The sequence below is a fragment of the Actinobacillus indolicus genome, assembly GCF_004519515.1.
Lineage (GTDB): Bacteria > Pseudomonadota > Gammaproteobacteria > Enterobacterales > Pasteurellaceae > Glaesserella > Glaesserella indolica_A.
This window is the reverse complement of record NZ_CP038145.1, coordinates 346,029-403,699: the sequence shown is the minus strand read 5'-3', so window position 1 is coordinate 403,699 and position 57,671 is coordinate 346,029. Positions and strand designations below refer to the sequence as shown.

60 protein-coding genes and 1 CRISPR repeat array (2 of these 61 cut by a window edge) are annotated in these 57,671 nt (G+C 39.4%); of the genes, 41 read left to right on the top strand and 19 right to left on the bottom strand.

The genetic code is table 11. The features are described from left to right. The 6 genes from EXH44_RS01900 to EXH44_RS01875 form a co-directional block, all read left to right on the top strand. Positions 1-513: the 3' portion of a YebC/PmpR family DNA-binding transcriptional regulator gene (locus tag EXH44_RS01900; protein WP_162856030.1), read on the top strand. 228 nt of this gene lie to the left of the window's left edge; 513 of the gene's 741 nt are visible here — the last part of the coding sequence; the start codon falls outside the window, past its left edge; its stop codon occupies positions 511-513. 114 nt (positions 514-627) lie between these two features. Next, complete coding sequence (locus EXH44_RS01895; RefSeq protein ID WP_162856029.1) at positions 628-1,182, top strand: Holliday junction resolvase; 555 nt, start codon at positions 628-630, stop codon at positions 1,180-1,182. Positions 1,183-1,376: 194 nt separating this feature from the next. Continuing rightward, positions 1,377-1,904 (top strand): hypothetical protein, encoded by a 528-nt coding sequence (locus EXH44_RS01890; RefSeq protein ID WP_162856028.1) that lies wholly within the window; start codon positions 1,377-1,379, stop codon positions 1,902-1,904. An 88-nt stretch (positions 1,905-1,992) separates the two neighbouring features. Then, positions 1,993-2,643, top strand: a complete 651-nt coding sequence (locus EXH44_RS01885) for an IS1595-like element ISHps3 family transposase (protein ID WP_162855999.1) — start codon at positions 1,993-1,995, stop codon at positions 2,641-2,643. Between the two features lie 58 nt (positions 2,644-2,701). After that, positions 2,702-3,280 (top strand): crossover junction endodeoxyribonuclease RuvC, encoded by a 579-nt coding sequence (gene ruvC / locus EXH44_RS01880; protein WP_162856027.1) that lies wholly within the window; start codon positions 2,702-2,704, stop codon positions 3,278-3,280. Between the two features lie 3 nt (positions 3,281-3,283). Beyond that, on the top strand, positions 3,284-3,766 hold the full coding sequence (locus EXH44_RS01875; protein ID WP_162856026.1) for a GNAT family N-acetyltransferase: 483 nt from the start codon (positions 3,284-3,286) through the stop codon (positions 3,764-3,766). Here EXH44_RS01875 and EXH44_RS01870 read toward each other — a convergent pair. Next, complete coding sequence (locus EXH44_RS01870; RefSeq protein WP_162856025.1) at positions 3,763-4,107, bottom strand: RidA family protein; 345 nt, start codon at positions 4,105-4,107, stop codon at positions 3,763-3,765. The two genes, EXH44_RS01875 and EXH44_RS01870, sit on opposite strands and share 4 nt — an antisense overlap. 87 nt (positions 4,108-4,194) lie before the next feature. Then, a complete protein-coding gene (locus tag EXH44_RS01865) occupies positions 4,195-5,217 on the bottom strand; it encodes a branched-chain amino acid aminotransferase (protein WP_244238737.1) in 1,023 nt (340 codons plus the stop codon). A gap of 443 nt (positions 5,218-5,660) precedes the next feature. Between EXH44_RS01865 and EXH44_RS01860 the strand changes: the two genes are divergently transcribed. From EXH44_RS01860 to EXH44_RS01810, 11 genes are all read left to right on the top strand, one after another. Further along, entirely contained in the window at positions 5,661-6,557 is an 897-nt protein-coding gene (locus EXH44_RS01860; protein ID WP_135674480.1) for a transcriptional regulator GcvA, read from the top strand. A gap of 111 nt (positions 6,558-6,668) precedes the next feature. After that, entirely contained in the window at positions 6,669-7,349 is a 681-nt protein-coding gene (gene yjjG / locus EXH44_RS01855; RefSeq protein WP_162856023.1) for a pyrimidine 5'-nucleotidase, read from the top strand. 28 nt (positions 7,350-7,377) lie between these two features. Next, the gene (cysB, locus tag EXH44_RS01850) at positions 7,378-8,361 is read left to right on the top strand and encodes an HTH-type transcriptional regulator CysB (RefSeq protein ID WP_162856022.1); all 984 of its coding nucleotides are present in this window, start codon (positions 7,378-7,380) and stop codon (positions 8,359-8,361) included. After that, complete coding sequence (locus EXH44_RS01845) at positions 8,361-9,002, top strand: hypothetical protein (RefSeq protein WP_162856021.1); 642 nt, start codon at positions 8,361-8,363, stop codon at positions 9,000-9,002. The genes cysB and EXH44_RS01845 overlap by 1 nt, the downstream gene beginning before the upstream one ends. Before the next feature lie 156 nt (positions 9,003-9,158). Further along, entirely contained in the window at positions 9,159-10,520 is a 1,362-nt protein-coding gene (gene purB, locus EXH44_RS01840) for an adenylosuccinate lyase (RefSeq protein WP_162856020.1), read from the top strand. Between the two features lie 2 nt (positions 10,521-10,522). Beyond that, positions 10,523-11,044, top strand: a complete 522-nt coding sequence (locus tag EXH44_RS01835) for a GNAT family N-acetyltransferase (protein ID WP_162856019.1) — start codon at positions 10,523-10,525, stop codon at positions 11,042-11,044. Positions 11,045-11,078: 34 nt separating this feature from the next. Then, on the top strand, positions 11,079-11,876 hold the full coding sequence (locus EXH44_RS01830) for an amino acid ABC transporter substrate-binding protein (protein WP_162856018.1): 798 nt from the start codon (positions 11,079-11,081) through the stop codon (positions 11,874-11,876). 116 nt (positions 11,877-11,992) lie between these two features. Then, complete coding sequence (locus tag EXH44_RS01825) at positions 11,993-12,664, top strand: amino acid ABC transporter permease (RefSeq protein WP_162856017.1); 672 nt, start codon at positions 11,993-11,995, stop codon at positions 12,662-12,664. Between the two features lie 10 nt (positions 12,665-12,674). Next, positions 12,675-13,427: an amino acid ABC transporter ATP-binding protein gene (locus tag EXH44_RS01820; protein ID WP_162856016.1), complete on the top strand. Its 753-nt coding sequence runs from the start codon at positions 12,675-12,677 to the stop codon at positions 13,425-13,427. Further along, the gene (locus EXH44_RS01815; RefSeq protein WP_162856015.1) at positions 13,427-14,758 is read left to right on the top strand and encodes an MmgE/PrpD family protein; all 1,332 of its coding nucleotides are present in this window, start codon (positions 13,427-13,429) and stop codon (positions 14,756-14,758) included. Before EXH44_RS01820 ends, EXH44_RS01815 begins: the two co-directional genes overlap by 1 nt. Positions 14,759-14,766: 8 nt before the next feature. After that, a complete protein-coding gene (locus EXH44_RS01810; protein ID WP_162856014.1) occupies positions 14,767-15,921 on the top strand; it encodes an amidohydrolase in 1,155 nt (384 codons plus the stop codon). A 63-nt stretch (positions 15,922-15,984) separates the two neighbouring features. Here the strand turns inward: EXH44_RS01810 and EXH44_RS01805 are convergent, their stop codons facing one another. The 5 genes from EXH44_RS01805 to pyk form a co-directional block, all read right to left on the bottom strand. Continuing rightward, positions 15,985-16,356 carry a cytochrome b562 gene (locus EXH44_RS01805; protein ID WP_162856013.1) on the bottom strand — a complete coding sequence of 124 codons (372 nt, stop codon included), beginning with the start codon at positions 16,354-16,356 and terminating at the stop codon, positions 15,985-15,987. A gap of 47 nt (positions 16,357-16,403) precedes the next feature. Then, complete coding sequence (locus EXH44_RS01800; RefSeq protein WP_135673054.1) at positions 16,404-16,913, bottom strand: cytochrome b; 510 nt, start codon at positions 16,911-16,913, stop codon at positions 16,404-16,406. Positions 16,914-17,007: 94 nt separating this feature from the next. Then, positions 17,008-18,561 (bottom strand): SulP family inorganic anion transporter, encoded by a 1,554-nt coding sequence (locus tag EXH44_RS01795; RefSeq protein ID WP_162856012.1) that lies wholly within the window; start codon positions 18,559-18,561, stop codon positions 17,008-17,010. Between the two features lie 96 nt (positions 18,562-18,657). Beyond that, positions 18,658-20,607, bottom strand: a complete 1,950-nt coding sequence (recD, locus tag EXH44_RS01790) for an exodeoxyribonuclease V subunit alpha (protein WP_162856011.1) — start codon at positions 20,605-20,607, stop codon at positions 18,658-18,660. An 84-nt stretch (positions 20,608-20,691) separates the two neighbouring features. After that, positions 20,692-22,131, bottom strand: a complete 1,440-nt coding sequence (gene pyk / locus EXH44_RS01785; protein ID WP_135673061.1) for a pyruvate kinase — start codon at positions 22,129-22,131, stop codon at positions 20,692-20,694. Between the two features lie 128 nt (positions 22,132-22,259). Between pyk and sixA the strand changes: the two genes are divergently transcribed. The 7 genes from sixA to EXH44_RS01755 all read left to right on the top strand — a co-directional run bounded on the left by sixA (position 22,260) and on the right by EXH44_RS01755 (position 28,331). Then, positions 22,260-22,742, top strand: a complete 483-nt coding sequence (gene sixA / locus EXH44_RS01780; RefSeq protein ID WP_162856010.1) for a phosphohistidine phosphatase SixA — start codon at positions 22,260-22,262, stop codon at positions 22,740-22,742. Positions 22,743-22,882: 140 nt separating this feature from the next. Further along, positions 22,883-23,857, top strand: coding sequence for an IS30-like element ISApl1 family transposase (locus EXH44_RS01775; RefSeq protein WP_075283441.1), 975 nt, complete (start codon positions 22,883-22,885; stop codon positions 23,855-23,857). A gap of 78 nt (positions 23,858-23,935) precedes the next feature. Then, positions 23,936-24,319, top strand: a complete 384-nt coding sequence (locus tag EXH44_RS01770; protein WP_244238736.1) for a pirin-like C-terminal cupin domain-containing protein — start codon at positions 23,936-23,938, stop codon at positions 24,317-24,319. Between the two features lie 137 nt (positions 24,320-24,456). Continuing rightward, positions 24,457-25,332, top strand: coding sequence for a pirin family protein (locus tag EXH44_RS01765; protein ID WP_162856009.1), 876 nt, complete (start codon positions 24,457-24,459; stop codon positions 25,330-25,332). Between the two features lie 135 nt (positions 25,333-25,467). After that, positions 25,468-27,294, top strand: a complete 1,827-nt coding sequence (locus tag EXH44_RS01760; RefSeq protein ID WP_162856008.1) for a monovalent cation:proton antiporter-2 (CPA2) family protein — start codon at positions 25,468-25,470, stop codon at positions 27,292-27,294. A gap of 108 nt (positions 27,295-27,402) precedes the next feature. Further along, entirely contained in the window at positions 27,403-27,798 is a 396-nt protein-coding gene (locus EXH44_RS11165) for an IS1/IS1595 family N-terminal zinc-binding domain-containing protein (RefSeq protein WP_244238732.1), read from the top strand. Positions 27,799-27,818: 20 nt separating this feature from the next. After that, the gene (locus EXH44_RS01755) at positions 27,819-28,331 is read left to right on the top strand and encodes an IS256 family transposase, variant Zn-binding type (protein ID WP_244238735.1); all 513 of its coding nucleotides are present in this window, start codon (positions 27,819-27,821) and stop codon (positions 28,329-28,331) included. A 130-nt stretch (positions 28,332-28,461) separates the two neighbouring features. On the opposite strand, the gene pntB is transcribed toward EXH44_RS01755, so the two are convergent. Together pntB and pntA are read right to left on the bottom strand one after the other, a co-directional pair. Next, positions 28,462-29,835, bottom strand: a complete 1,374-nt coding sequence (pntB, locus tag EXH44_RS01750; protein WP_015940120.1) for a Re/Si-specific NAD(P)(+) transhydrogenase subunit beta — start codon at positions 29,833-29,835, stop codon at positions 28,462-28,464. 11 nt (positions 29,836-29,846) lie between these two features. Continuing rightward, the gene (gene pntA / locus EXH44_RS01745; RefSeq protein WP_162856007.1) at positions 29,847-31,379 is read right to left on the bottom strand and encodes a Re/Si-specific NAD(P)(+) transhydrogenase subunit alpha; all 1,533 of its coding nucleotides are present in this window, start codon (positions 31,377-31,379) and stop codon (positions 29,847-29,849) included. A gap of 290 nt (positions 31,380-31,669) precedes the next feature. Between pntA and EXH44_RS01740 the strand changes: the two genes are divergently transcribed. From EXH44_RS01740 to cas2, 7 genes are all read left to right on the top strand, one after another. Continuing rightward, positions 31,670-32,722 (top strand): rod shape-determining protein, encoded by a 1,053-nt coding sequence (locus EXH44_RS01740; protein ID WP_162856006.1) that lies wholly within the window; start codon positions 31,670-31,672, stop codon positions 32,720-32,722. Positions 32,723-32,814: 92 nt separating this feature from the next. Further along, positions 32,815-33,867 carry a rod shape-determining protein MreC gene (mreC, locus tag EXH44_RS01735; RefSeq protein WP_162856005.1) on the top strand — a complete coding sequence of 351 codons (1,053 nt, stop codon included), beginning with the start codon at positions 32,815-32,817 and terminating at the stop codon, positions 33,865-33,867. Beyond that, positions 33,867-34,355, top strand: coding sequence for a rod shape-determining protein MreD (gene mreD / locus EXH44_RS01730; protein WP_135674401.1), 489 nt, complete (start codon positions 33,867-33,869; stop codon positions 34,353-34,355). Before mreC ends, mreD begins: the two co-directional genes overlap by 1 nt. After that, on the top strand, positions 34,355-35,692 hold the full coding sequence (locus tag EXH44_RS01725; RefSeq protein ID WP_162856004.1) for a replication-associated recombination protein A: 1,338 nt from the start codon (positions 34,355-34,357) through the stop codon (positions 35,690-35,692). The genes mreD and EXH44_RS01725 overlap by 1 nt, the downstream gene beginning before the upstream one ends. A 231-nt stretch (positions 35,693-35,923) precedes the next feature. Beyond that, positions 35,924-39,079 carry a type II CRISPR RNA-guided endonuclease Cas9 gene (cas9, locus tag EXH44_RS01720; RefSeq protein WP_162856003.1) on the top strand — a complete coding sequence of 1,052 codons (3,156 nt, stop codon included), beginning with the start codon at positions 35,924-35,926 and terminating at the stop codon, positions 39,077-39,079. A gap of 55 nt (positions 39,080-39,134) precedes the next feature. Further along, entirely contained in the window at positions 39,135-40,049 is a 915-nt protein-coding gene (gene cas1, locus EXH44_RS01715) for a type II CRISPR-associated endonuclease Cas1 (protein WP_162856002.1), read from the top strand. Next, complete coding sequence (cas2, locus tag EXH44_RS01710) at positions 40,042-40,368, top strand: CRISPR-associated endonuclease Cas2 (protein ID WP_162856001.1); 327 nt, start codon at positions 40,042-40,044, stop codon at positions 40,366-40,368. Before cas1 ends, cas2 begins: the two co-directional genes overlap by 8 nt. A 268-nt stretch (positions 40,369-40,636) precedes the next feature. Beyond that, a CRISPR array of direct repeats spans positions 40,637-41,200; the repeat unit is 36 nt; unit sequence ATTGTAGCACTGCGAAATGAGAAAGGGAGCTACAAC. A gap of 326 nt (positions 41,201-41,526) precedes the next feature. Here the strand turns inward: cas2 and metQ are convergent. From metQ to EXH44_RS01675, 7 genes are all read right to left on the bottom strand, one after another. Continuing rightward, positions 41,527-42,318 carry a methionine ABC transporter substrate-binding lipoprotein MetQ gene (gene metQ / locus EXH44_RS01705; protein WP_162857511.1) on the bottom strand — a complete coding sequence of 264 codons (792 nt, stop codon included), beginning with the start codon at positions 42,316-42,318 and terminating at the stop codon, positions 41,527-41,529. A gap of 123 nt (positions 42,319-42,441) precedes the next feature. Beyond that, complete coding sequence (locus EXH44_RS01700; RefSeq protein ID WP_162856000.1) at positions 42,442-43,218, bottom strand: MetQ/NlpA family lipoprotein; 777 nt, start codon at positions 43,216-43,218, stop codon at positions 42,442-42,444. Between the two features lie 28 nt (positions 43,219-43,246). Further along, a complete protein-coding gene (locus EXH44_RS01695) occupies positions 43,247-43,897 on the bottom strand; it encodes an IS1595-like element ISHps3 family transposase (RefSeq protein ID WP_162855999.1) in 651 nt (216 codons plus the stop codon). Between the two features lie 130 nt (positions 43,898-44,027). Next, positions 44,028-44,858, bottom strand: a complete 831-nt coding sequence (locus EXH44_RS01690; protein WP_162855998.1) for a MetQ/NlpA family ABC transporter substrate-binding protein — start codon at positions 44,856-44,858, stop codon at positions 44,028-44,030. Between the two features lie 39 nt (positions 44,859-44,897). After that, positions 44,898-45,575: a methionine ABC transporter permease gene (locus tag EXH44_RS01685; protein ID WP_162855997.1), complete on the bottom strand. Its 678-nt coding sequence runs from the start codon at positions 45,573-45,575 to the stop codon at positions 44,898-44,900. Continuing rightward, positions 45,565-46,599, bottom strand: a complete 1,035-nt coding sequence (metN, locus tag EXH44_RS01680; RefSeq protein ID WP_135674443.1) for a methionine ABC transporter ATP-binding protein MetN — start codon at positions 46,597-46,599, stop codon at positions 45,565-45,567. Before metN ends, EXH44_RS01685 begins: the two co-directional genes overlap by 11 nt. Before the next feature lie 212 nt (positions 46,600-46,811). Next, entirely contained in the window at positions 46,812-47,510 is a 699-nt protein-coding gene (locus tag EXH44_RS01675; RefSeq protein WP_162855996.1) for a 3-deoxy-D-manno-octulosonic acid kinase, read from the bottom strand. Between the two features lie 118 nt (positions 47,511-47,628). Between EXH44_RS01675 and folE the strand changes: the two genes are divergently transcribed. Next, on the top strand, positions 47,629-48,285 hold the full coding sequence (gene folE / locus EXH44_RS01670) for a GTP cyclohydrolase I FolE (RefSeq protein WP_162855995.1): 657 nt from the start codon (positions 47,629-47,631) through the stop codon (positions 48,283-48,285). Between the two features lie 27 nt (positions 48,286-48,312). Then, the gene (truA, locus tag EXH44_RS01665; protein ID WP_162855994.1) at positions 48,313-49,098 is read left to right on the top strand and encodes a tRNA pseudouridine(38-40) synthase TruA; all 786 of its coding nucleotides are present in this window, start codon (positions 48,313-48,315) and stop codon (positions 49,096-49,098) included. Between the two features lie 79 nt (positions 49,099-49,177). Here the strand turns inward: truA and hpf are convergent, their stop codons facing one another. Then, the gene (gene hpf / locus EXH44_RS01660) at positions 49,178-49,504 is read right to left on the bottom strand and encodes a ribosome hibernation-promoting factor, HPF/YfiA family (protein ID WP_162855993.1); all 327 of its coding nucleotides are present in this window, start codon (positions 49,502-49,504) and stop codon (positions 49,178-49,180) included. A gap of 171 nt (positions 49,505-49,675) precedes the next feature. Here hpf and EXH44_RS01655 point away from each other — a divergent pair, with 171 nt between their 5' ends. From EXH44_RS01655 to trpA, 8 genes are all read left to right on the top strand, one after another. Next, positions 49,676-49,987, top strand: coding sequence for a DUF4298 domain-containing protein (locus EXH44_RS01655; protein WP_162855992.1), 312 nt, complete (start codon positions 49,676-49,678; stop codon positions 49,985-49,987). Then, positions 49,987-50,922 (top strand): Kdo(2)-lipid IV(A) acyltransferase, encoded by a 936-nt coding sequence (locus EXH44_RS01650; RefSeq protein WP_208717155.1) that lies wholly within the window; start codon positions 49,987-49,989, stop codon positions 50,920-50,922. Before EXH44_RS01655 ends, EXH44_RS01650 begins: the two co-directional genes overlap by 1 nt. Positions 50,923-51,079: 157 nt before the next feature. Beyond that, positions 51,080-51,673, top strand: a complete 594-nt coding sequence (gene rdgB, locus EXH44_RS01645) for an RdgB/HAM1 family non-canonical purine NTP pyrophosphatase (RefSeq protein ID WP_162855991.1) — start codon at positions 51,080-51,082, stop codon at positions 51,671-51,673. Positions 51,674-51,680: 7 nt separating this feature from the next. After that, positions 51,681-52,001, top strand: coding sequence for a heavy metal-binding domain-containing protein (locus EXH44_RS01640; protein WP_162855990.1), 321 nt, complete (start codon positions 51,681-51,683; stop codon positions 51,999-52,001). Beyond that, positions 52,001-52,456 (top strand): YcgN family cysteine cluster protein, encoded by a 456-nt coding sequence (locus EXH44_RS01635; RefSeq protein WP_162855989.1) that lies wholly within the window; start codon positions 52,001-52,003, stop codon positions 52,454-52,456. Before EXH44_RS01640 ends, EXH44_RS01635 begins: the two co-directional genes overlap by 1 nt. Positions 52,457-52,526: 70 nt before the next feature. Then, on the top strand, positions 52,527-53,276 hold the full coding sequence (locus EXH44_RS01630; RefSeq protein WP_162855988.1) for an SDR family oxidoreductase: 750 nt from the start codon (positions 52,527-52,529) through the stop codon (positions 53,274-53,276). 152 nt (positions 53,277-53,428) lie between these two features. Beyond that, positions 53,429-54,619 carry a tryptophan synthase subunit beta gene (gene trpB, locus EXH44_RS01625; RefSeq protein WP_162855987.1) on the top strand — a complete coding sequence of 397 codons (1,191 nt, stop codon included), beginning with the start codon at positions 53,429-53,431 and terminating at the stop codon, positions 54,617-54,619. After that, positions 54,616-55,425, top strand: coding sequence for a tryptophan synthase subunit alpha (gene trpA, locus EXH44_RS01620; protein WP_162855986.1), 810 nt, complete (start codon positions 54,616-54,618; stop codon positions 55,423-55,425). The genes trpB and trpA overlap by 4 nt, the downstream gene beginning before the upstream one ends. Positions 55,426-55,492: 67 nt before the next feature. Here trpA and EXH44_RS01615 read toward each other — a convergent pair whose 3' ends face one another. Together EXH44_RS01615 and metC are read right to left on the bottom strand one after the other, a co-directional pair. Beyond that, complete coding sequence (locus tag EXH44_RS01615; protein ID WP_162855985.1) at positions 55,493-56,806, bottom strand: NCS2 family permease; 1,314 nt, start codon at positions 56,804-56,806, stop codon at positions 55,493-55,495. A 212-nt stretch (positions 56,807-57,018) separates the two neighbouring features. Next, on the bottom strand, positions 57,019-57,671 hold the 3' portion of the coding sequence (gene metC / locus EXH44_RS01610; protein WP_162855984.1) for a cystathionine beta-lyase. The gene runs 541 nt beyond the window's last position; 653 of the gene's 1,194 nt are visible here — the last part of the coding sequence; the start codon falls outside the window, past its right edge — the gene reads right to left on this strand; it ends in the stop codon at positions 57,019-57,021.

Sequence of the window (57,671 nt, the reverse complement as noted above, 5' to 3'; positions counted from 1 at the left end):
GGCGATGATACCAATATGGAAACCAAAGTGTATGAAGGTTACGGTCCGGGTGGTACAGCGGTAATGGTTGAGTGTTTAAGTGACAACGCTAACCGCACAATCTCACAAGTTCGCCCGAGCTTTACTAAATGCGGTGGTAACTTAGGGACTGAAGGTTCGGTTGGCTACTTGTTTAGCAAAAAAGGATTAATTTTAATCGCAAGTGCAGACGAAGACGCATTAACTGAAGCGGCGATTGAAGCAGGTGCCGATGATATTCAGCCACAAGAAGATGGTTCATTTGAGATCTATACCGCTTGGGAAGACTTAGGTTCTGTACGTGATGGTATTGAAGCGGCAGGTTTCAAAGTTGAAAATGCAGAAGTGACGATGATCCCATCAACTACTGTTCAACTTGATGCAGAAACTGCACCAAAATTATTGGATTTAATTAACCGCCTTGAAGATTGTGATGATGTACAAAACGTTTATCACAATGGCGAAATCAGCGACGAAGTGGCTGCATTACTTTAGTTAAATGAATAAAAAATAATCTCAAGTATTTTACTTGAGATTATTTTTTTGAACTTTTCTGTTTTTTCCTTTTCTAAAGGAGTGATTTTTTTAATCAACACAAAAGGAAAAACAATGAAATTAGTTAAATTACTTCCAACATTTGCAGCAGCTGCGGTACTTGCAGCTTGTTCAACGGTATCAGATGTTGCATCTTCAACTGTAGATGCTGTGGGTAATGCGGGTAGCGCTGTTGTAGATGGTGCTAAAGCTGCTGGCGGAGCGGTTGTTGACGGTGCAAAAGCGGCTGGCGGAGCAGTAGCTAACGGTGCATCAGCAGTAGGAACTGCTGTGTCTGATGGTGCAACAGCAGCAAAAGATATGGTAACAGGCTCAAAAACGATTGCTTATACTTGTAGCGTAAATGGAAAAACAAACCAACCTGTTTCAGCAGTTTATACTTTCAATAATGGTGAGCCATCAACTGCAACTGTAACTATTAACAAAAAAGTGGTCGGTAAAAATCTGAAAGTAGATGCGACCTATAAAGACGGTGTGAAATTTGTTTCAGGCACAAATGTATGGAGCTTAGATACAGGCTTTAATGCGAAAACAGCAGAAACAACAGTGCCTGTAATGTTTACAGCGAACAATCAAATTCTTGCGAAAAACTGTGCAGTAGCAAAATAATATGATTAGTCGATAGAGATTGAATAAAGTGGATTTGTGAAGAGCAAATCCACTTTTTTTATGAAAATTTCTATCAGTTATAGTATCTCATTAATTTTAATTGAACTTTTATAAAAAATGTTACTCCTAAATTATAGCACCAGTAGGTAGTATGTCTGGTCACACTTTTACTACAACAAACTAAGGAGCTAATAATGAAATTAAATTTAATGAAGTTCTTACCTTCTCTTGCGGCAGTTACTGTGTTAGCAGCGTGTTCTTCAAATACCTCTATGGTTCAAGAGCAATCTGTAGTCGAACAAGCTCAACAAACTGCAACGCAGCAAGCAAATCGAGTAGCAGAAGTTGGTGGCGGAAAAAGTGCGGTCTCTGTTGAGAAAGTGACAGATCGTACAAAATCTGTAGCATATCGTTGCCTAAATAACCAACAAGTAACAGCGAGTTATGCTTTTAGTGGTGATGATGTTAGAGCAGTAAATTTGGTATTAGGTAGTGGTAAAAAGGCAACTACGTTACCAACCTTGATGCGTGATAGTGCAAACCGAGATTTCATCTCTTTCTCTTCAGATAAACATGTTTGGAGTGTAGAAAATGGTTTCACGTTTGATAATGCCACGACGAAAGTCGGTGGAATACTGACGGAAAAAGGCAGTGAAGTAGATGTGATTTTAGCTAAATTATGTGATATTAATAAATCAGCAACAGCTAGACTTAACAAGTAATCACATTATACTAGCAGGCAGATTTGCAAATTTTTTGGGGCTGTCCTAGATAACGACTAAAAGCTCTATTTTAGGTTAAAATAACCAAATGAGAAAAAGTCGTCTAAGTCAGCATAAACAAAATAAACTCATTGAGCTGTTTGTGGCAGGTGTCACTGCTCGAACAGCGGCTGAGTTGGTAAATGTAAATAAAACGACAGCAGCCTATTACTTCTATCGTCTGCGATTGCTTATCTATCAAAACAGCCCACATATGGAGATGTTTGAAGGTGAAATTGAAGCCGATGAAAGCTATTTTGGCGGCACTCGCAAAGGTAAACGAGGTCGTGGAGCTGTGGGTAAAACCGCTGTATTCGGGCTTTTAAAGCGTGATGGTAAGGTGTATACCGTCGTTGTACCGAATACTCAATCTGCGACACTTTTACCGATTATTCGAGAAAAGGTGAAGCCTGACAGCATTGTTTACACCGATTTTTATCGAAGCTATGATGTTCTTGATGTGAGTGAGTTTAATCATTTTCGTATCAATCACAGTACTCATTTCGCAGAAAAACAAAATCATATAAACGGAATTGAGAATTTTTGGAACCAAGCTAAACGTCATTTACGCAAGTTTAACGGTATTCCCAAAGCACATTTTGAGTTGTATTTGAAGGAATGCGAATGGCGTTTTAATCACAGTAACTTAAAATCTCAAATTTCCATTCTAAAACAATTAGTTAAGGGCAGTCTAAGTTAGTTATCTAGGACAGCCCCAATTTTTTTACAAATCTGCCCGCTTGTTTTATGGAGAAGAAATGGCAATTATTTTAGGCATCGACCCTGGCTCTCGTGTGACGGGATATGGCGTTATTCGTCAAACAGGGAGGCATTTAGAATATCTAGGTAGTGGGGCAATCCGTACTTCTGTGGATGACCTTCCAACCCGACTAAAACGTATTTACGCTGGAGTCACGGAAATTATCACCCAATTTCAACCCGATATGTTTGCGATTGAGCAAGTATTTATGGCTAAAAATGCGGATTCTGCGTTGAAATTAGGGCAAGCAAGGGGAACGGCAATTGTTGCTGCGGTAAATCACGATTTGCCTGTTTTTGAATATGCTGCACGTTTAGTAAAACAAACGGTTGTGGGGATCGGCTCGGCAGATAAAGTACAAGTACAAGATATGGTGACACGTATTTTGCAGCTTTCCGCTAAACCCCAAGCGGATGCCGCAGACGCATTGGCGATTGCTATTACTCATGCCCATTCTATTCAACACTCGCTTACGGTGGCTAAACAGAGTAGCCAAGCAGTGTCTAGCGAAAAAGAGCAGATTCTTGCTTTGATGAAAACACGTTATAGTCGTGGGAGATTTAGATTAAAGGAGTAGCTAATGCAGATTAGACGAGTGACAAAAGAGGATTTTGAGGAGCTTAGCCAATTATTAACGCAAGTTTGGAAATCGACTTACCAAGGGATTTTTCCTCAAACATTTCTGGATAACCTTGAAGATCAAAAGTGGTTGGCAGGCTTAGCATCTATGCTAAATAGTCAGGCAGAGTGTTGGCTAGCAGAGCAAGACGAAAAAATCGTCGGGATGCTCACTTTTGGTCATGGGCGTAAGGAATATGCAGAAGCTGAAATTTATGTCATTAATGTATTACCGAGTTTTCAAGGTCAAGGCATTGGAAAAGCGTTGATTCAATTTGCGTTAGCGCAGCTTAAGGGAAAATCGGTTTATCTTGAGGTGGTATGTCAAAATCATCAAGCAAGAAGATTTTATGAGCAGAATGGCTTTTATGACACTCACCAAATCAGTGAGCGTCATATAGCTAATTTTAGCTTTCAGCAAGCTGTTTATCTTTTAAAGGATTAAACCGCGGCTTTCACCACAATTTCAATTTTCCAATTTGGATTGGCTAATTTGGCTTCAATAGAGGCTCTTGGTGGGGCATTACCTTCAGAAACCCATTCATCCCAAGCTCGATTAAATTCATCAAATTCAATCATATTGGCTACAAAAACTTGTGCCATGAGAATGCGACTTTTATCGGAACCTGCTTCTGCAAGTAATTTATCAATACTTGCTAAAACTTGTTTGGCTTGCCCATACATATCAAGCGCGTCATCTTCAGCAACTTGTCCTGCAAGATAAGCCACTCCATTATAAACAGCCATTTCAGATAGGCGTTTACCAACTTGAAAACGTTGAATCATAGTTTTTCTCCTAGTGTGAACAAGCGGTCAGATTTCCATAAACATTTGCAAAATTTATGTGAAAAGTCACCGCTTGTATGATGATGGTTATTCGACTTTAACAATCCAGCCTTCAGGGGCTTCTACATCACCAAATTGAATCCCCGTTAATTCAGCATATAAGCGTTTGGTTACTGGGCCAACTTCTTTTTCTGAATAGAACACATGGAAATTGTCGCCATTTTGAATTCCACCGATAGGGGTAATCACAGCTGCTGTACCACAGGCACCCGCTTCAGCGAATTGATCAAGTTGATCAATATAAACATCACCTTCAATGGCTTCCATTCCTAAACGTGCTTTTGCTAAGTGTAGTAACGAATATTTGGTGATACTCGGTAAAATAGACGGTGATGCAGGCGTGATAAATTTATTGTCTTTGGTAATACCAAAGAAGTTCGCCGCACCCACTTCTTCAATTTTGGTATGAGTTTTTGGATCAAGGTAGATTGCATCCGCAAATTTACGCTCAACGGCTAATTCATGGGGTAATAAACTTGCAGCATAGTTGCCACCCACTTTTACGCCACCTGTACCATTAGGTGCTGCACGGTCGTAGTCAGATACAAGGAAGTTTGCAGGGGCTAAGCCACCTTTGAAATAAGCGCCAACAGGCACGCAGAATACAGAGAAAATATATTCTGGTGCGGCACGTACGCCAATGTTTTCACCGACACCAATCACAAATGGACGCAAATAAAGTGTTGCACCTGTACCATAAGGTGCAAGCCATTCTTGGTTTGCTTTAACCACTTCTTTACAAGCACGAATAAACATATCAACAGGCACTTGTGGCATGAGTAAGCGATTACACGTTACTTGCATGCGTTTTGCATTTTGATCTGGGCGGAATAAGTTAATTGAACCGTCTTTGCAACGGTATGCTTTTAAACCTTCAAAGCATTGTTGACCGTAATGTAAGGCTGTTGAACCTTCATGAATATGAAGTGTGTTGTCAGTCGTCAATTCACCTTCATTCCATTGACCGTCTTTCCAACGGGCAATAAAGCGGAAATCAGTTTTGATATAAGAGAAACCAAGATTTTGCCAATCAATATTTTTTGTTGTCATGCTGTTGTGTCCTTTTTTCATAAGTTTAGAAAAATAAATTTACACTATTCTAGAACAAAATGAACAAGTTAGAATCAAAAAAATAAGAAAATCTGAATAAAAATTCGCTTTTTGTAGCGATATTTGTAGATTCTGTTAGAATATGGAAGGTTTTAGACATAAAAAAACCGCCCAAAGTGGGCGGTAGCTAAACCAAAAAGGGTTCAAAATATACAGGAAGTGAAATGAGTAACTTTTGTTACTCTAGTCTAGTTACCTAGACCAATATGCAAACACAACATCATACTTAAAATTCAAAAATAGCTAAAGACAGCTATCACTATCCATCTAAGTACGGAATGAATTCTAAAGATGTTCGACCAGTTAAACAAACGAGATTTTTTAATTTTATTTATCAAAAAAAATAATGGATAGCGAAAGCCAATTAACGTAATAAACATATTATGAATAACAAAAAATTACCCCCACTTAATGCACTCAAAGCATTTGAATCAGCAGCTCGTCATTTGAATTTTACAAAGGCTGCGGAGGAGCTGTTTGTCACACAAGCGGCGGTGAGTCATCAAATAAAACTCTTGGAAGATTTTCTCGACATTCAGTTATTCCATCGCCGTAACCGATTGTTAGAGCTGACAGAGTTGGGTTTGCAATATTTTGATGAAATCCGACCGCTTTTAGAGCAAATTGCAAAGGCGACAGATAAAATCCGCTCTAAAAATAAGCGTCAAATTCTGACGATTAGCGTACCGCAAACCTTTGGTATGCATTGGCTTGTTCCGCGTTTAAATGATTTCCATGAGAAGTTCCCTGATGTTGAAGTGCGAATTAAAGGCGTAGATCAAGATGAAGGCCAGCTTGGTAAAGAGATTGATGTAGCGATCTATTATGGTTCGGGCAAATGGGAAAATGTGGAGTTTATTCGTTTAACGGAAGCGCCATTAGTGCTACTCGCTTCTCCAAAATTTTTAGAAGAGAATCCATTGAAGAAACCGGAAGATTTAGTCGGCAAAACCTTATTACACGTATTCAGCCGTAATAAGTGGAAACGAACAATTGAGCATTTCGGCTTAACGGATAAAATCGATGTAGAAGAAACTGGCTCTATGTTTAGCCACACCTTTATGGCGTTACAAGCGGCGATGCATCAACAAGGTGTTGCGATTGCCAATAAAACTATCGCTCAACATGAATTAGATCAAGGTAACTTAGTTGAGCCATTTTCAACGGGACTAAATGATGAAAAATCCTTTTATGTTGTCTATCCACCACAAATGGCTGAGGTTGAAAAAGTACAACATTTTGTCGAATGGATTACCGCTGAAATTCGTTCAGAATCTTAATTAATCCAAAATAAGCGAGGGCAGTGACATATTGCCCTCGCTTTTTTATATCCAAAAATTAGAACATAGAGTAGAATTTCGAAAAAAAGTTATATATACAATGAGGAAGCAATGAAGTATCAATGGATTTTATTTGATGCCGATGAAACATTATTTTCATTTAATTCATATTTAGGGCTTAAAGCGATGTTGGCTCGTTATGGTATTGAATTTAGTGAAGCAGATTATGATGCCTTTCAAGCGATAAACAAGCCATTATGGGTAGCTTATCAAAATAAAGAGATCACGATTCAGGAGTTACAAACAACACGTTTCGCAAAATTGGCAGAACAAACAGGTAAAGATCCGTTAGCTTTAAACAAAGAGTTAATGGCAGAAATGGCGATTGTCAGTAAACCGCTTCCCAATGTGGTGGAAATGCTGAATGCGTTATATGGTAAAGTCAAAATGGGCATTATCACCAATGGCTTAGAGGCTCTTCAACAAAAGCGTTTGGAAAATACAGGAACCACGAAGTTTTTTGAAATGGTTGTCGTATCTGAAGTGGTTGGCGTGGCTAAACCGAACGCTAAAATCTTTGAATATGCTTTTGAACAGATTGGAGATATAGATAAATCCCAAATTTTAATGGTGGGTGACACGCTTTCTTCAGATATTCTAGGGGCAAATGGTGTAGGTATTGATTCTTGCTGGTTTAATCATACTGGAGAAAATAATACAACAGAGATCAAACCGACCTATGAAATTACGGATATCAAACAATTAATTGCGATTGCAAGCGGTCAGATTTAATCAAAATTTTGCAAACAGGAAGAGCATCATGAAATTACAACAACTTCGTTATATTGTTGAAATCGTTAATCAAAATATGAACATTACAGAAGCTGCGGAGGTGCTTTATACCTCTCAGCCAGGTATCAGTAAACAAGTGCGTTTATTAGAAAGTGAGTTGGGAATTAATATTTTTGAGCGTAATGGTAAACATATTCGAGGTTTAACGCCTGCTGGTGAAAAAATTGTCGCCATCGCTCGTGAATTGTTAGTGAAAGCACAGAGTATTAAGTCTGTTGCAGAAGAGCAAACCCGTCCGAATAAAGGGGTATTGCGTATTGCTACGACAAATACTCAAGCGAGATATATGTTGCCATCGGTGATTGAAAAATTTAAAGAACGCTATCCTGAAGTCAGTTTACATCTTCATCAAGGTTCTCCGAACCAAATTTATGATGCACTAATGGCAGGGGATGTGGATTTAGCAATTACGACAGAAGCACAATATCTATTTGAAAATGCGATTTTATTGCCTTGTTATATGTGGAATCGCTCAGTGATTGTTAAATCTGATCATCCTTTGGTTGAATTTGCGAAACAAAATCGTAAATTAACTGTCGAAGAGCTTGGAAAATACGATTTAATTACGTACACCTTTGGTTTTACAGGGCGTTCTGATTTAGACCATGCGTTCAATAAAGTGGGTATTTTGCCAAATATTGTGTTTACTGCCACAGATGCTGATGTGATTAAAACCTATGTACGTTTAGGACTTGGCGTAGGCATTATGGCAACGATGGCACATACCAAAGAGGATTCGGATTTAGTGGCGATTGATGCAAGCCATTTATTCCAATCGAGCATGACACAGATTGCCTTTAAGCGTGGCATGTTCTTACGTAATTATATGTATGATTTTATTCAATATTTTTCACCACATTTAACTAAAATGCAGGTGGAAACAGCGGAGCAATTACGGGATAACAATGCCATATTGCGTCTGTTTGAAACAACAAAATTAGAGGAAAAATAATGAAATTATTTAAAAAAGCGTTATTACTAGCGGTCACTTCTGTCGGTCTTTTTACAAATGCCATGGCGGAAGAGTTTAACATCAAATATAGCTCAAATTATTTAATGCCTGCTTATGTTCATTTTAAAAATAATGGGCAAAGTTATTCGATTGTCTCTAAAATCAATGTGCCTTTATATAACATTGTTTTTACTGCAAAAGGGCAAGAGCGTAATAATCAATTTAATATGTTGAGCTATCGAGATACCCGTAACGGTAAAACCTATGCGATGGCGGAAATTGATTCAAAAACGATTCAGTACGGTCGAGTAAAAGATCCTTTGAAAAAAGAACCTATGACTATGCCTACTTTTGATCTCTTTTCTGTGGCGTTTCAGTTAAGTTATTACGGCAAACTACCCAATAGTTTTCAAACTACCAATGGTAAGAAGTTATATCCAACAGAGAATGTCGTGCTAAATCAATCAACTAAAACGGTAAAAGTAAAAGGTCAAAGCTATGAAGAAATTACTTATCGTTTTAAAACCGATAACAAATATATTACAGTGAAAAAATTCGAAGGGGAGAAATTCCCTCGCTATATTTCTTATAGCCGAGATGGTGATAATTACGAACTGACGTTTGATGATTTTGTGAAGTAATCTAATCTAGCGTTGATAAAGGCAAATAGTAGGTATCTAGTATTTGCCTTTTGTTTTTATATAGCTAAATCATCTTTTAGATACGAAGTAGTTATTTCCTATCTTTCACAATCTTTTCTAACATAAATTCCGTTGTTCATTAGAAAAGGTTGAAACATGGCATCTCATATCATTGATTTTCTCACCTTAGGCAATAATTTCGGTACGGCTGAAATGCGTGAGGTCTGGTCAGAAACAAATCGTCTTAAAAAACATGTCGCAATTGAAATTGCCTTGGCAAAAGCAGAAGGAGAATTAGGGGTAATTCCTAAAGAAGCTGCACAGAAAATTGCAGAGCGTGCCGACCCTGCACAATTCGATTTAGAGGCGATTTCTCAAGAAATTGCTCGCTTAAAGCATTCATTTATGGCGACAATCAATACTTTGCAAGCTCAATGCGGTGAGGCTGGAGAATTTGTTCATTACGGCCCAACGACACAAGATATTGTAGATACTGGAACAGCATTACAGCTTAAAGAGGCATTTCATATCATTGAGCGAGATAGTCGTTTGGTAGCTCAAGAGTTAAAGAAACTAGCGAAACAATATCGTGCTTTGCCAATGGTTGGGAGAACGCATGGTATGCAAGCATTACCTACCACATTTGGCTTCAAATTAGCGGTCTGGTTAGATGAGTTTCTTCGCCATTTAACACGTTTAAAAGAGATAAAGGAAAGGGTATTAGTCGGAAATATTAATGGTGCGATTGGGACTTATGCTTCCTTTGGTGATAAAGGTCCACAAGTTGAAGCTCTCACCTTGAATATTTTGGGATTAAATACGCCATTAATTAGTTGGCAATCTGCAAGGGATCGTTTTTCTGAATATGCTTCAGTTGTCGCATTGATTAGTGGCACTTTAGGCAAAATTGGCAATGAGTTTTATAACCTCATGCGCACAGAAATTAATGAAATTGAAGAACCATTTAGCGAAGGCAAAATTGGTTCTTCTACCATGCCACATAAACGCAATCCAGCTGCTTTAGAAGGTTTAGCAAGTTTAACCTCTCCAGTCTTTAAAAGTGTTGCACTCATTCATGAATCAATGCGAGTAGAACATGAGCGTGATGCAATGAGCTGGCGAGCGGAGTGGATTGCTTTACCAGAATTAAATATTTATCTCTCAGCTCAACTCCAAATTGCATTAGCGATTTTACGTGGTTTAAAAGTAAATACAGCACAGATGCAAAAAAATTTAGTATTGCAACAAGGCTTGTTGTTATCGGAAAAAGTGATGTTTGAGTTAGGAAAACAGTTAGGTAAACAGACCGCACATCATCTTGTTTATGAAACAGCGATGCAAGCTTTTGAACAAAATAAGCCTTTTTACGATGTTTTAGTTACTCATCCTACGCTGGCTCAACATATTAGTGCTGATGAATTAGCAAACTGGTTAGAACCCAATAATTATTTAGGTTCTGCGATTGAGAAAGTTGATGCAGTAGTTGATTTTGCCGAATCCTCAGGGCTGTTGGAGTAAATATGGAATTTCGTGAAATTACCTTACAGGAAGAGGAAATTTATCAACAGTTGTTGCATACAGCATATAAGCCAGTCGTTGAATTAGGTATTCATTTCGCTGCTTCAAATATGACCTTGTCGGATATTCGACGCCATCTTGAGAGCAATTTGGTGTATGGGCTATTTGTAGAGGGCAAGCTGGTGAGCTCAGTCAGTCTACGGTTGCCGTGGGGAAATAATCCTGGCCCTTTTGGTGTGCCTCATATCGGTTTATTTGCCACAAATCCTACTTACAAAAAGCAAGGTTATGCATTGAAATTACTGATTTGGTTAGAAGAAGCGATTTTGAAAAAACAACTTAAAGTACCTTTTGTTACATTAGGCACCGCAGAGAATCATCCATGGTTATCTCAATTTTATATAAATCAGGGATTTAGCGAAATTGGGCGAGCAAATTTAACCGATGATCACACAACGATCTATTTTAGAAAAGTGATTAATACAACGCTTTTTGAGCAGTGGCAAACACGAAAAGCTCAGTAAACACAACATTTTTATTTTAAATAAGGAAAACATTATGTCTAAGAAATATATTCTTACCAGCTTACTTTTATCAGGGCTTGCCTTAGCAGGATGTGAAAAAAGTGAAAATACCCAAGTGGCTCCAAGTCAACCTGAAAAGGTGCTACGCGTAGGCAGTACAGGGCAAAGTTATCCAAATGGCTTTAAACAAGATGGGAAATTAGTTGGCTTTGATGTGGAAACCACAGAAGCTATTGCCAAAGAGCTCGGCTACCGTGTTGAATGGACAACTGCTGAATTTGCTGGACTAATGGGGCAGTTGGAATCAGGTCGATTGGATACCGTCGCAAATGCGGTCGCCATCACAGAAGCCCGTAAGGCAAAATATAGTTTTACTCAACCTTATAGCTATTACGGTAGCCAAATTGTGACACATAAAGATAATGAAAATATCAACGAATATGCCGATTTACATGGGAAAACCATTTCGGGTGTGCTGGGTTCTAACCATATCAATAATTTGAAGAAACACTTTCCAAACAATGAAGTGAATGTGAAAACCTATGAAACTCGTGATGGGGCAATGTACGATTTAGTGTATAAACGCGTTGATGGTTATGTGAATTCCAAACCTATTTTATTGGCGGAAATTAAACGTGGAAATTTACCTTTTAAATTAGTTGGAAAACCATTAGTTATTGAAGAGGTCGGCTATGGATTTTTACCGAATGAAAAAGGTAACCAACTGAGAGAACAGTTTGATAAAGCAATCACTAAATTAAAAGAAAATGGCACCATTAAAGCACTCGCAGTGAAATATTATGGTGAAGATATTTCAGAACCTACCAAATAAACTTAAATAGATAAGTAACAAGCGGTACGTTATGGCTAAAATTTTGCAAATTTTTGAATCAAAACGACCGCTTGTTTATTCTCTCCACCATTAATCCTTTTTGTCTGTGAGTTTTTATGAATTTTGACTTAGGTTATTTTTTAGGAATTTTTCCTCAAATTATCGTGTATTTACCAACGACATTGTGGATTGCGATAGTGTCTATCTTTTTTGCGATCATTTTAGGCTTAGTGATTGCGTTAATTCGTGTTAAAAAAATTCAAGGTATTGATCAATTATTGGCACTTTATATTTCGTTATTTCGCAGTATGCCTTCCGTCGTGTTGCTTTTTATTGTCTATTATGGTTCGCCTCAAATTATTCCTACCTTAGTACAAATGCCAGCAATGACCGCAGCTATTATTTGTTTCACCTTAAAATATTCCGCTTATTTAGCTGAAATTTTTAGAGCCGGTTTAGAATCTGTGGATCATGGGCAGAAAGAGGCGGGAAGTGCAATGGGACTAAGCACCTTTAAAATTTATCAACATGTGATTTTACCGCAGGCGTTTGTCAATGCACTACCTGGTACGGGGAATATGTTTATTTCCTTACTCAAAGATTCTTCTGTTGCTTTCTTTGTTGGTGTACCTGAATTACTTGCCGCAGGGAAATTATTAACTGTGGAGTCTTATCGCTTTTTCGAAACCTATTTGGCGGTAGGTATTATCTATTGGGCGGTAGTGGTGCTTTACTCTTGGGCTCAAAAAGTATTAGAAAATAAGTTATCTCAACCGTATAAACGTTAAGGATTATCTCATGATTAATATTGAAAAATTAACTAAATCTTTTGGAAATAATACGGTATTAAATCAGATCGATTTAACCATTAACGAAGGGGAAGTGGTAGCCATTATCGGTCCATCTGGCTCGGGTAAATCTACTTTATTACGTTGTTTAAATTTATTAGAAAAACCGAATTCAGGAAGAATTACTATTGGTGAAATTGCATTAGATACAAAAAAATATAGCCATAAGCAAGAAAGTGACTTGAGAAATCAGTCGGCCATGGTATTCCAACACTATAATTTATTTAAAAATAAAACAGCCTTAGAAAATATCACATTAGGACCGATTGTTTCTCAAGGAATGGATAAAGAACAAGCAAAAGAGTTAGGCTTATCTTTATTAAAACAAGTGGGGTTATTACCTCAAGCTCATCAATATCCTGTTACTTTATCGGGTGGACAACAGCAACGAGTTGCCATTGCGAGAGCTTTAGCAGTTAAGCCGAAAGTGTTACTTTTTGATGAGCCAACCTCAGCACTTGACCCTGAAAGAGTGAATGAGGTTTTGCAAGTCATACAGCTATTAGCCAAACAGAAAATTACCATGGTGATTGTTACCCATGAGTTAGAGTTTGCAAGAAATGTGGCGGATCGTGTTATTTTTATGGCAAATGGCGGTATTGTAGAGCAAGGGGCTGCGAAATCCGTGATTGATCATCCAACACATGAATTAACTAAACGTTTTGTTCGTCAATTTTCAGATCCTGTCGAGTTTTATATTTAATGTCTATGAAAAGCCAACAGTTTAGTAAGTTGATTATGGATACGCCATTAATTGTTGATGATGTTGTATTAGATTATGCAATAAATGGGGTGATAGATTATTTTGCCTCAAGTTTACCTGCAACAAATCAGCATGATATTGAGCAACTGAAAAAAGCGATTCTTCAGGAACAAGGTATCCAAACGAGCTGGCTAATTGGACATAAAGTATATGTAACAAGTAAGCAAGCAGCATTATGCAATGGGTTTCAAGCTCATCTGCTAGACAATGATGATGTGCATGAACTCGTTCGAGGACATCCTTCGGCGGTGATTCTATCGGCATTATTTGCCAGTATTGATATAACTCAGCATCAATTTATTGATAGCCGACGTTTTCTTACTGCGTATATTATTGGTGTGGAAGTGATGGCGTGTTTAGGTAAAGCAGTGAATCCTACGCTCTATTTGAAAGGATGGCATGCAACGGCAACCCTTGGTGGAATAGCCTCTGTCGCTGCAATTTGTTATTTACATCAGTACCCATTTTTAGAGCAAGCGTTTATGTTAGCTGCGACACAAGCCTCTGGGCTACGTTTAGTCTTTGGTAGTTCTGTGAAAGCATTACACGCAGGCATTGCGGCACAACAAGCTATTCAATCGATTGAGTGGCTTAAATTGGGGTTAAATGTAACGGGGGATTTCCTCGATCAAGCGGTAGGATTCCTCACTATTTTTGCAAATTCAGAGGCTATATTAGATTTATCTAATTGGGGACAAAAATGGCAGATAAGCGAATTATGGTTCAAAAATTATAGTTATTGCTCCGCTGCTTCGAGTATTGCTGATGCCACTGACAGTTTAGTATCTTCGCATACATTAGATCTAGCGCAAATCCAGTACATCAAGGTAACGATAAATCCAAATGCGGATAGTGCGTTGATCTATAAATATCCTCAGACTTCATTGCAAGGACGTTTTTCTGCCGAATATATTGTGGCAAAAATCCTTGCCAAGGAGTCATTAAGTTTTGATGCCTTTAATACCGAACTAATTCATTCTGATACTGTTCAACTGATGCAAAAAATAACGCGAGAATATATCGAAGATAAAGTATTTCCTCGGTATGCCAAGATTGAAATTGGTTTCATGGATGGAAAATGTTTAGAAAGCCGAGTTAATTATCCCAAAGGTAGTCCAATGAATCCATATAGTTCAGATGAATTGGAACAAAAACTAGTTACAGCATTGCAAAATCAAGAACTCAGCATGGCTTTTATTCGTGATATTCGCCAGTTTTTCCACCCGATAAATTTGGTTAATTTTATTCAAACGTATAGTGAAAAAATTTAGGAGTTTTTATGTCTTTTTTTCAAAATATCATTCACGAACATCAATCTCTCGCTGATTTTCTCACTCAATTTCGTCGAGAGCGTCATCAATATCCTGAATTATCTAATCAAGAGTTTGAGACCACAGCTAAAATCCGTGAAATTTTAGAACAGTATCAAATTACAGTACTTGATTTACCCTTAAAAACGGGGCTAGTTGCTGAAATTAAAGGGAGACAACCTGGTAAAATGTTGGCACTACGTTCAGATATTGATGCATTACCTATTTTAGAAGAGAGTGGCGTAGAGTATAGCTCTTTAAATGCTGGAGTGATGCATGCTTGTGGCCACGATTTTCATCTTTCTGCCGCACTTGGAGCTGCTATTTTATTAAAGCAACAACAAGAAACTTTAAAAGGAACAGTGAGAATTTTATTTCAAGCAGCGGAAGAAACAGGCCTGGGGGCTGTAGATGTCCTAAATACAAACGTTTTAGAGGATGTTGATTTAATATTTGGCATTCATAATGATCCTACACTTGCTGTTGGGGATTTAGGCACCAAAGCGGGGGCATTAACGGCGGGCGTGGATCGTTTTGAGGTTAAAATCTCTGCAAAAGGTGCTCATGCCGCTCGCCCACATGATGGCAAAGATCCGATTGTGATTTCAGCGCATCTTGTTAGTGCTATACAGTCTATTATTAGTCGAAATATTGCTTCTCAAGAAAATGCAGTAGTTTCTATTACCCAAATTCATAGTGGTTCAACATGGAATGTGATTCCAGATTCTGCTTATTTAGAAGGCACAGTAAGAACTTTTAATTCAGAGGTTAGAGAGAAAATTGCTCAACGTTTTAAAACGATAGTACAAGGCATTGCAGAGACATTTGAAGTTGAGATTGGGCTAATTTGGCATGAAGGTCCACCTTCTGTGATTAACTCGGCACAATGGATTGATTTTGTACTAGATACAGCAACAGAGTGTGGATTTAATGCTAAACTGATTGAAGCAAGCCCTATCGGTGAAGATTTTGCTTTCTATCAAAAACATATTCCAGGCGTATTTATTATGATCGGTTCTGGCGGGCCTTATGCGCTTCACCATCCAAAATTTAAAGTAGATGATTCCGTGTTGTTTCCGACCGCATATTATTTAGCGCAATTAGCAAAAAAATACCTTAATTAGCCGTTATAATGAAGAAAGCACCAGTTTAAAGGCTGGTGCTATTCTCAAAGAATCAACGAGGTTTTATTTATACTTCTTATGGTACGCTTTTTTGATTGGACCTAACTGATTCAATACCGATTTCGCTTCATCAAGCTTACCTTCTTTTGCCAGTGTTTCTGCCTGTCCTACCACATCAATAACCTGTTGAAGTCCTGATTGATAATCTTTAAATTGACGGTCGTTTAAACCTTTTGGGCGAGCATTTTGAGATGCTTTTGCTGCTTCAATAAAGGTTGGCGTATGTTTTAAAAATGTTTCGCTATCTGTTGCAGATGATAATACAGAGATCTGTTTATCCATCTGTTTCATTGATGTTTCAATGGAGTTAGCCAATACTGGTACTGTGATAGCTAAGATAGAGACAGCAAGTAAAGATTTGAGTTTTTTGTTCATAAAAGAACTCCCACAAGTAAATAAGTTAAGGGGTTAAGATTTCCACATCAATGTGGAGACATACTTTTTAATACACCGTCTTTAAACACAAAGTGGTGAATTAATGCGGCTACTGCGTGAACGCCTGCTAATCCAATGAAAGCATTAGCAAATAATTCATGAAGATCGCCGATTTCTATGTCACTTGTTTCAAGAAATGACATATCCAAGAGGGGGAGATTCATTCCAAAAAGGATATAGCTATCTGTTTTCTCAGATAACGCTAATAAGCCAGTCAGAGGAATAAGAATCATGCAGAGATATAATGCCACTTGCACTAGTTGGGCAAGTAGGTGTTGCCATTGAGGTAACGTATGAACAGGGATTTTTTTCTTTAAGAAAAGACGAACAGGTAAGCGGATAAGTAGTAATAGAGCAATAAGTAATCCACTTACAGCGTGAATTTCACCTTCAAAGCCATTTCTAACAGGATTTCCGCCAGTAATATAGGCAATAACGACTAATACAGCCATTAGCCAATGAAGTGTGATAATTGAAATAGGGTAACGTGTTTGCATAAATAAGCCTCTTTATAATTTTTTGCTTATTAGACACGATAAATCTTAAAAATTTCTTAAGAAATAAAAATTACCCTATTTCATAGAGAAATATTTAAATACGACTTCGATGTTCCACTCGAATATGGGTATGTTCTACACCTTCTTGATGTTCGTAATCGTATTTGAAACCACGTAATTTCACTTGAATATTATTTTCTTGGGCATAAACATTGGTGAAATCTTCAAGTAGTTCTAAAACATCACTCGCAATATATAACGCTTTTTCTGCATTGATAGTGACTTTGGAGTTCGGCTGAATGTTCTTTAAGGTTTTCTTAATTGCAGCTTTATTCAAGAAAGAGACTTCTTCGCCTAATTCTAAAACGATTTCATCGGCTTCGCTTAATTCTTCACGGCTTAAATAGTAAGCACGTTTCATATTACCATGGAGAATAAAGAGAATACTGATGACTAAGCCAATCCCAACCCCTTTTAATAAATCCAAAAAGACAACGGCAACCATTGTTGCAACAAAGGGAATAAATTGATAAATGCCTTTGTGCCAAAAATGTTTGTAATGTTTTGGATGGGTTAATTTAAAGCCAATTAAAATCAGTACTGCTGCTAAAGTAGCAAGGGGAATTTGATTCAATAGTGTCGGAATAGAGATAACACAGATCAGCAATAAAATACCGTGAATAACGGCAGAGATTTTATGGGTTGCACCTGCACTTGCATTGGCGGATGAACGCACAATCACGGAAGTCATTGGTAATGCCCCAATACAAGAAGCTAGAATATTGGCAAAGCCTTGCACTCGTAATTCGTGGTTATTATCAGTGATTCTACGGTGTACGTCTAAACGATCGGCAGCTTCAATGGAAAGTAGAGTCTCGACGGAGGCGACAACCGCAATCGTAATCCCAGTTACCCAAACGACACTGTTGGTAAATCCTGAAAAATTCGGACAACGAATTAGGCTCTCTGCTTCTTCTAAAGAATGGGGAATTGGTAGCTGAACGAGCTGTGAATTTGGAATAGCTAAAGGCAAATTAAAATAAACAAAAAGGTCATTTAATAAAATGCCAACGATAACAGCAACAAGGGCTGATGGAAGTAATTTTATTTTTTTGAGTTTAGGGTGGTGATCCCAACCAATCATAATGGCGAGAGAGATGAGTGCGATAAGTAAAGAACCCAAATGAACTTGGCTACTTTCGATTAATGCTAATAATGTCTCATTACTTCCTAGAGCGTAAGGCAACTGCTTAAGGATAATAAGCACCCCAATTCCAGCAAGCATACCTTCAATCACCGCCACAGGAATATAGTTTGTAATACTTCCTGCCCGTACAAAACCAAGGATAAACTGAACAACACCTGCAATTAATCCTGCACAGAGAAAGAGTTCAAAAGAGCCCAGTTCCGTAATTGCTGCCAAAACAATAGCAGCAAGTCCAGCGGCTGGGCCTGAAACACTGATGTGTGATGTACTAAATGCACCGATAACGATTCCACCGACAATCCCAGAAAGAATACCTGCAAGCGGTGGCGCACCTGATGCTAAAGCGATACCTAAACAGAGCGGTAGCGCAACTAAAAAAACCACTAATCCAGATGAAAAGTTTTGTTTCAGTAATTTCCCTATACTTTGATTGATGATCATACAACACACCCAATAATAAAAAATTCTGCTTGTTATTCTATGCGCTTTTTCATTGAGAAAATTTGGCTTAAATCATAATTCTTTCATTCATTAAAATTATTCTGCAAGTAACATCTCTTTTAATCCACTTTGGCGTTGAATATTGGCTTTTACCGCTTGCTTCCATGTCTTTTCATCACCAAAGAGCGTGAATTGAGATTTGGCTCTAGTAATTGCCGTATAAACGAGTTCTTTGGTTAATACGGGTGAAGTGTTGAGTGGCATCACTAAGAGCGTATGCTCAAACTCTGAACCTTGGGATTTATGTACCGTCATAATATAAGCCGGTTCATGATCTGGTAAACGGCTCGGCAATATGTCGAGATGTTGCCCATTTTGTTGTGTTTCAAAATAGATACGTAATGTACCTGATTCATCTGGCAACATTAAGCCAATATCCCCACTAAAGATATGTAAATGTGGCACATTTTCCGTGATGAGAACAGGTTTGCCAATGTAGCTATCTCGGCTATGTTTAAAGTGGATATAACCTGCTTGTTGTAAGGCTTCCGCAATACGTTGATTTAATTGCTCAACGCCAAGTTCACTTACGCGCAATGCGGATAGGAAGCGAACTTTCTGAAAAGCGTCAAAAATATCACTGACGGATACCGTTTCGGGAGAACGTGTACGTGCCTTGGCTTTTTGTAGATAGTCTTTATAGAGTTCAACCGCTTTGGACGTGATCATATTGACACTGTGCTGAATCCATTGGGATTTTTCAGCAAACTCTGTCGGGCTTGGGTAAGTAAACAGCTTAAGATCGGTATATTCTGGATTTGCAAAAATTTGCCAAGATCTGACCGCTTGTTGTTCATTGACCTGTTTAGCAATCTGCCCTATACCTGAATGTGCATTGAAACGATAGCTATGGCGTAAGTGACAGAGTGAATCACAGATGGTTGCAACCTTCGGATTTTCGGGTGATTGAGTGTAGCCTGTCACTTGTTCAAGATACTGACAATGTTCGGCGCTATAACCAAGCTCAATGAGTTCCCCTAATTCCCCCATCGAATTTCCCGCTTCCACAGAGGCAAGCTGATCTTTATCTCCAAGCATCACTACTTTTGTATCGGGTTTCAGGGCATTAAAGAGCTTTTCCATCACAAAAATATCGATCATGGACGCTTCATCGACCACTAACAGATCTAAATGTAGTGGATTATTCACGTGATAAAGGGGTAAATCCTGATTCGGTTTTATCCCAATCAGCGAGTGAATGGTAGAAGCTTGTGTTGGAATATTGGCTTTTAACTGCGCGGGTAAATCAAGATTAAGCAGGCTTTGCGTAATCGACTCCTTTAAACGTGCAGCGGCTTTTCCTGTCGGTGCTGCAAGCGCAATTTTTAATGGGGGTAATTGCTGTTTGAGTTGTTTAAGTTGCAGTGCGGCAAGCAAGATCGCCACTGTTCTGGTTTTCCCTGTTCCCGGCCCACCTGAAATCAGGCTAAAATTTTTATTCAAAGCCGTGGCAACGGCAATTCTTTGCCAATCAATATTCTCTTGATGAGTAAAAAATTGATCGAGAATCTGCTTGTCCAATTCAACATTTGCATTTTGTGGCATAGAACTGACCGCTTGTTTTAACAAATAAGCGATACGATTTTCGGCTTGCCAATAACGATAAAAATAGAGGCGTTGATTATGAAATAGCAAAGGGGCAACCTGTGCAGAATCATGGCTAAATGCGACGTGGTTTTGTAATACTTGTTGCCATTCAAGCGGTGAGATTCCTTCAATTTTTTGCAAAATCTCTTGATAGAATGGACGGCTTAAATTTTTGCTCTGTAAGCCAAAAGGGTTATTTGCCAAAGTAGAATCTAAACGAATACAGCTATGACCTTTCATCACACTATCTGAAACTAAAGCACTTAATAAAATCGCAAGATTTTGTTGCAACGGTGTGTAATCGTAAGCTTGTTGCTGACGATCAATCATTTTGGCAAATTGGTAATTTAACTCAGAAATTATGTTTTCTATTTTTAAATCATGGAGTAGGGCTAACATAGACAAAATAACGATAGGAAATGAATGTCGAAAGTATATAAAAAAATCCACGCATTTGCGTGGATTTTTTATCGTCTCAGTAGATTATTCTACACGTAAGATACGGCAAGTATTTGTACCACCTTCTTTTAACTCATCACCGTGAGTTAAAAGCACTAAGTCACCTGATACTAAGTAGCCTTGTTCTTTTAATAGTGCAAGGGCTTTTTTCGCACCTTCAATAGTGCGACTGTCTTGGTCATAGTGAACTGGTGTCACACCACGGTATAATGCACAGCGATTTAATGCTTGCTCATTACGAGAAAGTGCGTAGATTGGTAAACCAGAGCTGATACGGCTCATTAATTTTGCTGTTTCACCAGAGTTTGTTAATGCAATAATTGCAGAAACGCCTTCTAAGTGGTTTGCAGTGTACATTGCAGACATTGCTGTTGCTTCATCAATGCTTTCGAATTTACCTTCCATACGGTGGCGTGAAACATTGATGCTTGGCATTGTTTCAGCACCTAAACATACTTCTGCCATTGATTTTACTGTTTCAACAGGGTAGTCACCGTTTGCTGTTTCACCTGAAAGCATTACTGCGTCAGTACCATCTAATACTGCGTTTGCTACGTCCATTACTTCTGCACGGGTTGGCATTGGTTTTTTGATCATTGATTCCATCATTTGTGTTGCAGTAATTACAACACGGTTCAATTTGCGTGAACGACGGATAAGTTTTTTCTGTACGCCAACTAATGCAGCATCACCGATTTCAACACCTAAGTCACCACGTGCAACCATGATAACGTCTGCACCTAAAATGATGTCGTTCATTGCTTCTTCAGTAGCTACTGTTTCAGCACGTTCTACTTTAGCCACGATTTTGGTCTCTAAGCCCGCTTCTTTTGCTAATTGACGAGCATAGTTTAAATCTGCACTTGATTGTGGGAAAGATACCGCTAGGTAATCCACACCGATTTTTGCAGCTAATTTGATGTCTTCTTTATCTTTGTCTGTTAAGGCTGGTGCAGATAAACCACCGCCTAATTTGTTGATACCTTTGTTGTTTGATAATGGACCGCCCACGATAACTTCAGTAAATACTTTCGCTCCATCAATAGAAAGCACTTTTAATTGAACGTTACCATCATCTAATAAAAGAATATCACCTGGAACTACATCGTTTGGAAGGTTTTTATAGTCTAAACCAACCGCATCTTGGTGACCTTCACCTTTTGGTAATTCTGCATCTAATGTAAATTTATCACCGATATTTAAGAAAATTTTGCCTTCTTTAAAGGTCGAAACACGGATTTTAGGACCTTGTAAGTCACCTAAAATTGCAACGTGTTTGCCTAAACGTTTTGCAATTTCACGCACTTTTTCTGCACGACCAATATGATCTTCTGGCACACCGTGTGAGAAGTTCATACGAACCATATTTGCACCTGCTGCAATGATTTTTTCAAGCGTATTGCCACGATCTGTTGCTGGACCCATTGTACAAACGATTTTGGTTCTTCTGAGTTTACGAGACATTATTCAATTACTCCATTGTTTAAATTGTGAAAAATAGAAATCTTTTATCTGTTGCTTGCAACAACAAAAAACGCCGTGCATTATACGCTCAAAAATGTTGAGTTTAAATAACGAATAGGAGATAACCGATGAATATTTGGGTAATGCGTCACGGTGAAGCGAGTTTTCAGGCAAAAACTGACAATGAAAGACCCTTAACGGAAAATGGTCATCAAATGGCGTTTGAACAAGGGATGAAATTGGGGAATATATTTAATAATCAACAGGTTAAATTAGATAAGATTCTGGTAAGCCCTTACCTTAGAACGCAACAAACGATGGAAAATGTATTGAGGGGAATACAAGCGGTCGGTTCTATGCAAAGTTTTGCAAATATTCAAGAAACTTGGGATGAAATTACGCCAGCTGGAGATCCTGATGTTGTGATGGATTATTTGCATTTTTTACGAGAAGAAGGCGCTCAAAATGTATTGATTATTTCACATTTACCCCTTGTCTTTGACCTAGTCTATGCGCTAACAAAGCAGAATGTGAATTTTTACCCTGCGGTAGTGGCTGAAATAGTATGGGAAAGCGCAATTCCTACTTTAAGAGATACCTTTAATCCCTAATGGTGTTTCATTTTTGAAATAGCGTATTCCAAAAATCGGGATCTTTTTTATTAGGCTGAATTTACAATCCAAGTGCAACAAAAAAAGAAGTACTCATCAACTAGAATATAATTTTGTTTCCACACAAAAACCATTTCCAAATGATGAGTACTTCCTACCGACATCTTACAATAAACGAGCGAGAAAAGATAATGATTTTACTCGCACAGGGCAAAAAACAAGCAGAAATTGCCAAAGCACTGGGACGTAGCTCCAGCACCATTTCTCGCGAGCTGAAACGACACGCTCTAGAAAGCTACAGTGCAACGAACGCACAAAACAGCTATTTGAAGCATCGTCAAAACAGCAAAGCACAGCGCAAATTAGAGCAGCCTGAATATTTCAATTTGGTGCAAGAAAAGTTTCTGACAGAAAACTGGTCGCCCGAACAAATCAGCGCACGATTAAAATTGGAAAAATCTGAATTATCCATTAGTTATTCAACCATTTATCGTGGTATTTATTCAGGGTTGTTTGATATAGGCGAACGCAAAGCCAGTCGCAAACTGCGCCACAAAGGCAAAACACGGCATACAAAAAATCATCATGAAAAACGTGGCAAAATTCAGATATCCAACCATTTGAACGACCGTCCCATTTCGGCGCAAAATCGCAGTCGCTTTGGGCATTGGGAAGCCGATACCGTACTGGGTAAAGCGGGTGGAGCTTGTTTGCTGACGCTGACGGAACGCAAAAGTCGTTTTGAGTTGGTGAAGAAAATTCCTGCCAAAAAAGCCGAAGCAGTCCAAAAAGCCATGATTGAATTGCTGGATTCACATATATTGCGGTCAATTACGCCAGACCGTGGTAAAGAATTTGCCCAACATCGTTTGGTAACAGAAGCACTGGGTGTAGAATTTTACTTCCCCGAGCCGCATCAACCGTGGACACGGGGAACGAATGAAAATACAAATGGGTTACTTCGTGAATACTTTCCGAAGCACCAAGACATCAATCAGTGGAGCGAAGTTGATATTCAACAGGTGGTCAATAAACTGAATTTACGACCACGTAAATGTTTAGGTTGGAAAACACCTTATGAAGTTTACTTCAAAAAAACGTTGCACTTGGTTTGACAATTCAAGAGATAAATACGTGCTACTTTGTGGTGGTGTTTAATTCACTATTTTGAGGAAAAACTCGTTGGTGTGGATATGCAATTTAAGCAAGCTCAAACTTTTGACATTGAAACTGTACCTACTTTTGAATACGGTATTTTGGTCTTAAAAGGCGAAGTCAAGGTGAATGGCGTGACTTATCAAGCCGATGAGCTAGCAGTGTTATTTGATTGCCAAAATGCAACGGGTGAATTAGATCTTTGGGCGGAAGAAGGTACGCATATTATGTTACTTGGCGGAGAACCACTGCCACATCCAACAGTGATTTGGTGGAACTTTGTCGCTGATAGTGTAGAAGCCTTAGAAGAAGCCGTATCTGATTGGAATAGCGGTCATGCTCGTTTTGGAAATATCAATTTAGAAGGTACCGTACTAAAACGTTTACCTGCACCATCGGTACCAGAAAAATTGAAAGCATAATATTATATCATTTTGGTAAATTATATATTCATAAAATCAATATTTATTAATTTTATGGAATTAATATAATGTGCTCACTTTTGCAGAGAACAGCATTTCTGCGTACTTAAAAATGAATAACATATAGTGAGGTTAACATGAAAAAATTAATGAATATTCGTCGTGCACCAGCAAAACATTGGGTAGGGGATGGTTTTGAAGTTCAATCTATGTTTGGTTACCACGATAAAGGTGAAAATTTAAGCCCATTCTTACTTATGGATTATAATCCGCCACGTTACTTTGAGCCAAATCGTGAGTATGGCCCACGTGGTGTAGGCGAACACCCTCACCGTGGTTTTGAAACAGTTACTGTGGCTTATCAAGGTGAAGTTTCTCATAGTGATTCTTATGGTGGTGGCGGTACTATTGGTACAGGTGATGTGCAATGGATGACCGCAGGCTCAGGTTTAATGCATCAAGAATTCCATTCTGAGAAATTCTCAAAAGAGGGTGGAATGTTTGAAATGGTGCAACTTTGGGTTAATTTACCAGCAAAAGACAAAATGACAACGCCGAAATATCAAGCAATTACCTCAGCAGAAATTCCAGTTGTGGAATTTGCAGATAACGCTGGTTATGCTAGATTAATTGCAGGCGAGTTAAATGGCATAAAAGGTTCAGTAACAACTTTTACGCCAATTAATATGTGGGATGTTCGTTTAAATGCAGGTAAAACAAATTTATTTGCAGTACCTGAATCACACAACCTTATCATCTTAGTTTTAGATGGTGAAATTAAGGTGAATGGTAAAGATGTTGTAGGACGTAGTGAATTAGCTACTTTTGCTTCTGGTGGAGCAGATGTCGAATTAACGGCATTAGCCGATGCGAAAATCTTGATTTTGAGCGGTGAGCCAATCAATGAGCCTATTGTAGGTTATGGTCCATTTGTAATGAATACGGAAGCAGAGATTATCCAAGCAATGCGTGATGTTCAAGCTGGAAAATTTGGTTCTATTGCACAACATTAATGAGAAAATCTAGCGTTAAGCATAACGCTAGATTTTGTTTTATCTAAATAACTCGGAGATAAGCCAGTCAATGATTGTTCTGGCTTTTTGTCTATTCACAAGGATGCGAATCCTATTATTTTTTGAGGTAAAAATATGGCAGCAGAAGGTGCTAGTCAATTAGTGAGTGTCGTTACACTCTTAGGAGCTGCAATTATTGCCGTTCCTATTTTTAAACGTTTAGGATTAGGCTCTGTTCTAGGATATTTAGCCGCAGGCTTAGCCATTGGACCTTTTGGTTTAAAACTATTTTCCGATCCACAGTCGATTATTCATGTGGCTGAATTAGGTGTTGTGATGTTCCTTTTCATTATTGGTTTGGAAATGAAACCATCACATTTATGGGGATTACGCCGTCAGATTTTCGGTTTAGGTAGTATGCAAGTGGTTGTTTGTGCAATTTTGCTAACCTTTGTCGGAATGAGTTTTGGCTACTCTTGGCAAGTATCCTTTGTTGGTGGAGCAGGATTTGTTTTAACTTCTACAGCGATTGTCATGCAAGTCTTGAGTGAACGTGGCGATATTGCCACCCCAAGAGGGCAAAAAATGGTGTCGATCTTGCTTTTCGAAGATCTCATTATTGTTCCGTTACTTGCGATTGTCACATTCTTAGCACCAACAGATCCAAACCATATTGCAGATACTCAACCAGTATGGCAAAAAATTGGGATTGCTGGATTATCCGTTACCGCATTAGTCGTTGTCGGAATTTGGGTGCTTAATCCACTTTTCCGCTTACTTGCGAAAACTAAAATTCGTGAATTAATGACCGCAGCCGCACTCTTTGTTGTTTTAGGCTCTGCGTTATTAATGGAAGAAGGTGGATTATCAACCGCAATGGGCGCATTTGTCGCAGGCGTTTTACTCTCTGAGTCAAGTTTTCGTCATCAGTTAGAAGCGGACATTGAACCATTTAGAGGATTATTGCTCGGTCTATTCTTCCTCGGCGTAGGTATGGCGCTAGACTTGAATGTTGTATTTGAAAACTGGGCGCTAATTCTATCTGCTGTGATTGCAATGATGGTAGTTAAATCGCTTTGTATTTTTGTGATTGCAAAACTTATGAAAAGTACAAATAGTGTTGCGGCAGATAGAGCTGTCATTATGGCGCAAGGTGGAGAATTTGCCTTCGTATTATATGCAGCAGCAACGGCACAAGGGGTTATTTCACTAGAAGAGCAAGCAAATCTAACGGCGATTGTCGTACTTTCAATGATTTTTGCACCAATTACGATCATTTTACATAATAAATTTGTCGCTCCACGCTTAGTAGATAAAGTCGGAGAGCGAGCCGATGATCATATTGAAGAACAGCATCCTGTTATTCTGGTGGGAATTGGTCGTTATGGACAAATTGTAAATCACGTATTAACCATGTCAGGTTACCACCCGACTATTATTGATTTGAATGAATCTCAAGTAGAGGGAGCTAAAAAATATGGTATTAAAAGCTACTATGGAAATGCAACTCGACCAGAGATATTACATAATGCAGGTATTGAAACAGCCGAATTACTGATTGTTGCAGTAGATGATAAAGATCAAGCAACACATATTGTCGAATTAGCTCGTTCAATGAATCCAAATATTAAAATTATTGCACGTGCTTATGACCGTGTTCATGTCTTTGAACTCTATAAAGCAGGGGCAGATAAGCAAGTTCGAGAAACCTTTGATTCTGCTTTGCGTAGCGGACGTGCTGCATTAAAAATGTTAGGCATTGAAGAAGAGGTTGCGGATGAAATTTGCGATTATTACTTTGAGCGAGATCGTCATCGGGTGAAATTAATGGCAGAAGTGTACGATCCGAAATTAGAACTCTTTAAAAACGAAGAGATGCGGAAAATTGCACTTGCTGAAGATCAAGAAACTATGCTTGAAATCCAAAATATTTTGGAAAGAGCAAAAGAAAGTAAAGAATAACTTTTGTAATAAAGCTCATAGTAGATCTAACTATAAATAGGCATAGTAGACAAAATGGTTGCTAAAAAGTGGCTTAAAGCCTTATATTACGGGCTTTAAGCCACTTTTTTGAATTATGAACCCAAAAAATGTCATTTTTGCCACAGTAGCGACATTCGCAAACATGGTATAAGAAATAATATTCAACGCTATAAATGCAATGCCTGTAATAAAACATTTACCCTTAAAAAGAAATTAAATCCAATAAATATTTGGAATGATTATTCAATAGGAAAACAAACCTATAAACAACTTGCCGAAAAATATCATTGTTCAATTAGAACAATTCAAAGATATCTCGAAAAAGCCCCTAAAACAGCATTAAATCCACCACTATCACGTTATTTGAATATTATTGCGGATACCACCTTCTTTGGTCGTGAATTTGGTATTTTAGTCTTGATAGATTCGCTTTCTAAAAAAGTGGTTTACCATCGTGTCATCAAAACGGAAAAAGATGTTTAATAGCATTCAATTCACTTCGTATGAAAGGCTATAAAATTCAATCAATTACCTGTGATGGCAGACGGGGTATATTGAAAGATTTATTGAATACACCGACGCAAATGTGCCATTTTCATATGGTAGCCATTGTGATGAGGGCATTACGAAAAAAGCATCAGTCTATGGCAGGAAAAGAATTAAAAATTATTGCATTGACACTTAAGCAAAGTTCTAAAAAAGACTTCTATTTACGATTACATCATTGGTATTTAAAACATAAAGCATTTTTAGAAGAACGGTCAGATAAGCCGAATGAAAAGGGCTATTATCCTTATAAACATCGGAATGTAAGAAGTGCTTATCATAGTTTTAAACGTTATATGGATTATTTATTTACCTATGAAAAGTATGGCGATTTAAATATCGAAAAAACGACAAATAGACTTGAAAACTTATTTGGACAACTAAAGGAAAAATTATCGCATCATGCAGGATTAACGAAAAGGCATAAGATTATGTTTATAAAGGATTTTTTAAATAAAAAGAGTTGCTAAGAATAATTAAAAATATTCATTAGCAACCACTTTGTCATATAGGCATAGTTTTTACGAAATTAGCAACCATTTTGTCTACTATGCCTATAAATAATAAGGCTCACCAAGGTGAGCCTTATTACGTGATAGATTAAAGTGCTTTCAAAATATCGTCTACACGTTCTTTCGCATCACCAAATAACATTTGGGTGTTTTCTTTGAAGAATAGTGGGTTTTGTACGCCAGCATAACCTACAGCCATTGAGCGTTTGAACACGATAACATTTTGTGCTTTCCACACTTCAAGTACAGGCATACCTGCAATTGGACTGTTTGGATCGTCCATTGCTGCTGGGTTTACCGTGTCGTTTGCACCGATAACCAACACTACATCAGTATCAGCAAAATCATCGTTGATTTCGTCCATTTCTAATACTACGTCGTAAGGCACTTTCGCTTCAGCAAGCAATACGTTCATATGTCCTGGTAAACGTCCTGCAACTGGGTGAATACCAAAGCGAACATTGACGCCACGGTCACGTAATTTTTGTGTGATTTCAGCGACAGGATATTGTGCCTGTGCCACCGCCATACCGTATCCTGGGGTGATGATCACAGAGCTTGCATTTTTAAGTAATTCTGCCACTTCTTCTGCGGTAGTTTCACGGTGTTCGCCTTGTTCTTCATCAGAGCTGACTTGAACATCGTTACCAAAGCCACCTGCGATAACGCTGATGAACGAGCGGTTCATTGCTTTACACATAATGTAAGAAAGGATTGCACCTGAAGAACCGACTAATGCCCCTGTGACGATAAGCAAGTCATTGCTTAACATAAAGCCTGCTGCAGCTGCTGCCCAACCTGAATAAGAGTTAAGCATAGAAACAACCACTGGCATATCCGCACCGCCGATAGAAGCCACTAAGTGCCAACCGAATGCTAAAGCAATTGCAGTCATTACTAATACAGGGAAAATATTCTCTGGGTTATTTAAGAAAGCAACCATTAATAGTGCAGAAACCACAAGTGCCGCAAGGTTTAATTTGTGGCGGTGTGGCAACATTAATGCTTTTGAATTGATAATGCCGCGTAATTTACCGAAAGCAACCACTGAACCTGTGAAAGTGACTGCACCGATGAAGATACCAAGGAATACTTCAACATTGTGGATATTTTGTAGCACTGGATCTGTTTCGTGTGCAAGACCGTAGCTGTTAAAGCCGACTAATACCGCCGCTAAACCTACGAAGCTGTGAAGAATTGCCACAAGCTCAGGCATTTCGGTCATTTCAACTTTTAATGCTTGACGAATACCGATAGCACCACCGATTGCCATTGCGATTAAAATCCAAATTGTACCTTGTGATTGTGGTCCAAAAATGGTTGCGATTAGTGCAATCGTCATACCCACGATACCATACCAACAACCTGCTTTTGCCGTTTCGTGTTTAGAAAGCCCTGCAAGGCTCATAATAAAGAGAACGGCTGCGACAATATATGCCGCTTGTACTAAACCTAAAGACATACTCTTTCTCCTTAACCCTTTCTAAACATTGCTAACATTCTTTGGGTAACTTTGAAGCCACCGAAGATGTTGATGCTCGCCACTAAAATCGCAATAAAGGCAAGAATACTGATAAAGAAACTGCCTTGAGAGATTTGTAGTAATGCACCGACAATGATAATACCTGAAATTGCATTGGTTACTGCCATTAATGGCGTATGTAATGCGTGGCTAACATTCCAAACTACATAGTAACCTACTACGCAAGAGAGAACGAAAACGGTGAAGTGAGATAAGAATGTTGCAGGTGCAACAGAAGCTAACCACAAGAATGCGATCACTGCTAAGGCTAATAAGCCATACTTAATGCGTGGGTCGGCTGGTTTTTCTTCTTTTTTCTCAGTAGGTTTTGCCGCCACTTTTTGTTGTGGTTGTGCAGATACCTGAATTGGTGGCGCTGGCCAAGTGACTTCGCCATCACGGATTACGGTCACGCCACGCAATACCACATCTTCAAAGTCGATGTTGATGTTGCCATCTTTCTCTTTGCAAAGTAATTTTAAGAGATTGACTAAGTTTGTGCCGTAAAGTTGAGAAGATTGGGTTGGTAAACGACCTGGTAAATCGGTATAACCGATAATTTTCACTTGGTTTTCTGTGGTAACCACTTTACCTGCTTGGGTTAATTCGCAGTTACCGCCCGTTGCCGCTGCTAAATCCACAATTACCGAACCTGGTTTCATTGTGGCAACCATCTCTTTGGTAATTAAGCGTGGGGCTGGTTTACCCGGGATAAGTGCGGTGGTAATAATAATATCCACTTCTTTTGCTTGTTCAGCATAGAGTGCTAATGCACGGCGGTTAAATTCTTCCGACATTACTTTCGCATAGCCGTCACCGCTGCCACCTTCTTCTTTGAAATCAATTTCAAGGAAACTTGCACCCATTGATTCTACTTGCTCTTTTACTTCAGGACGAGAGTCAAAAGCACGCACGATGGCACCAAGGCTGTTTGCCGCACCGATTGCCGCTAAACCTGCAACACCCGCACCAATCACAAGCACTTTCGCTGGTGGTACTTTACCTGCTGCAGTAATTTGACCTGTAAAGAAACTGCCAAATTCGTGAGCAGCTTCAACAACAGCACGATAACCAGCAATGTTCGCCATAGAGCTTAAAGCATCTAGGGCTTGCGCACGAGAAATACGTGGTACAGCATCCATCGCTAACACATTGATTTTCTTCGCAGAAAGTTTTTGCATTAATTCAGGATTTTGCGCAGGCCAAATAAAGCTCACAAGGGTTGCCCCTTCCTTGATTAACGCAATTTCCGCATCTGTTGGTGCATTGACTTTAAAAATAATGTCCGCATTCCAAACCGCTTTTGCGTTTCCAATCGTCGCACCTACTTGTGCAAATGCGTTATCTTCAAAACTAGCTTTAAAACCAGCATCTTTTTCGATGATGATTTCAAAACCAAGTTTTTTGATCTGTTCAACGGTTTTCGGTGTTGCCGCCACTCGAGTTTCACCGTCTAACAGCTCTCTTGGTACACCAATAAGCATAAAGACTCCTGTTGGGTTGAGGTTAAAATAAAGTTGTTTTTTCAAAGCGAAAACGCGTTAAATGTACCATTTATTTGTATGGTTGGGTAAAAAATTTCTAATGATAAGCATAAATAAAGCTATTTTTTGATTAGAATGGGTACAAGCGGTGACTTCCTTATAAAATATTGCAAAAAAATAAATTATTCCTTGGTGTATGGTGCCTTTTTTGCTATATTTACGCCCAATTTTGTCTCTATGAGAGATATCACTTTTTTATAAATAATATTCTGTTTCAATGGATTCCCTATATGTTTAAAAAATTTCTTGGATTATTTTCTAACGATCTTTCGATCGACCTTGGTACTGCAAACACCTTAATTTATGTTAAAGGACAAGGAATTGTACTTGATGAACCTTCAGTCGTTGCGGTACGTCAGGATCGTATAGGTTCATTAAAAAGTATTGCCGCTGTGGGCAGTAATGCAAAATCCATGTTAGGTCGTACTCCAAAAAGTATCTTAGCAATTCGTCCGATGAAAGATGGTGTAATTGCAGACTTCTATGTAACAGAAAAAATGTTGCAACATTTCATAAAACAAGTACATAGCAACAATTTTATGCGCCCAAGCCCGCGTGTGTTAGTTTGTGTTCCTGCTGGTGCGACGCAAGTAGAACGTAAGGCAATTAAAGAATCTGCAATTGGTGCGGGTGCACGTGAAGTTTATTTAATTGAAGAACCAATGGCAGCAGCAATTGGTGCTGGTTTACCTGTAGCAGAAGCTGCGGGTTCAATGGTGATTGATATTGGTGGTGGTACAACAGAAGTTGCAGTGCTTTCATTAAATGGCATCGTACATTCAGCCTCTGTACGTATTGGTGGTGATAAATTTGATGAAGCGATTATTGCTTATGTTCGTCGTCACTATGGATCAGCAATTGGTGAAACAACAGCTGAACGTATCAAGAAAGAAATTGCAACAGCGTATATCCAAAATGAAGATGAAATTCGTACTATTGAAGTTCATGGCCATAATTTAGCAGAAGGCGCACCACGTACCTTTGAATTAAGTTCAAAAGAAGTTTTAGAAGCGATTGAGCAACCATTAAATGGTATTGTTGAAGCGGTTAAAGGTGTTCTAGAACAATGTCCACCAGAGTTGGCTGCAGATATTTTTGCTCGCGGAATGGTATTAACCGGTGGCGGTGCATTATTACAAAATCTTGATGTATTGCTTTCTGAAGCAACAGGTGTTCCTGTTATTGTTGCCGAAGATCCTCTCACTTGTGTTGCACGTGGTGGTGGTAAAGCACTTGAAATGATCGATATGCATGGTGGCGATCTTTTTAGTGACGATAACTAACCAAGATTGGTGAATTAAAAGGTAAAATGGACAATAACAAGCGCTATTGTCCATTTTGCGTTTAAACAGATGAGTTAAATTTTAATCAAATTATGAAACCTATTTTTGCGAAAGCGCCTTCCATTGGTGTTCGTCTATTTTTTGCAGTGATTATTTCTATTAGTTTAATTTTATTAGATGGTAGAAGTAGCGCCATGATTCAAATGCGTAGTGTATTAGAAACAGCGGTAAGTGGTCTCTATTATTTTGCGAACACGCCAAGAACTGTATTGGATGGTGTCAGCAATAATTTTATAGATAGCCAAAAATTACAACTAGAAAATCGTGTTTTGAAAGATCAATTACGAGAAAAAAATGCAGATCTGTTATTACTCGATCAATTGAAAGTTGAAAATCAACGTTTGCGCTTATTACTCAGTTCCCCTTTACGCCAAGATGAATATAAAAAAGTAGCGGAAGTGCTGACAGCAGAAATGGACGCTTACCGTCAACAAGTGGTGATCAATCAAGGACAAAGTGATGGTGCATTTGTCGGGCAACCCGTGATTGATGAACGAGGTGTCGTGGGGCAAGTCATTTCTGTCGGGGAAAAAAGTAGCCGAGTATTGCTTTTAACCGATGTCACTCATGCTATTCCTGTACAAATTTTGCGTAACGATGTTCGAGCAATAGCCAATGGTAATGGACATAGCAATGAATTGATTTTAGATAACTTACCAAGAACCGTGGATATTGCCAAAGGAGATGTGCTTGTTACTTCTGGATTAGGAGGACGTTTTCCCGAAGGCTATCCTGTTGCGGTGATTGAAACCGTACAAAATGATGGTTCAAACCATTTTGCAAGAGCCACAGCACGCCCACTTGCTTCCCTTGATCGTTTACGCTACTTGCTTTTATTGTGGCCAACGAGTGAAGAAATTCGTAAGTCTGAGTCTTTATCTCCGCAAGATGTGAGAGATGCCGTTGAAGAACGACGTAATAGCTTAAACCCATTAGATCGTTTAAAAAACAGTAAAAAAACGCAAGTAAATGGGGATGAGCCAAAAGAAGAAAATATCGATCCTACGGATGAAACTGAAAACCCAGCTAGCCAGCCTGAAGTAGAGAGCGATATTAACCACAGTACAGAACAAGGAGCAGAGTAATGCGTGAGAATATAATTTTCCAACTTTTAGTTCTGACCTTTATTTTTGTCATCGCTTTTGTTTTAGAGATTATGCCTTGGCCTGTGGATTTACAAGGATTACGTCCAAGTTGGGTTATACTTGTCCTTATTTATTGGGCATTAGCGTTACCTGACAAAATTAGTGTCGGCACAGCCTTTTTAGCGGGCATTGTTTGGGATTTGATTTTAGGCTCAATTTTAGGCATTCACGCTTTGGTGTTGTCGATTGCGATTTATTTTGTTGCCAAATATCATCTCATTTTGCGTAATCTCTCGTTATGGTTACAGAGTTTACTTGTCATGGCATATATCGCACTCATTCGTTGCTTTATTTTCTTTATCGAACTGGTGCTACATAGTGCAGAATTTAACACCCAAGAAATTATCGGGGCGATCATAAGCGGTATCTTATGGCCGTGGATTTTCTTACTGATGCGACACATACGCCGAGGACTGCATTTACGCTAATGAACAGCTTATCTTTCGATTTTTCTGCGGATTTTCGCCCTCTTTCAGCTAGAATGCGACCTCGCACTTTAGCTGAATATGTCGGACAATCACACCTGATCGGCGAAGGCAAGCCCCTACGCCGAGCGATTGAAGCTGGGCATAGCCACTCAATGATTTTCTGGGGGCCCCCAGGAACAGGTAAAACCACCCTTGCTGAAATTATCGCAAACGAACTGGATGCCGAAGTTGAACGCCTATCCGCCGTCACCAGTGGTATCAAAGAGATCCGAGAAGCCATCGAAAAAGCCAAACTCAACCGACAATCCGGCAGACGTACTTTACTCTTTGTTGATGAAGTTCACCGTTTTAATAAAAGCCAACAAGATGCCTTTTTACCTCACATTGAAGACGGTACCATTATTTTTATTGGGGCAACCACCGAAAATCCGTCCTTTGAACTGAATAACGCCTTGCTGTCACGGGCAAGAATTTACATTCTCAAGCCATTACAAGCGGTCGATATTTTAAAAATTTTGCAAAATGCTATTGCAGACAAAGAGCGTGGACTCGGCAATGAAAAACTCATTATTCAAGATAATGTGCTTCAACTACTGGCGGACTACGTCAATGGCGACGGGCGTTTTTCTCTCAACTGCCTTGAATTAATGTGCGATATGGCAGAACAATTGCCACAAGGAAAATTACTGGATAAAGCCTTACTTACCGAAGTGTTAGGCGAACGCCAAGCCCGTTTCGACAAAGGTGGCGACCGCTATTACGATCTGATTTCCGCCTTACATAAATCCATCCGAGGATCTTCCCCTGACGGTGCATTGTACTGGTACGCTCGTATTTTAACCGCTGGAGGCGATCCACTGTATGTCGCTCGCCGACTACTTGCAATAGCATCGGAAGATGTGGGCAATGCTGACCCAAGAGCAATGCAAGTCGCCCTTGCTGCGTGGGATTGTTATACTAGAGTAGGAGCTTACGAAGGCGAACGGGCTATCGCCCAAGCGGTAATTTACCTTGCCGTTGCCCCAAAAAGTAATGCTGTTTATACCGCATTCAAACAAGCCAAACGCCTAGCCCAAGAAGGCAAAGATTACGATGTTCCTGAACATCTGCGTAACGCACCGACTAACTTAATGAAATCCTTAGGTTACGGCGAAGAATACCGCTATGCTCACGATGAGCCTAACGCCTACGCCGCAGGGGAAAACTACTTCCCTCCTGAACTAAAAGACACTCAATTCTACTTCCCAACCGAACGTGGAATGGAAAAGCAGATCAAAGAAAAAATGGCGTGGTTGAAAGGGCTGGATTTGCAGAGTGATGTGCAGAGATATAAGTAATTCTTCTTTCTAATACTATCCCTAAAATGATGCCCCTTGTAACCGAAATTACAAGGGGCAGAGCATTGCGGTCAATTCTTTTCAGAAAAGCCTTATTGTAGCAACGTTTCTCATTTCGCAGTGCAACAATATGTGAACGATTCTACAAATTTGACTAAAAATTGTCAACCTTCCCATCAATTTATGGTAAAAATAGCAAGAATGGTTATTTTTGCTAAAAAGGATATTCAAATGAAAGCTCTCAATTATATTCTCGGTTTAGATTTAGGTATCGCTTCTGTTGGTTGGGCAGTGGTTGAAATTGATCAAAATGAACTCCCGATTCGGTTAATTGATGTGGGTGTAAGAACCTTTGAGCGGGCGGAAGTACCTAAAACAGGGGATTCTCTCGCTTTAGCTCGCCGTTTAGCAAGAAGTAGCCGACGTTTAGTCAGACGTAGAGCCGTTCGTTTGCTTAAAGCCAAGCGTTTATTAAAACAAGAAGGGATTTTGCAAGCAGATGATGTTAAGCCATTGCCGAATAATCCTTGGGAATTGCGTGTTAAGGGATTGAATCACTTATTAAATCGTAAAGAATGGGCGGCGGTGTTATTACATTTGTTAAAACATCGTGGCTATTTATCACAGCGTAAAAACGAAAGTAAAACCGACAATAAAGAACTGGGTGCATTGTTAAAAGGAGTGAGTGAAAACCGCCAGTTATTACAAACGCACGCATTTTCTACCCCGGCTGAAATTGCGATTAAAAAATTCCAACAGGAAGAAGGACATATCCGCAATCAACGAGGGGCTTACAGCCATACCTTTGATCGTAATGACTTACTGGCAGAACTTCGTTTACTTTTCCAAAAACAACGTGAATTTAACAATCCTTATACTTCTCTATCCCTTGAGCAAGCCATTGCAGAATTATTAATGTGGCAAAAGCCGGCATTATCCGGCGAGGCTATCTTAAAAATGCTAGGGAAATGTACCTTTGAACCCACCGAATATAAAGCAGCAAAAAACAGTTATAGTGCGGAATACTTTATTTGGCTGACTAAGCTCAATAATTTACGCATTTTAGAAAACGGCTCAGATCGTGGGTTAACGGCGGAAGAGCGTCAATTACTGATAAATCAACCTTTTGAAAAAGCGAAATTTACTTATGCTCAAGCACGGAAACTGCTGGAATTATCGGATTTAGCGATTTTTAAAGGGGTTCGTTACGGCAAAGATAATGCGGAAAGTGCAACCTTAATGGAAATGAAGGCTTGGCACGCCATTCGCAAAGCTTTAGAAAGTAATGGGTTGAAAACCGAATGGGAGGGCTTAAAAACCAAACCGGAGTTGTTAGATAAAATCGGTACGGCTTTTTCGATCTATAAAACCGATGAAGAGATTAGCCAATATCTCAGTGGTGAATTACCGCCTGCGGTATTAAATGCCCTATTAGAAAATCTGAGTTTTGATAAATTTATTCAACTCTCTTTGCAAAGTTTAGCCAAAATCCTACCGCTTATGGAGCAAGGTTTGCGTTACGATGAGGCGTGCAAACAGGTTTATGGCGATCACTATGGCAAAAAAGAACAACTTGAACTACGTTTCTTGCCAAAAATTCCCGTAGAAGACATTCGTAATCCTGTGGTGCTACGCACCTTATCTCAAGCTCGAAAAGTGATTAACGGTGTAGTTCGTTTATACGGTTCGCCTGCTCGTATTCATATTGAAACGGGGCGAGAAGTGGGTAAATCTTTTAGTGAACGCCGAGATATTACCAAGCGTCAGGAAGAAAATCGTAATGAGCGACAAAGAGCGGTAGAAAAATTTAAAGAATTTTTTCCTACTTTTGTGGGGGAGCCAAAAGCGAAAGATATTCTAAAAATGCGTCTTTATGAGCAACAGCACGGCAAATGCTTATATTCAGGCAAAGAGTTAGATTTAAACCGCTTGCTTGAAAAAGGCTATGTAGAAATTGATCACGCATTGCCGTTTTCTCGTACTTGGGATGACAGTTTTAATAATAAAGTGTTAGTGCTTGCCAGTGAAAATCAGAACAAAGGTAATCAAACACCTTATGAGTGGTTAAATGGTAAAGACAACTCAGAGCGTTGGAAACTATTTCAGGCGTTGGTTAATGGTAGCCGTTTCCCTTATAGCAAAAAACAACGAATTTTAACGAAACACCTTGATGAAGAAGGATTTAGAGAGCGTAACTTAAACGATACTCGCTATGTAGCACGTTTCTTATGCAATTTTATTGAAGACCATATGCAATTAGTCGGACAGGGTAAAAAACGAGTATTTGCCTCAAACGGTCAAATTACTGCCTTACTTCGCAGAAGTTGGGGTATTCAAAAAGTGCGTGAAGATAATGACCGCCATCACGCCGTTGATGCAGTGGTTGTGGCTTGTTCTACTCGAGCATTACAAAAGAAAATTACCGATTATGTGCGTTATAAAGAGATGAATGTGTTTACTGGCGAAAAAATCGATCAGGAAACGGGAGAAATCATCCGTTTCCATTTCCCTGAGCCTTGGAGATTCTTCCGTCAAGAAGTGGAAATTCGCGTATTTAGCGAAAATCCGGCAGAAGATGTCGTTATCGCCTTACCAGATCGACAGCAAGCAAATCACGAGTTTATTCAACCGCTCTTTGTTTCACGTGCCCCAACACGCAAAATGACGGGACAAGGGCATATGGAAACCATCAAATCTGCTAAGCGTTTAGCTGAAGGATTAAGCGTTTCTCGTGTACCACTCACTCAGCTGAAGCTAAAAGATTTGGAAAATATGGTCAATCGAGAGCGTGAGAAAGAACTTTATGAGGCTTTAAAAATACGTTTAGAAGCCTTTAATAATGATCCGGCAAAAGCCTTCGCTGAACCGTTCTATAAAAAGGGTGGGCAACAAGTGAAAGCGGTGCGTGTAGAGCAGGTACAAAAATCTGGCGTGCTAGTTCGCCAAGAAAATGGCGTTGCCGATAATGCTTCAATGGTGCGAGTGGATGTCTTTATTAAAGGAGGAAAATATTTCCTTGTTCCGATTTATACTTGGCAAGTGGCAAAAGGAATTTTACCGAATAGGGCAGTAATTCAAGGTAAAGATGAAGCTGAATGGGAAGAAATGGATGAAAATGCCATTTTCCAATTTGCGTTATATCCGAATGATTTAGTAGAAGTGGTAACGAAGAAAGAAAAATTCTTTGGATATTATGCAAGTCTAGATAGAGCGACAGGGGCAATTACAATTAGAGAACACGATTTGGAAAGTTCAAAAGGTAAAGCTGGATTACACCGTGGTATTGGAGTCAAAACAGCGATTTCTGTTCAAAAATACCAAGTCGATGAACTTGGTAAAAATATTCGACCTTGTCGTCCAATGAAAAAACGTCCACCTGTTCGTTAATCCAAATCCCTGTTTTCAATGAAAGCAGGGATTTTTTCAATTCAAGGGGAAGGTTATGAGCTGGCGAAGTATTTTAATCAGTAACGGCGGAAAATTATCCTTAAAACGTAAACAGATGTTAATCCAACAAGAAGAACAGGAGTTTACTGTTCCCCTTGAAGATATTGCCATTGTCGTGGTGGAAAGTCGGGAAACGGTGATCACAATTCCGCTACTTTCGGCTTTCGCTCAACAAGGTATTACACTACTTAGTTGTGATGAGCAATTTTTACCTTGTGGGCAGTGGTTACCTTTCGCTCAATATCATCGCCAATTAAAAACACTTAAACTACAACTTGAAGCAAGCCAACCGCAGAAAAAGCAACTTTGGCAACGGATTGTGCAACAAAAAATCCGTAACCAAGCCTTTGTGCTTACCCAATCCCATCACCCTAAAGAAGCAAAAAGATTGTATGCAATGGCAGGACAAGTGAAATCGGGCGATAAAGAAAATATAGAGGCACAAGCCGCACAACTCTATTTTCAAACCGCATTTGGAAAGGATTTTCGCCGTTGGCAAGAAAACCACATCAACGCCCATCTGAACTATGCTTACACGATATTACGATCCGCAGTGGCAAGGGCATTAGTACAATATGGTTGGCTACCAGCGTTAGGATTGTTTCATCATAATGAACAAAATCCCTTTAATCTCGCGGATGATTTTATTGAACCATTTCGCCCTTTGGTCGATTTAATGGTGTGGCAATTGTGGCAAGAAAATAGGCTCGATAACGGCTTAACTCCAGCGACTAAACAACAGCTTATTCGTTTATTGCACTATCAAATGAGCATTAATCAACAGACGTTTAGTGTATTAGCTACCATAGACAGAGCTATTGCGTCCTTTCAGAATGCGTTAGTAAGTAAAAATGCGGAGTTGTTAAAACTTCCTGAAATCTTACCGCTTGAGGAACATCGTTATGAGTGAGGCAAAATTTATGCGAATGATCGTCTTTTTTGACTTACCTGTCACTACTGCGGCAAAACGCAAAGTCGCCAATCAGTTTCGTCAATTTTTATTAAAAGATGGCTACCAAATGTTACAGCTTTCCGTTTATGCCCGCATTGTTCGAGGTCGAGATGCACTAGATAAGCACCATAAAAGACTTTGTGAACATCTACCTGAAGAAGGCTCAATTCGTTGCTTAGAAGTTACCGAAAAACAGTTTGCCAGTATGCAGATTTTATTAGGTGAGTTGAAAGTTCAAGAGAAAAAAGTGAATGCAAACCAAATGCTACTTTTTTAATGAAAAAATATTGAGATACTGAAAGTTATATAACAGTTCAATTGCTTTTATTTTGAACAAAAACGCTGTTTAAACGCTTGTTTAATGAACAATATTTTTTCTAGATTTATACCTAAATATCACTTTGGTATAAATTATGGATGATTTTTTACCACAGTTTTTTGCAAAAAATTTTACTAAACCAACCGCTTGTTGAGAGAAAATCACTTGTTTTTTATATAAATAAAATGCTCCAAACCCTTTCTGAATAAGGCTTTGGAGCATAGGGATTGTAGCACTGCGAAATGAGAAAGGGAGCTACAACCGTGTAAAGCGGTATTTTAATAGTTTTACTATTGTAGCACTGCGAAATGAGAAAGGGAGCTACAACCGCAAGCTAAGCAAGCCGAACAGCTAAGCAATTGTAGCACTGCGAAATGAGAAAGGGAGCTACAACGGGCTTTCTACTTAAACGAAATTAAGGCAAATTGTAGCACTGCGAAATGAGAAAGGGAGCTACAACAATAAGTACCCAATCGACAACCCACCCAGCATTGTAGCACTGCGAAATGAGAAAGGGAGCTACAACCGTGTAAAGTAGATATTGAATAGTTTTGCTATTGTAGCACTGCGAAATGAGAAAGGGAGCTACAACAGATGTGGCAAGCGGTGCAACCTTTAACAGATTGTAGCACTGCGAAATGAGAAAGGGAGCTACAACTAATGAGGGGGTGGCAAGAGCGTTAATTGAATTGTAGCACTGCGAAATGAGAAAGGGAGCTACAACGATAGCACCAAGAGCCTTGCCAAAACCAAGATTGTAGCACTGCGAAATGAGAAAGGGAGCTAACTAAAATTTATAAATTTTAGCAGTTTCTCTTATGCTAGTTTAAAATACTATATGAAATATTTATTTTTCTTTGATGAAGATGCTCATTTAAATATAGAAAAAACAACGAATCAATTGGATGGATTATTTAAAGAACTGAAATAAAAATTATCTGTTCATAACGGATTAACGAAAAAGTATAATATTATGTTTATAAAGGATTTTTTTTAAATAAAAAGAGTTGATAATAATTGTAAAAATAATTAAAATCAACAATTTTTTTATTAGAGGCATAGTTTGTAAAAAAACAACCATTTTTGTCAACTATGCCTTTTAAACCTAAAGCTAAATTACCAGCCTTTTACCATCGCACCTTTGAACACTTCGTTCGCTTTATTAAACACTTCTTCAGATTGGTACGCTTTAACAAAATCTTTCACGATCTCTTTATCTTTATTGTCTTCACGTGACACGATAAGATTTACATAAGGTGAGTTTTTATCTTCAACGAAAATGCCGTCTTTCGTTGGCGTTAAACCAATTTGACCTGCATAAGTCGTGTTGATAATAGAGAATGCCACATCATCTAAGGTACGTGGAAGTAATGGCGCTTCAACTTCTTGGATATCAAGATTTTTCGGGTTTTCTACAATATCTACACGGGTTGAAAGTAAGTTAGTATTGTCTTTTAACTTAATTAAACCTTGTTTTTCAAGCAAGATTAATGAACGACCTAAGTTTGTCGGGTCATTTGGCACTGCAATTTTATCGCCGTCTTTAAGTTCATCGATCGACTTAATCTTTTTAGAGTAAGCTGCAATCGGATAAACGAAAGTATTACCGACAGGCGTTAATTTGTAGCCTTTATCTGCGATTTGTTTGTCTAAATACGGCTTGTGTTGGAACGCATTGACATCTAAATCGCCTTTGTTTAAAGCTTCATTTGGAGTTGCGTAATCGGTGAAAATCACTAACTCTAAATCACGGTTATACTTCTCTTTAGCAACTTTAACTGCCACTTCCATGACTTCATGCTCTGGGCCTGAAATCACACCGACTTTTAATACTTCTTTTTTCTCGTTACAGCCAGCTAATACCAATGCAGATACAACGGCTAAACCAAATGCTTTTTTTAAATTCATCATGTTTCTCTTTTTGTTAATCAATAAAATCACTGACAAGCGGTCTGATTTTGCGATTTTTTTGCAAAATTTTTACAAAATCTCACCGCTTGTTATTGTCACTAAAAGTGAAGTAAAAGTAAATTACCAACCTTTTACTACACCGCCTTGGAAGAGTTTTAAGGCTTCTTGATAGACTTCTTCTGTTTGATAAGATTTAACAAAATCTTTAATCGCTTCGTTATTTTCGTTACCTTGACGAGTCACAATTAAATTCACGTAAGGCGATTCTTTAGATTCAACGAATAAGCCATCTTTATCCGGACTTAACCCAATTTGCCCTGCAAACGTATTATTAATAATGGCAAATTCTACATCATCTAATACACGTGTTAGCAATTCACCATCTACCTCACGAATATCTAAATTACGAGGGTTTTCAACAATATCTAACTTAGTTGAAAGTAAATTCGTAGAATCTTTCAATTTAATTAAGCCCTGTTTTTCAAGTAATAACAACGCACGACCTAAATTGGTTGGGTTATTTGGAATCGCAATACTTGAACCGTCTTTGAGTTCATCGAGAGATTTAATTTTTTTAGAATAAGCTGCAATCGGATAAACAAAGGTATTTCCCACAATAGATAACTTAAAGCCGTTATCTGCAGAATCCTTATCTAAGTAAGGTTTATGTTGGAAAGCGTTCGCATCTAAATCCCCTTTATGAACCGCTTCATTTGGCGAGCCGTAATCAGTAAAAGAGACTAACTCAACGTCACGATTATATTTTTCTTTCGCAATTTTAGCGGCTAACTCTGCAATTTGGTGTTCAGGGCCAGACATCACCCCAACTTTGATTTTTTCAGCTTTATCTCCACAAGCAGATAAAGCAAATACAGTTGCTACAACAGTTGCACTCAATAATTTTTTTAGGGGCTGTCCTAGATAACTAACTTAGACTGCCCTTAACTAATTGTTTTAGAATGGAAATTTGAGATTTTAAGTTACTGTGATTAAAACGCCATTCGCATTCCTTCAAATACAACTCAAAATGTGCTTTGGGAATACCGTTAAACTTGCGTAAATGACGTTTAGCTTGGTTCCAAAAATTCTCAATTCCGTTTATATGATTTTGTTTTTCTGCGAAATGAGTACTGTGATTGATACGAAAATGATTAAACTCACTCACATCAAGAACATCATAGCTTCGATAAAAATCGGTGTAAACAATGCTGTCAGGCTTCACCTTTTCTCGAATAATCGGTAAAAGTGTCGCAGATTGAGTATTCGGTACAACGACGGTATACACCTTACCATCACGCTTTAAAAGCCCGAATACAGCGGTTTTACCCACAGCTCCACGACCTCGTTTACCTTTGCGAGTGCCGCCAAAATAGCTTTCATCGGCTTCAATTTCACCTTCAAACATCTCCATATGTGGGCTGTTTTGATAGATAAGCAATCGCAGACGATAGAAGTAATAGGCTGCTGTCGTTTTATTTACATTTACCAACTCAGCCGCTGTTCGAGCAGTGACACCTGCCACAAACAGCTCAATGAGTTTATTTTGTTTATGCTGACTTAGACGACTTTTTCTCATTTGGTTATTTTAACCTAAAATAGAGCTTTTAGTCGTTATCTAGGACAGCCCCTTTTTTTAAATTCATAATAACTCCTTGTTATATCTTATAACGATAAAAAAGGCGGTTATCACTAACCGCCTTCTCTAATTACCAGCCTTTTACCACGCCGCCGTTAAATAATTTTAACGCTTCTTGGTAAACTTCTTCCGTTTGGAATGCTTTTACGAAAGTTTGTAAACGCTCGTCGCCTTTGTTGTCTTCACGACTTACGATTAAGTTTACATACGGAGAATCTTTTGACTCAACGATAACACCGTCTTTATCTGGGCTTAAGCCTGCTTGACCTGCATAAGTGTTATTGATGATCGCCAAATCCACATCGTCTAACGCACGAGTTAACAATGATGTTTCAACTTGTTTGATTTTGATGTTTTTCGGGTTCTCGATGATGTCGTTTTCTGTTGAGAATACGTTTTTCGGATCTTTTAATTTAATCACGCCGTGTGCTTGAAGTAATAATAACGCACGCGCGGTATTACTTGCATTGTTTGGAATCGCAATCGTTGCGCCGTCAGCTAACTCAGAGATATTCTTGATTTTCTTAGAGTATGCTGCGATTGGCCATACGAAAGTATTGCCAATAATTGCCATTTTATAGCCACGATCTTTGCTCTCTTGCTCTAAATAAGGCACGGTTTGGAATGCGTTTGCATCTAAATCTTTAGCATGTAACGCTGCATTTGGCTGTGTATATTCGGTAAATTGAACTAATTCCACATCTAAGCCATATTTTTCTTTAGCAATTTTAACTGCCACTTCAGTCATTTGCGCTTCAGGCCCTGTCATCACGCCCACTTTTAACGGTGCAGCTGGTTTTGCAGGCTCTGCTGGTGCTGTTGTTGCCGCTTTTTCTTCTTTACAGCCAGTTAATGCAAGGGCAGAAACAAGAGCTAGTCCAAGTAGTTTTTTGAAATTCATAGGAAAGTCCTCTAGAAAGTTGTGTTTACAAATTAAAAATTAACGATGATCGTAACGTTTTGCGAGATTATCGCCAATTTTTTGGCTAATCATGACAATCGCCACGATAATAATAGTTGCGATCCATTTTACATAGACCATGTTACGATGTTCACCGTAACTGATAGCAAGGTTCCCCAAGCCACCGCCACCAACAGCGCCCGCCATTGCCGAGTAGCCGATAAGGGCAACAAGGGTCAGCGTAATGCCGTTGATTAAAATAGGTAAAGATTCAGGCAAATAGAATTTTGAAACCACTTGCCAATTTGTTGCCCCCATAGATTTTGCCGCTTCCGTCAAACCGCTTGGGATTTCCAAAAGTGCATTTGAGGTTAAACGAGCAAAAAACGGAATCGCAGAAACACTTAATGGCACAATCGCCGCTGTTGTTCCAAGTGTGGTTCCCACCAATAAACGAGTAAATGGCAATAACACGACAAGCAAAATGATAAACGGCACAGAACGACCGATATTGATAATGACATCAAGCACTTGATGTAATCCTTTATGCTCTAAAATTTCGCCTTTACCTGTTAAGAATGCAATAAAGCCAATCGGCATCCCCACAAGTACAGCCAAAGCTGTTGCCACAAAGCCCATGTATAAGGTTTCTAATGTGGACATCGCCACCAATTCCCACATCTTCGGTGTGAGTTCATTGATAAAATCATTCCACATAGCCTAATACCTCAACTTTTACATTATTATCAATCAAATAAAATCTCGCTTCTGAAATGGCATCGTGATTACCTTCTACTTCGGCAATCACAAAGCCAAATTTCACACCGCCCGCATAGTCGATTTGTGACATTAAAATACTAAAATCGATCCCAAATTTCTTTGATGCGTGAGAAAGCAACGGTGCATCAACAGAACGCCCTGTAAATTCAAATTTAATAATCGGCTTACTGGTTGGCGTTTGGTTTGGAGAAAGCTGATCCATATACTCTTGCGGTAATTCAATATGGAAAGTGGATTGAATAAAACGTTGTGCCAATTCCGTTTTCGGATTAGAGAAAATTTCGCTGACCGAACCACTTTCAACTAATTGCCCTTTATCAATAACTGCAACACGATCGCAAATGCGTTTTACCACTTCCATTTCGTGCGTAATTAATAAGATCGTTAAGCCTAAACGTTTATTAATATCTTTGAGTAATTGTAAGATCGATTGTGTTGTCGCTGGATCTAACGCACTGGTTGCTTCGTCACAGAGTAATACTTGTGGATCGTTCGCCAACGCACGAGCGATCGCCACACGTTGTTTCTGACCGCCAGAAAGATTACTTGGGTAAACATCATGTTTGTCCGATAAACCGACCAATTCAAGTAATTCATTCACTTTCTGATGAATCTGCTCTTTTGGCGTATGGTTTAATTCTAACGATAACGCCACATTCTCAAACACAGTGCGAGAAGAGAGCAAATTAAAATGCTGGAAGATCATACTGATCTTACGACGAGCAAGATTTAACTCTTTTTCTGAGAGTGTTGTTAAATCTTTGCCATCTACAATCACTTGCCCAATCGTTGGGCGTTCTAATAGGTTTACGCAACGAATTAATGTACTTTTACCTGCACCTGAAGCACCAATAACCCCATAAATTGTGCCTTTGGGTACTTCAAGATTGACATTATCAAGGGCAGTAATTTTTTTGCCCTTAACATCAAACTGCTTGCTGATATTTTTCAGCTGAATCATAGCTATCTATCCACACGTTATTAAAAATGAAAATTTTGGCTATTTTAGACGTCTAGATTGCTATGTCAATTAAGAAAATGAAATTTTTTATGCAAAAAAGGAATAAAAAGAAAAAACTAATGATTGTTCTGCTTAAAACTGAATATACTGATACAAAGTACTCTTATTCTATGATAAGAGGGTGAACCGTGATGAGCGATTCACTCTTTCTTTTAGCTGTCATAGCCTTGTACGAGTGCTTGCCAATCAGCTTGTTCAAAGCGAATCTGCAATCTTCCTTTCTCTTTATTAAAAGAGCGCAATAGCCGATCTAAATTACTTTGCTTCCATTCATTCCCCTGCGAAATTTGGCATTTATCAAAATCAATTAGCCAAAATTTGCCTTGGGTGTCGATCAAAATGTTATGAATGTTGAGATCTGAGTGATGAACTTGATGATCGTGTAGCTGACGGATCAGTTGCCCGATCTGCTGATATTGTGCAGGCGTTAAGTTTTTTGTTTGTAGATATTGGCTTAGATCTTGGGTATCTGCAATTTTTTCTAACAAAATATCCGCTTGATAGAAACAATATTGGCGTTTTACGCGAATTGCAATCGGGCGGGGTACTGGAATTTGCCATTGCGAGAGTTGGGCGAGTAAACGGAACTCTTGCATGGCTCGTGTTTTTTCATAGCCTTGAAAAAAATAGTGATCTTTGACGAACTTACCAAACAGCCCACCACGATAATAATGGCGAAGTACGCTATTTACACCGAGTTCTTTTTCGGTATTGAGAAACCAAGTTGTGCCACGCCCTTTTGATGAACCTAACAAGCGGTCGGATTGACTAAAATCTTTGCAATCCAGTAATTGTTGTATAAAAGTTTGTTGTTCAGGGGAAACAAGTTGAGCATTAAAATGGTAATACATATTTTATTATTCTCTTTTTGATGTAATTGCGAATGATTCTACACGATTTTTACCGATTACGTTGTATTTTTAAGGTAATTTGGTAGAATCTTTCGCTTAAATTTTTAGAGGAAACCCCATGAGCAACATCTCTCCAGAAGCACAAAGTGTACGTGATGCCCTTCTTGCTAAAGGCATAGAAACCCCGACGGTCGCCCATCAAAAAGATAAAGATTCTCGTCGTAGTGAAATTCAGCAACATATGCGTTCCGTATTAGAACTTCTTGGCTTAGATTTGCGTGATGACAGCCTCGAAGAAACGCCACACCGTTTAGCGAAAATGTATGTGGACGAAATCTTTAGTGGCTTAGATTATGAAACCTTCCCCAAAATCACCAAAATCAAAAACCAGATGAAAGTGAGCGAAATGGTTTTGGTGGACGATATTACCTTAACCAGCACCTGTGAACACCACTTTGTAACAATTGACGGTAAAGTCGCCGTGGCGTATTACCCGAAAGATTGGGTTATTGGATTATCAAAAATTAACCGTGTTGTGCAGTTTTTTGCACAACGCCCACAGGTTCAAGAACGTTTTACCGAACAGATTTTAACCGCATTTCAAACCATTTTAGAAACGGAAGATGTGGCAGTTTATGTGAAAGCAACCCATTTCTGTGTGAAATGTCGTGGGGTGAAAGATACCCATAGCCAAACAATGACATCTGCATTCGGCGGTGTGTTTTTACAAGACAGAGAGACTCGCAAAGAGTTCTTATCGTTAATTAGCAAATAAGCGGTAAGATTAAGGGAATTTTTTGCAATGAAAATCGCCTTAGGGATTGAATATGACGGCAGTCACTATTTTGGTTGGCAACGCCAGCAAAATGTCGATTCGGTACAACAGAAGCTCGAAGAAGCCTTATCCATAATTGCAAATACACCGTGCGAGGTATTTTGTGCAGGGCGAACAGATGCAGGCGTACACGGTACAGGGCAGGTTGTTCACTTTGAAACCGAAGCGAATCGCCCGTTACAAAGTTGGTGCTTTGGCACAAATACCCATTTGCCAGCAGATATTGCGGTGAAATGGGCAGTTGAAGTGAGCGAGGATTTTCATGCCCGTTTTAGTGCGACGGCTCGCCGCTATCGCTACATTATTTATAACCATAAATTGCGTTCAGCCATTTTGCCTAAAGGCGTTTCGCACTATTATCACCCGCTTGACCACGAGAAAATGCACCAAGCAGGGCAGTTTTTGTTAGGCGAAAATGATTTTAGTTCATTTCGAGCTGCACAATGCCAATCTCATACGCCTTGGCGAAACGTTCATCATCTTCAAGTGAGTCGCCAACAAGACTATATTATTGTCGATATTCAAGCCAATGCCTTTGTACATCATATGGTAAGAAATATCGTGGGCAGTTTGATCGAAGTTGGACAGGGCAGACAGCCCGTAGAGTGGATAAAATGGCTACTGGAACAACGGGACAGAACCCTTGCCGCACCTACGGCGAAAGCAGAAGGCTTGTATTTGGTAGATGTCACTTATCCTGAACATTTTGGGATTCCGAAAAGTAATTTAGGGCCGCTTTTTTTGGCTGATTAGTCAAACAAGCGTTAAGATTTCAGATATTTGTGCAAAAATAAACGGGGCTGAATTGCCCCGTTGTCATTAATAATGAATATTACAATGCTTCATTCGCTTTTTTAATGCTGTCTTCTGCTCGACGTGCTTCACCTTTATGTTTTTGTTTATTTAATTGTGTTTCAAGTTTGGTTTCCACTTCATTAATTGCTTTATAAAGATCATCATCTTGTGCTTTTGCAAATAAGTCGCCAACAGGGGTTCCAATGGAGGCTTCCACTTCATAGCCATTAGGAAGTTTATGAATAATAAAATGAGGGTTAATTAATTGGGTTTGCCATTTATTCAGTTTAGCTAAACGCTCCTCAATGTGTGCGCGGATTGCAGGAGTTACTTCCATTTGTTTGCTTGAAATATTGATTGTCATAGCATTTACCTCTTTGTTATGACCTTATTGGTCGATTAATGGATGACTTCAAAGTATGCCTTTCACTCCAAAATTTCAACCCCAAAATTAAAACAAATCTCAAAAACTTGATCTACTTAACACTTTTTTATCGTTTTTGACTATAATTCCAACGATATTTTAGGAGGGGCTATGTTATCTGTTGAACGTTTAACCAAAATTAGTGAAATGGAACAAATTTTAAATGACGCCAATAGCTTAATAAATAAAATGGAGCAAATTCAACAAGAGTGGACAGCGATGTTTCCAAAGCTTAAAACATTAGAAAATTATTATGCTGAAGAGTGGCAAGACGATTATAATGCGGATGAGCGAGGGGAAATTCCTGCAGAAATGGTACGAGGCGTATTGAGCGAAGATGCGGTGTATAATTTATTGATTGCGCATCGAGAAATTGCGCTGGAGTGGATTCGCCTGTCCGTGAAATCAATGGAAACAACATAATGATAGACAAACAACTTCCCCCTTTTCAACGAGCCTTCTTACACCCAAAGTATTGGGGATTATGGCTCGGATTGGGGATTTTTAAACTGATCTTGGCACTGCCTTATCCGATTTTAGTGAAAATAGGTAAAGGCTTAAGCAAACTGTTTCTCCGATTAGGTTTTGGTAAACGTCGTATGCGTATTGCCAAACGGAATTTGGAACTTTGCTTCCCGGATTATACCGCTGGTCAAATTGATGAAATTTTAGCTAAAAATGCCGAATCAGTCGGCATGGCGATTATTGAAACAGGGATAGCGTGGTTTTGGTCAGATGAACGCATTCTGAAATGGTCAAAAATAGAAGGGTTGGAACATCTGAAAAATCAGCCTGAAGGCACGGGGATTATTTTTGTCGGTGTGCATTTTTTAACCCTTGAACTGGGGGCAAGAATTGTCGGGCTTCATCATCAAGGTATCGGCGTGTATCGCCCGAATGATAATCCGCTGTTAGATTGGATTCAATTCCGTGGACGGGTACGCTCTAACAAAGCCATGCTAGATCGCAAAGATTTACGCGGTATGATTAAAGTACTTCGGGCAGGAGAAACTATCTGGTATGCCCCCGATCACGATTACGGACGCAAAAATAGCGTCTTTGTGCCGTTTTTTGCGGTGAAAGAGGCTTGCACGACGGCTGGAACAAGAATGTTATTACGTTCCGCCCCAAATAGTATCGTTGTGCCGTTCACCCCAATGCGAAACGACGATTTTTCAGGTTATACCGTCAAAATCAGTTCTGCGGTGGATTTTAGCCAGTGTGAAAATGATATAGATACAGCCACCTTGATGAATAAAGTCGTGGAAAACGAGATTATGCAAGCTCAGAGCCAATATATGTGGCTACATCGTCGTTTTAAAACCCGACCGAATGAGAGTGACCCGAGTTTGTATTAAACCAATATATTAATTTTAGGAAAATGTATGTAGGGGCGGGGTTTATCCCCGCCCGAATATCAGAACTTACGGGTGGGGATAAACCCCGCCCCTACGAAGAAATTAAATGTTTGTGGATACATATAGTTTCAGAAATTTCAATATGAGGAAAGAGATAGTGAACAAAACCAAAATTGTCCTTGCAACAGGAAACCAAGGCAAAGTGAAAGAAATGGCAGATGTGTTAGCTAAATTTGGCTTTGAAGTGATTGCCCAAAGTGAATTTGGCATTCAAAGTCCAGAAGAAACAGGCTTAACCTTTGTAGAAAATGCATTGATTAAGGCTCGCTATGCGTCACAAATGACAGGTTTACCCGCAATCGCCGATGATTCAGGTTTAGCGGTTGAAGCACTGGGCGGTGAGCCGGGGCTTTATTCTGCTCGTTATGCAGGTGAAGAAGGAAACGATCAAGCCAATCGCCAAAAATTATTGGCTGAAATGGCAAATGTTGCCGATGAAGATCACACGGCAAAATTTGTCAGTTGCATTGTGATGTTACAACACCCGACCGATCCTACCCCGAAAATTGCCATAGGCGAATGTTTCGGACAAATTTTACGAGAAGAGCGTGGTTCAAACGGTTTTGGTTACGATCCACTATTTTTCTATCCGCCTAAAAACTGCACCTTTGCAGAACTCGAAACCGTCGAGAAGAAAAAAATCTCCCATAGAGCGATTGCATTACAATCCCTTAAACAACAATTGAAATAGGAACATTATGATTATTACCACAACTCCAAATATTGAAAATCACCAAATCGTTGAGTACAAAGGTTTAGTCTTTGGTGAAGTCGTGTCAGGTGCAAACTTTATCCGTGATTTTTTAGCGAGTATCACTGATGTAATTGGCGGACGTTCAGGTGCTTATGAAAGCAAATTAAATAGTGCGAGAAAAGAAGCCTTGGAAGAATTAGAAAAAGAAGCGAAAAAAGTCGGTGCAAATGCCGTTGTTGGTGTGTCTATGGAATATCAATCGATGGGCGGTGACAAAGGAATGTTTATTGTGGTTGCGACCGGCACAGCGGTTGTTATTCGTTAATGTTGCAAAAAAATCTTCAAATCACACCGCTTTTTTGGCAAACCAAAACACTGCTTGAGATGAATGAAGCCGAGTGGGAAGCCCTGTGCGACGGCTGCGGTAAATGTTGCTACCGCAAATATATTCAGGGCAGAGGCAAGCGAGAACGGCTGTATTACACCTCTGTTGCCTGTAATTTGCTTGATGTGAATACAGGGCGTTGTACTAACTACGCTGAGCGTTTCAAAATCGAAAAAGATTGCACTAAGCTCACTAAAAAGAACCTACCTGATTTTGGCTGGTTGCCAAAGACTTGTGCTTATCGTCTGATTTATGAAGGTAAGCCGTTGTTTGATTGGCATCCGCTGATTTCACAAGATCCTAATTCGGTGAAAAATGCAGGAGTACTCATTCCGAACGGTATCCGCGAAAAAGATGTGATTGATTGGTTTGAGTTTGTGATAGATGAAGTTTAGGGTAGGGGCGGACCGATGTGTCCGCCCTAAACCCATGGATTTTTTATAAATAACAAAAACAGGAGAAAATATGAACACAGCATTAGTAACAGGCGCAACGGCAGGCTTTGGTTTAGCCATTTGCCGAAAATTGATTCAAGCAGGCTATAAAGTGATCGGCACAGGCAGACGTATTGAACGGTTGAATGCACTCAAAGCGGAATTCGGTGAGCATTTCTTACCGCTTGCGTTTGATGTCAGCGATGTTGAACAGACTACACAGGCATTGAACAATCGCCCTGAAGGTTGGCAACAAGTCGATTTATTGGTGAATAATGCGGGGTTAGCGTTGGGGTTAGAACCTGCGCATAAAACCGATTTAAACGATTGGTATCAGATGATTGATACCAATATCAAAGGCTTAGTGACAGTTACTCGCTTGATTCTGCCTGAAATGGTTGAACGCAATGTTGGGCATATTATCAATTTAGGCTCGATTGCAGGCACTTATGCTTACCCTGGTGGCAATGTGTATGGTGGTACAAAAGCCTTTGTGAAACAGTTTAGTTTGAACTTGCGAGCGGATTTAGCTGGAACGGCAATTCGAGTGAGCAATGTTGAGCCTGGCTTATGCGGTGGAACAGAGTTCTCGAATGTGCGTTTTAAAGGTGATGACGAAAAAGCGGCAAAACTGTATGAAAATGTACAATATGTGAAGCCTGAAGATATTGCCGATATTGTATTGTGGCTCAATCAACAACCGCCGCACGTGAATATTAATCGTATTGAAGTGATGCCTGTCGCACAAAGTTTTGCGCCATTGTCTGTGGCAAGAAGTTAGTCCTATTTGCAAAAAATCCTTCAAATCTAACCGCTTGTGATCGTTACAAGCGGTCAGTTCTGTAAAAAATTTTACATTTTGCTTTCTTTTGTACTAGTTTAATAGTACACTTCAATCACTTTGACTGATTTTGAATTTATCAAGGAAGCAATATGACTACACTTCTTAATCCCTACTTTGGTGAATTTGGCGGTATGTATGTACCCGAAATTCTTGTGCCAGTGTTGAAACAGCTTGAGCAAGCCTTTGTTGAAGCACAGCAAGATCCTGAATTTCAAAAAGAATTTACCGACTTACTCAAAAACTACGCAGGTCGTCCGACGGCATTGACCTTATGTCGCAATTTGACTAAAGGCTCGAAAACCAAACTCTATTTAAAACGGGAAGATTTGTTACACGGTGGTGCACATAAAACCAACCAAGTGTTAGGACAAATTTTATTGGCAAAACGGATGGGCAAAACCCGAATCATTGCAGAAACAGGCGCAGGACAACATGGTGTAGCAACGGCACTTGCCTGTGCTATGTTGGATATGCCTTGTGTGGTGTATATGGGGGCGAAAGATGTAGAACGCCAATCGCCGAATGTGTTCCGTATGCGTTTAATGGGGGCGGAAGTGATTCCAGTCGAAAAAGGCTCGTGTTCCTTAAAAGATGCGTGCTGTGAAGCAATGCGGGATTGGGCGGCAAACTATGAAACCACGCATTATTTGCTTGGAACTGCCGCAGGACCACACCCATTCCCAACTATTGTTCGTGAGTTTCAGAAAATGATTGGTGAAGAAACTAAACGTCAAATCTTAGAAAAAGAAGGGCGTTTGCCAGATGCAGTGATTGCGGCAGTTGGTGGCGGTTCAAATGCGATTGGTATGTTTAGCGATTTTATTGCGGAAGAGAATGTGAAGCTGATTGGCGTGGAACCCGCAGGCAAAGGAATTGAAACGGGCGAACACGGAGCGCCGTTAAAACACGGTTCTGTCGGCATCTATTTCGGTATGAAATCCCCGATTATGCAAGATAAAGATGGGCAGATTGAAGAATCTTATTCGATTTCGGCAGGGTTGGATTTCCCTTCCGTTGGTCCGCAACACGCACATCTCAATGCGATTGGTCGTGCAGACTATGTGTCGATTACTGACCAAGAGGCACTCGATGCTTTCCAATTATTAGCCCGTAACGAAGGGATTATTCCTGCGTTGGAATCTTCGCACGCCTTGGCTTATGCGCTGAAATTAATTCGACAAAATCCTGACAAAGAGCAGTTGTTAGTCGTTAATTTGTCGGGCAGGGGTGATAAAGATATTTTCACGGTAGATAAAATTTTAAATGGGGGTGCACAATGAGCCGTTTTGACACACTTTTTCCGCAATTAAAAGCGAAAAACGAAGGGGCATTTGTACCGTTTGTCACCTTGTGTGATCCCGATTTTGATCGTTCTTTTGAGATTATTGAAACCTTGATTGAAAACGGTGCAGATGCCTTAGAATTAGGTTTCCCGTTTTCCGATCCGTTACTAGACGGACCTGTGATTCAGGCTGCTAATAAACGAGCCTTAGACGGCGGTTTCAGCACCGATGCTTGTTTTGAACTATTGGCAAAAGTGAGAGCAAAATATCCGACCATACCGATTGGGTTGTTGCTATGTGCCAACTTAATTTACGTGCCGACGGCAGACGTTTTCTTTGCCCGTTGCCAACAAGCAGGTGTCGATGCGGTGTTAGTCGCCGATGTGCCAGTTGCTTATTCCGATGAGTTTTCTGAAAGTGCGAAAAAATATGGGATTCAGTTGGTATTTATTTGTCCGCCAAATGCTGATACAGACACGATTAAACAAATCGCAACGAAAACCGAAGGCTATACCTATTTAGTATCCCGTGCGGGCGTAACCAGCGCGGAAAATCAAAGCCACGCAGTGAATCTTGATAATTTGATTGTACAACTCAAGCAGGCGAATGCCGCACCGATTTTACAGGGCTTTGGTATTGCCGAACCGCAACAGGTTAAACAGGCGTTAGCAATGGGAGCAGATGGCGCTATTTCAGGTTCCGCCATCGTGAAAATCATTGAACGGAATTTGGATAATCAAGAAAAGTTGTTAGCGGAACTTGGGGAATTTGTAAAAAACATGAAGAAAGCGACCGCTTGTTAGCGTTTTTTCTCATTTTTATTCGATAAAAAAGGCGAACAATGTTCGCCTTTTTCGCATTTAAGATGAATTAAATGGCGTAGCCTAATGCATAGAATGCAACAAGAGCAACGGCAATAACGATAGTGCCGACATTTAATTTGTTAAACTCACCAGAGATAACTCGTCCAATCACTAACGTTGCAAAGCCTAACATAATACCTGTAACGATATTTGCCGTTAAGACGATGAATACCGCACACACTAAACCAGACATTGCACCGATAAAGTCATCAAAATCTAATTTAGATACATTGCTTAACATTAATAAACCGACATACATTAACGCAGGTGCGGTTGCATAACCCGGTACTAAGAAGGCTAATGGTTGGAAGAACAGCATAAATAGGAATAACACACCGACAACAATCGCAGTTAAACCTGTTTTACCGCCTGCTGCTGTTCCTGCCGCAGATTCAATATATACCGCCGCTGGTGCAGTACCAAATAAACCAGAAAGTACGCTACTTAAAGAGTCAGACGTTAATGCTTTATCGCCATTGATGATTTGTCCGTCTTTGTCTAATAAATTTGCTTGACCTGCAACGGCACGAATCGTACCCGTTGCATCAAAGATTGCGGTCATAACAAGCGCAAATACCACCGGTAAAATCGCAGTATTTAATGCGCCCATAATGTCTAAATTTAAGAATTGAGAGTTTTCGCCGAAGGTTGGTAATTTGAACACTTCACCGCCAAATTTTACATTCGGATCGAAGATTAAGCCGATAATTGTAATCGCGATAATTACCCAAAGGATAGAGCCTTTTACTTTTAAGCGTTCTAAACCAATGATTGCTGCTAAGCCGATTAATGACATCATCACAGGGAATGATGTAAATTCGCCCATTTTTACTGGTAAGCCCGCTTGGTTACTTACCACTAATCCTACACCGTTTGCTGCAATTAATAATAGGAATAAACCGATACCGATACCTGCACCGTGCGCAATGCTTGATGGAAGATTACGTAAAATCCAAGCACGAATACCGGTGACAGAAACAAGGGTAAAGACCACACCCATTAAGAAAATCGCGCCTAATGCAACAGGAATACTGATACCTTGACCTAACACTAAGCTAAATGCGGTAAACGCAGTGAGTGAAATCGCACAGCCAATCGCCATCGGTGCGTTCGCCCATAAGCCGATTAGAATTGAGCCTAAGCCTGCGACTAAACAGGTTGCGATAAATACAGAATCTGCTGGAAAGCCAGCAGCACTCAACATATTCGGTACAACGATAACCGAATAAACCATCGCTAAAAAGGTGGTTAAACCTGCGATAACCTCTTGACGAACGTTAGAACCACGTTCAGCCAGTTGGAAACGAGAAAGAATAGACATAATGGGAAACACCTCAATAAGTTGGGATAATATAGATAAAAAAAGATGGCGAATTTTACACAAAGATAGTGAGCAAGGCAAACGTTTGCATGATAAGTTTTATCAAAAGAGAAGTAGCGGTGTAATGTGAACAAGCGGCCAGTTCTTGCGGAAATTTTGCAAATTTTTATTGGAATGTGACCGCTTGTATTTGGGGCAGAACCCAGGGATGTTTATGCTAAATGAAGCCTGCTAAACCCAGCCTCTAGATCCGAAATTAAATCTTCCACATCTTCTAAGCCAATATGGACACGAATGAGCGTACCCGTTAATTTGCGTTCAATTGCTGGGCGAATTCGTTCAATCTCTTTAGGTTGATTCGCTAGGATTAAGGACTCAAATCCACCCCAAGAATATGCCATAGAGAATATCTCGAAATGGTCAAGGAAATTCGCCAGTTCATCATCGGAAAGGGTTTTGCAAAGTTCAAAAGAAAACAGACCGCTTGAACCTTTAAAATCACGTTTAAAATATGCGTTTCCTGGACAGCTAGGCAGAGCGGGGTGATAAACTGCTTTTACTTCAGGACGTTGAGCCAGCCATTGAGCAACGATTAGACTATTTTCTTCGTGTTGTTTTAAGCGAATGCCCAAGGTGCGTAAGCCACGAGCGGTGACATAAGCAGAATCCGCATCAACCATTTGCCCCATTAAATAAGAGTGCTCTCGTAGCTGATCCCAGCAGCGAGCATTTGAAACAGCAGTACCAATCATCGTATCCGAATGTCCCACAAGGTATTTTGTCCCTGCTTGGATCGAAATATCAATGCCGTGTTCAAGGGCTGGGAAAAGAATACCTGCAGACCAAGTATTATCAATCATAATCA

What these genes read in the sequence shown, in the direction of transcription:
- EXH44_RS01895 (WP_162856029.1), top strand. Translation starts at nt 628, where the DNA reads ATGAAATTAGTTAAATTACTTCCAACATTTGCAGCAGCTGCGGTACTT.
- EXH44_RS01890 (WP_162856028.1), top strand. Translation starts at nt 1,377, where the DNA reads ATGAAATTAAATTTAATGAAGTTCTTACCTTCTCTTGCGGCAGTTACT.
- EXH44_RS01885 (WP_162855999.1), top strand. Translation starts at nt 1,993, where the DNA reads ATGAGAAAAAGTCGTCTAAGTCAGCATAAACAAAATAAACTCATTGAG.
- ruvC (WP_162856027.1), top strand. Translation starts at nt 2,702, where the DNA reads ATGGCAATTATTTTAGGCATCGACCCTGGCTCTCGTGTGACGGGATAT.
- EXH44_RS01875 (WP_162856026.1), top strand. Translation starts at nt 3,284, where the DNA reads ATGCAGATTAGACGAGTGACAAAAGAGGATTTTGAGGAGCTTAGCCAA.
- EXH44_RS01870 (WP_162856025.1), bottom strand. Translation starts at nt 4,107, where the DNA reads ATGATTCAACGTTTTCAAGTTGGTAAACGCCTATCTGAAATGGCTGTT.
- EXH44_RS01865 (WP_244238737.1), bottom strand. Translation starts at nt 5,217, where the DNA reads ATGACAACAAAAAATATTGATTGGCAAAATCTTGGTTTCTCTTATATC.
- EXH44_RS01860 (WP_135674480.1), top strand. Translation starts at nt 5,661, where the DNA reads ATGAATAACAAAAAATTACCCCCACTTAATGCACTCAAAGCATTTGAA.
- yjjG (WP_162856023.1), top strand. Translation starts at nt 6,669, where the DNA reads ATGAAGTATCAATGGATTTTATTTGATGCCGATGAAACATTATTTTCA.
- cysB (WP_162856022.1), top strand. Translation starts at nt 7,378, where the DNA reads ATGAAATTACAACAACTTCGTTATATTGTTGAAATCGTTAATCAAAAT.
- EXH44_RS01845 (WP_162856021.1), top strand. Translation starts at nt 8,361, where the DNA reads ATGAAATTATTTAAAAAAGCGTTATTACTAGCGGTCACTTCTGTCGGT.
- purB (WP_162856020.1), top strand. Translation starts at nt 9,159, where the DNA reads ATGGCATCTCATATCATTGATTTTCTCACCTTAGGCAATAATTTCGGT.
- EXH44_RS01835 (WP_162856019.1), top strand. Translation starts at nt 10,523, where the DNA reads ATGGAATTTCGTGAAATTACCTTACAGGAAGAGGAAATTTATCAACAG.
- EXH44_RS01830 (WP_162856018.1), top strand. Translation starts at nt 11,079, where the DNA reads ATGTCTAAGAAATATATTCTTACCAGCTTACTTTTATCAGGGCTTGCC.
- EXH44_RS01825 (WP_162856017.1), top strand. Translation starts at nt 11,993, where the DNA reads ATGAATTTTGACTTAGGTTATTTTTTAGGAATTTTTCCTCAAATTATC.
- EXH44_RS01820 (WP_162856016.1), top strand. Translation starts at nt 12,675, where the DNA reads ATGATTAATATTGAAAAATTAACTAAATCTTTTGGAAATAATACGGTA.
- EXH44_RS01815 (WP_162856015.1), top strand. Translation starts at nt 13,427, where the DNA reads ATGTCTATGAAAAGCCAACAGTTTAGTAAGTTGATTATGGATACGCCA.
- EXH44_RS01810 (WP_162856014.1), top strand. Translation starts at nt 14,767, where the DNA reads ATGTCTTTTTTTCAAAATATCATTCACGAACATCAATCTCTCGCTGAT.
- EXH44_RS01805 (WP_162856013.1), bottom strand. Translation starts at nt 16,356, where the DNA reads ATGAACAAAAAACTCAAATCTTTACTTGCTGTCTCTATCTTAGCTATC.
- EXH44_RS01800 (WP_135673054.1), bottom strand. Translation starts at nt 16,913, where the DNA reads ATGCAAACACGTTACCCTATTTCAATTATCACACTTCATTGGCTAATG.
- EXH44_RS01795 (WP_162856012.1), bottom strand. Translation starts at nt 18,561, where the DNA reads ATGATCATCAATCAAAGTATAGGGAAATTACTGAAACAAAACTTTTCA.
- recD (WP_162856011.1), bottom strand. Translation starts at nt 20,607, where the DNA reads ATGTTAGCCCTACTCCATGATTTAAAAATAGAAAACATAATTTCTGAG.
- pyk (WP_135673061.1), bottom strand. Translation starts at nt 22,131, where the DNA reads ATGTCTCGTAAACTCAGAAGAACCAAAATCGTTTGTACAATGGGTCCA.
- sixA (WP_162856010.1), top strand. Translation starts at nt 22,260, where the DNA reads ATGAATATTTGGGTAATGCGTCACGGTGAAGCGAGTTTTCAGGCAAAA.
- EXH44_RS01775 (WP_075283441.1), top strand. Translation starts at nt 22,883, where the DNA reads ATGATGAGTACTTCCTACCGACATCTTACAATAAACGAGCGAGAAAAG.
- EXH44_RS01770 (WP_244238736.1), top strand. Translation starts at nt 23,936, where the DNA reads ATGCAATTTAAGCAAGCTCAAACTTTTGACATTGAAACTGTACCTACT.
- EXH44_RS01765 (WP_162856009.1), top strand. Translation starts at nt 24,457, where the DNA reads ATGAAAAAATTAATGAATATTCGTCGTGCACCAGCAAAACATTGGGTA.
- EXH44_RS01760 (WP_162856008.1), top strand. Translation starts at nt 25,468, where the DNA reads ATGGCAGCAGAAGGTGCTAGTCAATTAGTGAGTGTCGTTACACTCTTA.
- EXH44_RS01755 (WP_244238735.1), top strand. Translation starts at nt 27,819, where the DNA reads ATGAAAGGCTATAAAATTCAATCAATTACCTGTGATGGCAGACGGGGT.
- pntB (WP_015940120.1), bottom strand. Translation starts at nt 29,835, where the DNA reads ATGTCTTTAGGTTTAGTACAAGCGGCATATATTGTCGCAGCCGTTCTC.
- pntA (WP_162856007.1), bottom strand. Translation starts at nt 31,379, where the DNA reads ATGCTTATTGGTGTACCAAGAGAGCTGTTAGACGGTGAAACTCGAGTG.
- EXH44_RS01740 (WP_162856006.1), top strand. Translation starts at nt 31,670, where the DNA reads ATGTTTAAAAAATTTCTTGGATTATTTTCTAACGATCTTTCGATCGAC.
- mreC (WP_162856005.1), top strand. Translation starts at nt 32,815, where the DNA reads ATGAAACCTATTTTTGCGAAAGCGCCTTCCATTGGTGTTCGTCTATTT.
- mreD (WP_135674401.1), top strand. Translation starts at nt 33,867, where the DNA reads ATGCGTGAGAATATAATTTTCCAACTTTTAGTTCTGACCTTTATTTTT.
- EXH44_RS01725 (WP_162856004.1), top strand. Translation starts at nt 34,355, where the DNA reads ATGAACAGCTTATCTTTCGATTTTTCTGCGGATTTTCGCCCTCTTTCA.
- cas9 (WP_162856003.1), top strand. Translation starts at nt 35,924, where the DNA reads ATGAAAGCTCTCAATTATATTCTCGGTTTAGATTTAGGTATCGCTTCT.
- cas1 (WP_162856002.1), top strand. Translation starts at nt 39,135, where the DNA reads ATGAGCTGGCGAAGTATTTTAATCAGTAACGGCGGAAAATTATCCTTA.
- cas2 (WP_162856001.1), top strand. Translation starts at nt 40,042, where the DNA reads ATGAGTGAGGCAAAATTTATGCGAATGATCGTCTTTTTTGACTTACCT.
- metQ (WP_162857511.1), bottom strand. Translation starts at nt 42,318, where the DNA reads ATGAATTTAAAAAAAGCATTTGGTTTAGCCGTTGTATCTGCATTGGTA.
- EXH44_RS01695 (WP_162855999.1), bottom strand. Translation starts at nt 43,897, where the DNA reads ATGAGAAAAAGTCGTCTAAGTCAGCATAAACAAAATAAACTCATTGAG.
- EXH44_RS01690 (WP_162855998.1), bottom strand. Translation starts at nt 44,858, where the DNA reads ATGAATTTCAAAAAACTACTTGGACTAGCTCTTGTTTCTGCCCTTGCA.
- EXH44_RS01685 (WP_162855997.1), bottom strand. Translation starts at nt 45,575, where the DNA reads ATGTGGAATGATTTTATCAATGAACTCACACCGAAGATGTGGGAATTG.
- metN (WP_135674443.1), bottom strand. Translation starts at nt 46,599, where the DNA reads ATGATTCAGCTGAAAAATATCAGCAAGCAGTTTGATGTTAAGGGCAAA.
- EXH44_RS01675 (WP_162855996.1), bottom strand. Translation starts at nt 47,510, where the DNA reads ATGTATTACCATTTTAATGCTCAACTTGTTTCCCCTGAACAACAAACT.
- folE (WP_162855995.1), top strand. Translation starts at nt 47,629, where the DNA reads ATGAGCAACATCTCTCCAGAAGCACAAAGTGTACGTGATGCCCTTCTT.
- truA (WP_162855994.1), top strand. Translation starts at nt 48,313, where the DNA reads ATGAAAATCGCCTTAGGGATTGAATATGACGGCAGTCACTATTTTGGT.
- hpf (WP_162855993.1), bottom strand. Translation starts at nt 49,504, where the DNA reads ATGACAATCAATATTTCAAGCAAACAAATGGAAGTAACTCCTGCAATC.
- EXH44_RS01655 (WP_162855992.1), top strand. Translation starts at nt 49,676, where the DNA reads ATGTTATCTGTTGAACGTTTAACCAAAATTAGTGAAATGGAACAAATT.
- EXH44_RS01650 (WP_208717155.1), top strand. Translation starts at nt 49,987, where the DNA reads ATGATAGACAAACAACTTCCCCCTTTTCAACGAGCCTTCTTACACCCA.
- EXH44_RS01640 (WP_162855990.1), top strand. Translation starts at nt 51,681, where the DNA reads ATGATTATTACCACAACTCCAAATATTGAAAATCACCAAATCGTTGAG.
- EXH44_RS01635 (WP_162855989.1), top strand. Translation starts at nt 52,001, where the DNA reads ATGTTGCAAAAAAATCTTCAAATCACACCGCTTTTTTGGCAAACCAAA.
- EXH44_RS01630 (WP_162855988.1), top strand. Translation starts at nt 52,527, where the DNA reads ATGAACACAGCATTAGTAACAGGCGCAACGGCAGGCTTTGGTTTAGCC.
- trpB (WP_162855987.1), top strand. Translation starts at nt 53,429, where the DNA reads ATGACTACACTTCTTAATCCCTACTTTGGTGAATTTGGCGGTATGTAT.
- trpA (WP_162855986.1), top strand. Translation starts at nt 54,616, where the DNA reads ATGAGCCGTTTTGACACACTTTTTCCGCAATTAAAAGCGAAAAACGAA.
- EXH44_RS01615 (WP_162855985.1), bottom strand. Translation starts at nt 56,806, where the DNA reads ATGTCTATTCTTTCTCGTTTCCAACTGGCTGAACGTGGTTCTAACGTT.